46 protein-coding genes and 1 other annotated feature (1 of these 47 running past the window's edge) are annotated in these 57,671 nt (G+C 41.0%); of the genes, 4 read left to right on the forward strand and 42 right to left on the reverse strand.

Translation table 11 applies throughout. The features are described 5' to 3' along the window. Positions 1 to 8 precede the first annotated feature (8 nt). From ACTNES_RS03825 to ACTNES_RS03905, 17 genes are all read right to left on the reverse strand, one after another. Entirely contained in the window at positions 9 to 650 is a 642-nt protein-coding gene (locus tag ACTNES_RS03825; RefSeq protein ID WP_195565315.1) for a MerR family transcriptional regulator, read from the reverse strand. A gap of 153 nt (positions 651 to 803) precedes the next feature. Beyond that, the gene (locus tag ACTNES_RS03830) at positions 804 to 2,117 is read right to left on the reverse strand and encodes a Na+/H+ antiporter NhaC family protein (protein ID WP_441038542.1); all 1,314 of its coding nucleotides are present in this window, start codon (positions 2,115 to 2,117) and stop codon (positions 804 to 806) included. A gap of 90 nt (positions 2,118 to 2,207) precedes the next feature. Then, positions 2,208 to 3,062 (reverse strand): YitT family protein, encoded by an 855-nt coding sequence (locus tag ACTNES_RS03835; protein ID WP_291816129.1) that lies wholly within the window; start codon positions 3,060 to 3,062, stop codon positions 2,208 to 2,210. Positions 3,063 to 3,249: 187 nt separating this feature from the next. Continuing rightward, the gene (locus ACTNES_RS03840; protein ID WP_441038543.1) at positions 3,250 to 3,903 is read right to left on the reverse strand and encodes a zf-HC2 domain-containing protein; all 654 of its coding nucleotides are present in this window, start codon (positions 3,901 to 3,903) and stop codon (positions 3,250 to 3,252) included. A gap of 1 nt (position 3,904) precedes the next feature. Next, positions 3,905 to 4,414, reverse strand: coding sequence for an RNA polymerase sigma factor (locus ACTNES_RS03845; protein WP_117674928.1), 510 nt, complete (start codon positions 4,412 to 4,414; stop codon positions 3,905 to 3,907). 282 nt (positions 4,415 to 4,696) lie between these two features. Next, the gene (locus ACTNES_RS03850; protein ID WP_441038544.1) at positions 4,697 to 9,136 is read right to left on the reverse strand and encodes a hypothetical protein; all 4,440 of its coding nucleotides are present in this window, start codon (positions 9,134 to 9,136) and stop codon (positions 4,697 to 4,699) included. After that, complete coding sequence (locus ACTNES_RS03855; RefSeq protein ID WP_288788308.1) at positions 9,129 to 9,869, reverse strand: DUF6063 family protein; 741 nt, start codon at positions 9,867 to 9,869, stop codon at positions 9,129 to 9,131. The genes ACTNES_RS03850 and ACTNES_RS03855 overlap by 8 nt, the downstream gene beginning before the upstream one ends. A gap of 5 nt (positions 9,870 to 9,874) precedes the next feature. After that, a complete protein-coding gene (locus ACTNES_RS03860; protein WP_291811149.1) occupies positions 9,875 to 11,509 on the reverse strand; it encodes a hypothetical protein in 1,635 nt (544 codons plus the stop codon). Between the two features lie 165 nt (positions 11,510 to 11,674). Beyond that, entirely contained in the window at positions 11,675 to 12,295 is a 621-nt protein-coding gene (locus tag ACTNES_RS03865) for a DUF3786 domain-containing protein (RefSeq protein WP_441038546.1), read from the reverse strand. Positions 12,296 to 12,371: 76 nt separating this feature from the next. Beyond that, a complete protein-coding gene (locus ACTNES_RS03870; RefSeq protein WP_416386418.1) occupies positions 12,372 to 13,301 on the reverse strand; it encodes a calcium/sodium antiporter in 930 nt (309 codons plus the stop codon). 350 nt (positions 13,302 to 13,651) lie between these two features. Continuing rightward, a complete protein-coding gene (locus ACTNES_RS03875; protein WP_441038548.1) occupies positions 13,652 to 14,632 on the reverse strand; it encodes a Wadjet anti-phage system protein JetD domain-containing protein in 981 nt (326 codons plus the stop codon). A gap of 116 nt (positions 14,633 to 14,748) precedes the next feature. Further along, positions 14,749 to 15,210, reverse strand: a complete 462-nt coding sequence (locus ACTNES_RS03880) for an NUDIX hydrolase (protein ID WP_118759269.1) — start codon at positions 15,208 to 15,210, stop codon at positions 14,749 to 14,751. Positions 15,211 to 15,294: 84 nt separating this feature from the next. Beyond that, positions 15,295 to 15,960: an energy-coupled thiamine transporter ThiT gene (locus ACTNES_RS03885; protein ID WP_025580146.1), complete on the reverse strand. Its 666-nt coding sequence runs from the start codon at positions 15,958 to 15,960 to the stop codon at positions 15,295 to 15,297. Between the two features lie 565 nt (positions 15,961 to 16,525). Then, positions 16,526 to 18,667, reverse strand: coding sequence for a sensor domain-containing diguanylate cyclase (locus ACTNES_RS03890; protein WP_441038549.1), 2,142 nt, complete (start codon positions 18,665 to 18,667; stop codon positions 16,526 to 16,528). Positions 18,668 to 19,028: 361 nt separating this feature from the next. Continuing rightward, positions 19,029 to 19,745 (reverse strand): site-specific integrase, encoded by a 717-nt coding sequence (locus ACTNES_RS03895; protein ID WP_441038550.1) that lies wholly within the window; start codon positions 19,743 to 19,745, stop codon positions 19,029 to 19,031. A gap of 57 nt (positions 19,746 to 19,802) precedes the next feature. Beyond that, positions 19,803 to 20,114 (reverse strand): Arm DNA-binding domain-containing protein, encoded by a 312-nt coding sequence (locus ACTNES_RS03900; RefSeq protein ID WP_441038552.1) that lies wholly within the window; start codon positions 20,112 to 20,114, stop codon positions 19,803 to 19,805. Positions 20,115 to 20,125: 11 nt separating this feature from the next. Next, positions 20,126 to 20,320, reverse strand: coding sequence for a helix-turn-helix domain-containing protein (locus tag ACTNES_RS03905; protein WP_257465675.1), 195 nt, complete (start codon positions 20,318 to 20,320; stop codon positions 20,126 to 20,128). A 231-nt stretch (positions 20,321 to 20,551) separates the two neighbouring features. On the opposite strand from ACTNES_RS03905, the gene ACTNES_RS03910 reads away from it, so the two are divergent. Beyond that, positions 20,552 to 21,034, forward strand: a complete 483-nt coding sequence (locus tag ACTNES_RS03910; RefSeq protein WP_288700440.1) for a helix-turn-helix domain-containing protein — start codon at positions 20,552 to 20,554, stop codon at positions 21,032 to 21,034. 271 nt (positions 21,035 to 21,305) lie between these two features. On the opposite strand, the gene tuf is transcribed toward ACTNES_RS03910, so the two are convergent. The 4 genes from tuf to rpsL all read right to left on the reverse strand — a co-directional run bounded on the left by tuf (position 21,306) and on the right by rpsL (position 26,002). Further along, complete coding sequence (tuf, locus tag ACTNES_RS03915) at positions 21,306 to 22,499, reverse strand: elongation factor Tu (protein ID WP_119234119.1); 1,194 nt, start codon at positions 22,497 to 22,499, stop codon at positions 21,306 to 21,308. A 253-nt stretch (positions 22,500 to 22,752) separates the two neighbouring features. Beyond that, positions 22,753 to 24,873, reverse strand: a complete 2,121-nt coding sequence (fusA, locus tag ACTNES_RS03920) for an elongation factor G (protein ID WP_320813929.1) — start codon at positions 24,871 to 24,873, stop codon at positions 22,753 to 22,755. Between the two features lie 17 nt (positions 24,874 to 24,890). Then, a complete protein-coding gene (rpsG, locus tag ACTNES_RS03925; RefSeq protein ID WP_020993199.1) occupies positions 24,891 to 25,361 on the reverse strand; it encodes a 30S ribosomal protein S7 in 471 nt (156 codons plus the stop codon). Between the two features lie 224 nt (positions 25,362 to 25,585). Continuing rightward, positions 25,586 to 26,002, reverse strand: coding sequence for a 30S ribosomal protein S12 (rpsL, locus tag ACTNES_RS03930; RefSeq protein ID WP_008705161.1), 417 nt, complete (start codon positions 26,000 to 26,002; stop codon positions 25,586 to 25,588). A gap of 781 nt (positions 26,003 to 26,783) precedes the next feature. Here rpsL and ACTNES_RS03935 point away from each other — a divergent pair. Both ACTNES_RS03935 and ACTNES_RS03940 read left to right on the forward strand, forming a co-directional pair. Further along, complete coding sequence (locus tag ACTNES_RS03935; protein WP_291806361.1) at positions 26,784 to 27,797, forward strand: N-acetylmuramoyl-L-alanine amidase; 1,014 nt, start codon at positions 26,784 to 26,786, stop codon at positions 27,795 to 27,797. Positions 27,798 to 27,907: 110 nt separating this feature from the next. After that, positions 27,908 to 29,008: a serine hydrolase gene (locus ACTNES_RS03940; RefSeq protein ID WP_291806358.1), complete on the forward strand. Its 1,101-nt coding sequence runs from the start codon at positions 27,908 to 27,910 to the stop codon at positions 29,006 to 29,008. A gap of 121 nt (positions 29,009 to 29,129) precedes the next feature. Here the strand turns inward: ACTNES_RS03940 and ACTNES_RS03945 are convergent, their stop codons facing one another. From ACTNES_RS03945 to ACTNES_RS04000, 12 genes are all read right to left on the reverse strand, one after another. Then, a complete protein-coding gene (locus ACTNES_RS03945) occupies positions 29,130 to 29,288 on the reverse strand; it encodes a hypothetical protein (RefSeq protein ID WP_441038554.1) in 159 nt (52 codons plus the stop codon). Between the two features lie 168 nt (positions 29,289 to 29,456). Next, on the reverse strand, positions 29,457 to 30,686 hold the full coding sequence (locus tag ACTNES_RS03950; protein ID WP_118572139.1) for a hypothetical protein: 1,230 nt from the start codon (positions 30,684 to 30,686) through the stop codon (positions 29,457 to 29,459). A gap of 13 nt (positions 30,687 to 30,699) precedes the next feature. Next, positions 30,700 to 31,518, reverse strand: coding sequence for a PP2C family protein-serine/threonine phosphatase (locus tag ACTNES_RS03955; RefSeq protein ID WP_291806349.1), 819 nt, complete (start codon positions 31,516 to 31,518; stop codon positions 30,700 to 30,702). Continuing rightward, entirely contained in the window at positions 31,499 to 33,406 is a 1,908-nt protein-coding gene (locus tag ACTNES_RS03960; RefSeq protein ID WP_441038555.1) for a serine/threonine-protein kinase, read from the reverse strand. The genes ACTNES_RS03955 and ACTNES_RS03960 overlap by 20 nt, the downstream gene beginning before the upstream one ends. Positions 33,407 to 33,770: 364 nt before the next feature. Continuing rightward, a complete protein-coding gene (gene rpoC, locus ACTNES_RS03965) occupies positions 33,771 to 37,517 on the reverse strand; it encodes a DNA-directed RNA polymerase subunit beta' (protein ID WP_291806344.1) in 3,747 nt (1,248 codons plus the stop codon). 17 nt (positions 37,518 to 37,534) lie between these two features. Continuing rightward, positions 37,535 to 41,398 (reverse strand): DNA-directed RNA polymerase subunit beta, encoded by a 3,864-nt coding sequence (gene rpoB / locus ACTNES_RS03970; RefSeq protein ID WP_441038557.1) that lies wholly within the window; start codon positions 41,396 to 41,398, stop codon positions 37,535 to 37,537. Positions 41,399 to 41,658: 260 nt separating this feature from the next. Next, positions 41,659 to 43,758 carry a right-handed parallel beta-helix repeat-containing protein gene (locus tag ACTNES_RS03975; protein ID WP_441038559.1) on the reverse strand — a complete coding sequence of 700 codons (2,100 nt, stop codon included), beginning with the start codon at positions 43,756 to 43,758 and terminating at the stop codon, positions 41,659 to 41,661. Between the two features lie 84 nt (positions 43,759 to 43,842). Continuing rightward, the gene (rplL, locus tag ACTNES_RS03980; RefSeq protein WP_019163102.1) at positions 43,843 to 44,217 is read right to left on the reverse strand and encodes a 50S ribosomal protein L7/L12; all 375 of its coding nucleotides are present in this window, start codon (positions 44,215 to 44,217) and stop codon (positions 43,843 to 43,845) included. 68 nt (positions 44,218 to 44,285) lie between these two features. After that, positions 44,286 to 44,789 carry a 50S ribosomal protein L10 gene (gene rplJ / locus ACTNES_RS03985; RefSeq protein WP_216458526.1) on the reverse strand — a complete coding sequence of 168 codons (504 nt, stop codon included), beginning with the start codon at positions 44,787 to 44,789 and terminating at the stop codon, positions 44,286 to 44,288. A gap of 41 nt (positions 44,790 to 44,830) precedes the next feature. Continuing rightward, positions 44,831 to 44,972, reverse strand: a sequence feature (ribosomal protein L10 leader region). A 139-nt stretch (positions 44,973 to 45,111) separates the two neighbouring features. Beyond that, the gene (gene upp / locus ACTNES_RS03990) at positions 45,112 to 45,741 is read right to left on the reverse strand and encodes a uracil phosphoribosyltransferase (protein WP_291805112.1); all 630 of its coding nucleotides are present in this window, start codon (positions 45,739 to 45,741) and stop codon (positions 45,112 to 45,114) included. A gap of 197 nt (positions 45,742 to 45,938) precedes the next feature. After that, positions 45,939 to 46,121: a DUF6472 family protein gene (locus tag ACTNES_RS03995; RefSeq protein WP_117674964.1), complete on the reverse strand. Its 183-nt coding sequence runs from the start codon at positions 46,119 to 46,121 to the stop codon at positions 45,939 to 45,941. Positions 46,122 to 46,144: 23 nt separating this feature from the next. Further along, positions 46,145 to 47,737 carry an AAA family ATPase gene (locus tag ACTNES_RS04000; RefSeq protein WP_291805118.1) on the reverse strand — a complete coding sequence of 531 codons (1,593 nt, stop codon included), beginning with the start codon at positions 47,735 to 47,737 and terminating at the stop codon, positions 46,145 to 46,147. 130 nt (positions 47,738 to 47,867) lie between these two features. Between ACTNES_RS04000 and ACTNES_RS04005 the strand changes: the two genes are divergently transcribed. Next, positions 47,868 to 48,962 (forward strand): FAD:protein FMN transferase, encoded by a 1,095-nt coding sequence (locus ACTNES_RS04005; RefSeq protein ID WP_441038561.1) that lies wholly within the window; start codon positions 47,868 to 47,870, stop codon positions 48,960 to 48,962. Positions 48,963 to 49,187: 225 nt separating this feature from the next. Here the strand turns inward: ACTNES_RS04005 and ACTNES_RS04010 are convergent, their stop codons facing one another. The 9 genes from ACTNES_RS04010 to ACTNES_RS04050 form a co-directional block, all read right to left on the reverse strand. Continuing rightward, the gene (locus ACTNES_RS04010; RefSeq protein ID WP_441038562.1) at positions 49,188 to 49,943 is read right to left on the reverse strand and encodes an SGNH/GDSL hydrolase family protein; all 756 of its coding nucleotides are present in this window, start codon (positions 49,941 to 49,943) and stop codon (positions 49,188 to 49,190) included. 126 nt (positions 49,944 to 50,069) lie between these two features. Continuing rightward, positions 50,070 to 50,324, reverse strand: a complete 255-nt coding sequence (locus ACTNES_RS04015) for a kinase (protein ID WP_291805128.1) — start codon at positions 50,322 to 50,324, stop codon at positions 50,070 to 50,072. Between the two features lie 163 nt (positions 50,325 to 50,487). Beyond that, positions 50,488 to 51,411 carry a DMT family transporter gene (locus ACTNES_RS04020; protein ID WP_216458520.1) on the reverse strand — a complete coding sequence of 308 codons (924 nt, stop codon included), beginning with the start codon at positions 51,409 to 51,411 and terminating at the stop codon, positions 50,488 to 50,490. 250 nt (positions 51,412 to 51,661) lie between these two features. Beyond that, positions 51,662 to 52,072 carry a hypothetical protein gene (locus ACTNES_RS04025; protein ID WP_216458519.1) on the reverse strand — a complete coding sequence of 137 codons (411 nt, stop codon included), beginning with the start codon at positions 52,070 to 52,072 and terminating at the stop codon, positions 51,662 to 51,664. A 56-nt stretch (positions 52,073 to 52,128) separates the two neighbouring features. Continuing rightward, the gene (locus tag ACTNES_RS04030; RefSeq protein ID WP_441038565.1) at positions 52,129 to 52,785 is read right to left on the reverse strand and encodes a hypothetical protein; all 657 of its coding nucleotides are present in this window, start codon (positions 52,783 to 52,785) and stop codon (positions 52,129 to 52,131) included. A gap of 53 nt (positions 52,786 to 52,838) precedes the next feature. Further along, complete coding sequence (locus tag ACTNES_RS04035; RefSeq protein WP_291805136.1) at positions 52,839 to 54,689, reverse strand: Ig-like domain-containing protein; 1,851 nt, start codon at positions 54,687 to 54,689, stop codon at positions 52,839 to 52,841. Positions 54,690 to 54,716: 27 nt separating this feature from the next. Then, the gene (locus tag ACTNES_RS04040) at positions 54,717 to 55,133 is read right to left on the reverse strand and encodes a hypothetical protein (RefSeq protein WP_216458516.1); all 417 of its coding nucleotides are present in this window, start codon (positions 55,131 to 55,133) and stop codon (positions 54,717 to 54,719) included. A 300-nt stretch (positions 55,134 to 55,433) separates the two neighbouring features. Next, positions 55,434 to 55,922 carry a DUF2798 domain-containing protein gene (locus ACTNES_RS04045; protein WP_216458515.1) on the reverse strand — a complete coding sequence of 163 codons (489 nt, stop codon included), beginning with the start codon at positions 55,920 to 55,922 and terminating at the stop codon, positions 55,434 to 55,436. Between the two features lie 162 nt (positions 55,923 to 56,084). Further along, positions 56,085 to 57,671 carry the 3' portion of an AAA family ATPase gene (locus tag ACTNES_RS04050; protein ID WP_216458514.1) on the reverse strand. The gene runs 114 nt beyond the window's last position, so the window shows 1,587 of its 1,701 coding nt (coding positions 115–1,701); its start codon lies beyond the right edge, outside the window; the stop codon is at positions 56,085 to 56,087.

Here is a 57,671-nt window from a genome sequence, read left to right on the forward strand (position 1 = left end):
GAATGTATTCAATACTTAGAAGCTTCATCCTCTTCTCCTCCTTCAATCTCTTTCATGCGTCCTGCAAGTGCTGCCAGGATTCCTCCGATGATCACAACCGGTATGGCGATCAGAAATATCAGCAGTCCGGTCGGTATGGGATCTTGTGTATTGGCCCACAGCATAAGCCCTATCACAAATCCCATAAACAGGATCATGACTACTGCTCCAATGATCGCTCCTGTCCTTCTTTTCTTACGGATATCTGTTTTCTTTATATCCATAAACCTTGCACCCTCTTTCTCCATCTGCTCGATTTCTTCCAGACAGTTCTCGGCATTCAAGGTATCCAGGGACTGATGCTCTGCAATCAGGCGCTCACACATTTCCTGCATTTTCACAAGGCCCTCCCTGCGGCGTTCCAGTTCTCCCAGGTGCTGTTCCAGACAAAACTGCAGGCTTTTCCTCTTTTCAAAAAGAGCTCTCATCTCTTCTATGGAAATATCCATCTTCCGGAATAATTTGATTTCCTGAAGTCTGGCAATGTCTGCCCTATGATATTCCCGGTATCCGTTCTCTGCACGCTCCACATTCAGGAGGCCCTGCTCTTCATAAAAACGGATATTCTTTCTGGTGATGCCTACCAGCTCTTCCACCTGTTTGATCTTCATACTGCTACCTCTTGCTTTCCTGACAGCAGATACAGCTAATCCGCTGCTCTACTGCCCTGTCTGTGCTTTCTTTATACTGCTTCCACAAGGAGGAAGGTCAAGTATTTTTTGAGAGAAATTGAAAAAAATATAGCTTCCGGCAGGGGGAATCTTTTAAGCTCCTGTACGGTCTGAACCTCTCATAATTGTGATCAGAGAGCTGAGCAGCAATAACATGGGATAAAATAATTTCGGCATGATCTGAAATGTAGAAATCTCACCACCCAGCTCGTTCACTGCTGAGATTGCAACCAGCATCTGTGCACCATATGGAATCACTCCCTGGAAAACACAGGAAAAAGTGTCCAGTATGGAAGCTGTCTTTCTCGGTGTAATCCCATACTCCTCTGCCATTTCCTTTGCGATAGGGTTTGCCATTACGATCGCCACTGTATTATTGGCAGTGGCAATATCCATAGTTCCTACCAGAAGTCCCATTCCAAGCTGTCCGCCCTTCTTTCCGCGGAAAATTTTATGGATCCAGCCAAGAAGCGCATCGAATCCACCATACTCACGTATCAGCGCACACATGGCAGCTACCAGGATTGCCACCATACAGGTCTCAAACATTCCGGATACACCGGATCCCATATTTTTCAGGATCTCTACAGGTGTGGTATGTCCTCCGATCAGCATGATAAATGCTCCGGATACGATTCCTGTCAGCAATACCACAAACACATTGATTCCAACAATTCCTCCGATTAATACCAGCACATATGGTATTACCTGTGTCAGATGATAGGGCTGGATCACACGGCCCTGGATTTCTGTCTGAAATGACAGGATCAGAATTAAAATCAGCGTGGCAACAGCTGCTGGAAGAGCGATCCAGAAGTTTTCCCTGAATTTGTCTTTCATCTCACATCCCTGACCATTACATGCAGCAATCGTCGTATCTGAAATAAAAGAAAGATTGTCTCCAAACATAGCTCCACCCATAACAGAAGCCACACAAAATGCCAGATCAAATCCTGATGCTGTGGAAACTGCTGCTGCGATCGGTGTCAGTAGGGTAATGGTTCCCACAGAGGTTCCCATGGCCACAGACACAAAACAGGCAACTATAAACAGCACAGATACTGAAAATCTGGCAGGTATCAGGCTCAGCATACAATATGCAACACTCTCAGCACTGCTTCTTCCCACAACTCCTACAAAAGATCCGGCTGCAAGGAAGATCAGAAGCATGGTGATGATATTTTTGTCCCCAACTCCCTGTGCCATGATTTCCAGTTTCTTATCAAAATCCAGTGCTCTGTTCTGCAGACAGGCAACCAGGATTGCAGCCAGAAATGCTACTACGATCGGCACATTATAAAATCCCATGGGGATTTCCATCACATACTCAAACAAAATGCCCAGTCCAAGGTATAATACAAGAAATACACCAATGGGAAGCAAGGCAATTCCTTTTCCTTTTCTCATCTTTCATCCTCTTTCTAGCATAATCTCTTTATGGTTATAAAATCACCCTGCTATTCTATCATACCCACAGCTTTCCTGCCATAATATTTCTCACAGCTTTGGCTGATAGCGCATATCCGATACATTGTAAACCGTCACAAAGGCCTTTGGATCTTCATGATTGATGTAAGCCATCAGCTTCTGATATTCTGTTTTGTCTACGATCGTGATGATCTCATTGCGTTTCTTCATATTATAGGCACCTGTCGCTTCATAGATCGTCGCTCCGCTGTGCAGATCTTCGATAATGAATTTACGCAGTTCTTCCTCTTTCTGAGTGATGACGCAGACACGACGTTTAATATTATGGTCAAAGATAAAGTGATCCAGGACCATACCATTAAAGTATGTTCCGAGAATACTCAGCACCACTGTCTTCTTATCATATACAAGCGCTGCTGAAAGAGCCACGCACATACCGGAAAGAGACATTGCTTTTCCCAGTTCCATGTGAAGATATTTGTTCATGATCTTTGCCACAATATCCAGTCCGCCTGAGGATGCATTTCTGTTAAAAAGAATGCTCAGTCCTACACTAACTACCAGAATATAGCACAGCACATCCAGTTCCTGACTGTTGGTCATAGAGCCAAAATCCGGGAATACTTTCTCAAATAGTCCTAGAAACAGGGGCAGAACGATACTGGTGTAAACCGTTTTTACGCCAAATTCGCGTCCGCAGGTGATGAAGCCAATGATCAGAAGTACCACATTCAAAATCATGGTGATTGCAGACAATGGTAAAGGTACAAAGTTTGATAACACGATACCAAGACCGGAGATACTGCTTACAGAGGTATGGCTCGGCACCAGGAAGAAATAAACTGCTGCCGCAATGATTGCTACCGCACCTGTCAGGATCAGCGCTTCCTTTATGATATCTGCATAATTTAGTTGTTTTTTCATAGTTAGGTTTCCTGTCTTTCTTTCCATATTCTTGTTCTATTGTAACATATGGAAAGAGAATGTCCATCAGCAATTACAAAAAGAGGCTGCCTTTCATGACAACCTCTTTATAAATCCTTATAACCTATAGAAATCTCTAAAATTCGCTTTCATATTTTAGAGCGTGTTTGAAAAATACTCTAATATTTTATCCTAACGGCTCTGTATGTTCTTCAGATAAATAAGCTTTCTGTTCTTCCTCCTGAGCTTCCCAGATTGTTGTTGTCGTTCCATCCTTATCTACATACACTTCTTTTATCTCATCTTTTTTCAGAATATCATGAAGATGATCATATGGATAAAAAATACAGCTTACATATTTTTCCCACAAGCTCTGTTCAAAATGGATAGTCATTACACCTGTTTCCCTGTCTAAGGATGTTCTCCAGCGATAATTTCCTTTTATATTTGTTCTATATGTTACTTCATCTTTATTATCCTCAATAATAGTTATCCCTGCATCTTTGTAGCTGATATATGTGACATGTTTATTCATGAACGTGAACACTGCCACAAAGCAAACTATGGTTGCTGCTATGGAAAGCAGGATTGTTTTTATCTTTCTTTTCTTTAAAAACTTTCTGAAACTCTTCAGATCATTTGCTTCATGGCTGCTTTCTTTTGTCTGTGCAGAGATTTTCATATCATTTTCAAGGTCTGCCTTTGTCTCATGATATACTCGTTGGCAGATTTCGCAGTTTTGCAGATGTTCTTCTACAAGTTCTTTTGTGTCATCACTTACCACATCATCAATGTATAATGGCAGAATATCCTGGATCACATTACAGTTTATTTTTTCCATGTTACTTTTCCTCCTGACTTATCTGTGCTCGTATCATCTGGCGTGCACGATGGTAAGTTACTCTTGCCCATCCTGCACTTTTCTGATAGCATTTTCCGATCTGCTCAAAGGAGAGCTCACCGTATATCCGCAGGTGAAATACTTCCCTGTAGGGTTCCGGTATCAGTTCTGCATAGCGTTTGAGATTCCGAACTGTCTCATCCTGCACGATCTGATCCAGTACGGCCGGGGATGTATCCTGCATGGAATCCTGCATTATTTCTGAAAATTCTTCACCCACATAGATTTTATTTCGCCTGCAATAGCGGAAATATGTATTCTTCGCAATTACAAATAGCCATGCACGGATATCCTTCCTGCCGTCAAATTTCTCAATATTATTCATTGCCTTCAGGAATGTTTCCTGGGTGATCTCCTCTGCCAGACTTTCATTTTCGGAAAGTGCCCGGATATAGAGAAAGACATCATGGAAATACTTACGGTAGATTGTTTCGATTTCTGATTTTTCCATTCCTGCTCCGTGTATTTTTTATTATCCTACTGCATCTTTCGGGATTTTTAATAGCCCGGTCTTCTTCCATTGAATGTCTGAATATGGTCCTGATTTTGTTTCATCTGCATTGAATATTCCAAAATATCGTTTCATGATGATCCTCCTGTCTGCTGTATCATTATTTTATCTGATGTCTTTCTATATAATTAAGTCACAGACAGAAAAAACGTTACAAAAAATAAAAAAGAATCCCCTGCAGTTTGCTTTTCGCAGTCTCTGCAAGGGACTTACCTGATTTAGTTAAAACAACAGCTCCATCTGATCCCCCACTTCAATTCTTGCAGTGACAAGTTCATCCGGTTCTTTCCCTCTTTTATGTTCAGCTTTCAGATACTGCGTACCGCCTCTCAGACTTGCAGCGATCAGATTCAGCACATATATATTGTCAAAACGATTATAGATGGACTCTCCGCCCAGACCGGTAAGACAGATAAGCTGTGTGTTGCTCTTTTTTGCCATATCCATCAGTGGGATCAGCAGATGGGAGGCATTGGTCTGTGCGAACGGGTTGTCCATGATCAGAACCTTTCCCTCATTTTTATCTGCAAAAATGTCCGTATCATCCCGTCTCATATAATACAGAAGGCTGGACAGGATTACAAATGCAGACAGGAATCCTTCTCCGCCTGAGTTTCTGGAAACCTCCTTCCAGGTAATCGGATACTCTCTCTGGGCTTCGATCTTATAAAGATGGATCTGTACATTTCCGATTCCTACCACCTGATCATAGAGATTTCTGGTAGTAATACCGGAACCGAAAAACTCCTGTGCATTTTCATTTTTCTCGAAAAGTTCCACGCCTTCCATGGTGATCTTATCAATAAAGTCTTCCAAGCGCAGACGATAAAGCCCTGCATTTTCTTCCCAGTCCGGAAGCTGGATCTTTAACATTTTGATATTTCTTTCCCTGATGGTGATGGTTGAATTATGGTCGATTTTTCCAAGGTTACTGTGGATTTCCCGGACATAATCCTCCAGAAGTTCTGTGATACGTTCCTTCTCCCTCTCTACTACAGAAATATCGACCTCCAGCTTCTCCATAAGGCTGTCATAGGACTGCACTGTAGTTTTTAACTGAGTCAAGACACGCACTGCATCATCGGAAAGCTCCAGCATCTGTTCCAACGGTTTCCTGTAAAAATCATCCTGAAAGCTTTCCATACGGACAATCTTATTCAGTGTCCGCACCAGTTCTTCCTTTTTCTGTCTGGTTTCTTTCATTTTCTGATTATAATCCCTGATCAGGATTCCCTTGCAATTTCTTAATTCTTCCGCAGACAGATTCTCCGAAACCGGCTCATGGTCTTCTGCAGCCGCAGGAATCAGTTCATTATACTCTGATAAGGCAGTCAGATTCTCTTCATAGCTGCGAAGCTTTCCGCTTAAAAACTCCTCCTGCTTCTTCTCTTCTTTCTTCTCATAAAGAAGCTGGTTTTTCCTTGCCTGAAAATCCTGTCCCTGAATCTCATCCTTTGGCAGAGGTTTCTCCATACCGCAGACAGAGTGGATTCTTTTTGTCAGTTCGCTGATCTTACTCTGGGCCACTGCTGCCTTTTTATCTGCATCATTCCACTGCATATCCTTTGTCTGGATCTTTCTGCGGAAATCTTCCAATACTCCCTCCTGGTGTGACTCTTCTTTTCTGTCATAGATCACGCCTGACCACTGTTCAGGCTTTAAGTGATATTTTTTCTGAAGATAATCCAGATCTTCCTTTTCCCTCTGGTAACGTGCGGCAGACCTTCTCTCCTGCTCTTCCAGATTCTTCAGTTCCTGTGAAAGAACAGAGGTGATTGCTTCATAACGTGCTTCCATCTGCTCCGTTGACATACTGTCAAATCCAAACTGCTGACTCTGCTGTTTCCTGACCTCATCTGACTCTCTGCTGCCTGCCTCATATGACGCATATCTGGTATATTTTTCATCCAGTTTGTCTTTTTCTCTCTCCAGCATATTCAGATTATGCTCCAGAGTCATTTTCTCCTCCAGAAGCTTTTCCTGTCTGTCCTTTGCAAGCTTCTGGTTTTCCCGGAAACGAGTTTCATCCTTTTTACATTTTTCAAGCTCATTTCGATTATTTTCATAGAAAGCGTAATCTTTTTCCAGCTGGGAAAAATCTTCCAGACGCTGTTTCTGACGGTCAATTTCTGCAGCGGATTTTATGAGCAGATTCTGCAGCTTTTCATGTGCTGTTTTCAGGCTGTCAAGCTCCTGTGCTGCATCACGGATATCCTTTTCCAGAGATTTTTTCTCTTCCTCAAGAGTTTTCAGAAGCTCCTGGATTTCTTCCCATTTTTCTTTTGTCACAGATTGATTTTTCAGGGTTTCCTGACGCTGAAAATACTCTGCGTATTCCTTTTTGCGCTGATCTACAGCCTGATTTAGCTTCTCCAGTTCTTTCTTTTTCTCCCAGATCATTGCCTGAAGCTTTTCTTCATCCAGGAGGTTTTCATTAAACAGAATATAAAAGCTGATTCCAGGGAAATTTACGATTTTGTCTGTATACTTTTCCTGAAATTCTTCTATTTTCTCACGCTCTACAATAGGCACAGGGAAGGATGTGCAGACGTTTCTGTCGTTTCGTCCCAGCTTCTCGATTTCCTGACGGGTAAGGATCAGAGCATATGGCAGAAATGGATTCTTACGGACCAGCATCTGGTTTTTCTTCTGGGAGTATCCGTTCTTTTTCAGCCATTCCATACCATAAACTGTGTGGATTCCCAAATCATCCAGTTCTTTCTCCAGCTCCTCAGGAAGCTCCAGGACCTTTCCGCTGGTAAGGCTTAAATATTCTTTTTCCAGAGAATCCTCTTCTTTTTCCAGATTTCGCCGCAGCTCCTCCAGCTCACGCAGCTTTCGCCCAGAGTTCTCCAGTATCCTGTCAGTATCCAGAAGATAGCGTTCCTCCATATCCAGATATTTCAGGATATTCTTCCTTATTTCCAGTTCATTCTGATAGAGCTGATAGGTATGTTCCTGGTTCTCTGTCTCTGACTTTTTATGAATCAGAGCCTCTTTCTTATCCTCCAGACTGCGCTCCTGACGTCGTATCAGTTCCTTGTCAGCTTCCCATTTCTTCTGATTTTCTGTACGTTCCCTCACTGTTTTTTCCAGTTCCTGTTCGTACATCTGTCGACGGATTTCCAGTGTTCCGGCTTCATAGATTCCCAGAATATTTCGTACTAATTCTTCCTGATACTTGGCATTATACTGGTTTTCCAGACGGGTATAGGATTCTATCTGACTTTCCAGTTTTCCTTTTCTGCCAAAGCAGTCACGGATCTTTTCTTCCAGTTCCTCGGATCTTTTCGCCTCATCCTGTGCTTCTTTTCCCTTTTTCTGTATATTTTCAGACAGGTTTTCCTGCTGTTGTCTGTTATCCTGAATACGTTCTTCAAAAATGTTTTTCAAGGTCAGGCCAAGTACTTTTCTCTCCGGCTCCAGATCAGCTCCCTGCTGTCTGGCAACTGCGATTTTCTCCCTGAGAAGATCCAGTTCCCCTTTTTCTTCTGATACAGAATCCTGCTGTCTGGCATATTGGAGAATATGAAGCTTCTTCTCTGTCTGTTCTGCCTGTCCCTGAAGGTTTTCACGCTCCATATCGATCATATCACGATTTCCGATATGAAGATTCTTCTCTTCCTCATAGTCATAGACCTGGCTGGAAAGCTCCTCGTATTCTACTCTGGAAAGCTTTTGATCCAGACCTTCCAGCACTTCTTTTGCATGATCATGAGCTTTCTCAGTCTGGCTTAAGAGTCCATTTACATCATGGATAAACCAGGCAATTTTATTCTGCTGTTTTCCTTCCTCTGTCTCCGCATTCTGATACTCTTCTGCCTGAGTCTGAATCCCATTTGCTTCTTCCTTAAACTGACGGATCGTGTCTCGCCGTTTGATTTTGGAACGGTTATCCTTATACTGTCCTGCATATTTTTCCAGAATAGACTGGAACTCTTTAATGCGGTTTTTGTCCTTATTCAGCTTGCTCTCAATAGCCTCAAGAAACCATTTTTCTGTCAGTCCTTTTTCATCTCTGCAGTCAGCAAAAAGATCTGACAGACCGGATTCCTTCAGATTGATTTTCTTAATAATGGTTTCCCATTCTTTATAATTAATCTGATATTCCATCAGCTTATCGAAGTACTGGCGGGACTGGGCATAGTTTGTCAGATCATAATAAAAGAACTTCATATCCCTGTCTTTTTTGTAGGTTTCAAAAAGCTGTCTGCAGGAGTTAAAATTCTTCAGGATCATCTCTTTTTTGCCTTTTTCCACTACAGGAAGGTGGTGGATATCCTGAATACAGGGGCTCTGATATTCACTGACAATTCCAATAATATCCAGATTCTCTTTTCTGTCCTCTTCCATATCCTGGGATTTTCTGACCATAAGACCTGTGAGAACATAGCCTGCTCCCTGATCCAGTGCCCATTCCACCAGGATAAAGGATGGCTTATTGGTAGTAAAATAGCTTTCAAATAATCGGTCTTTGGTATTGCGATATCTTGGATGCACAAAGGGCGCAGTCAGCATCTGGACAAGAACAGATTTCCCACCGCCGTTCTGCAGAGAGATCAGTGTGCTTTCTCCATTAAAGTGCAGAGTTTCATCGCTGATACGGTATGCATTGTTATTATAATTCACGTTGATCAGACGCACTGCATTAATCTTACTCATCTTTTGCCACCCCCAGTACTCTCAGAACCCGCTGGTAATTGTTCTGGTTCAGAAGATTCCAGTCCATAAAATTATCCAGCTTTCTGGTTGTTTTTATCATCTCATCCTGCACCACATACTCGATCAGTCCCTGTTTCTGAAGGAACATCAGGATATTGTAGATAAAGCCTTCCTTGGTTGTCTTCATCCTGGAACCTCTGTCATCAGACTTCAGTGCCTCATAGGTTTCGTAAAGGATTTTGAAAGAAATCCCTGCGGTATCTTTGGAGTTCTTTCCATCTTCATCCTCTTCAGTGGCAGTCTCTTCTGCTGCCCCTTCCTTCAGGCGGGCAGAAAGACAGTTCATAAGATCTCCCACTCGCATATATTCTCTGGATTTACTGCTGCTCCCCTGTCCGTCAAAGAATTCTACCAGCAGCGTAAGGATTACAAACTGTGACAGATAATAATCCTTGTCCGTTGCCCCGGATTTGCACAGTGTACTTTTAAGCTGCTGCTTGGAAAAACCAAGGAAATTGTTCTCCTCTTTGGGAATCAGATAAATCACATTCCCGTATCGTTCGATATTGCAGCCGGCGATATCACCCTGAGATTTCACCAGATTCCTGATTGTTTCTTCTTCTGCATATGCCTTATATAAAAGCAACTCATCTTCTTCCCGCAGCTCATGATGTTCCAAGAGATAATAAAATATCTCCTGACTAGTGCGGATTTCCTCTGCTTCGTATGCCATATCTATTATTCCTCATTTCTCATGATTCGGATCAGGATATTAGAACATCGAATGCTTTTTTTCACTCCGTTTTCGCTGAAAACATTGTCAAAGGTGACTGTGCTTCCGTCTTCTATCCTGTATATCTCTATTTTACCGATTTTTTTATCTGAAAATCTTTCTTCAGAAAGCTGGAGCAGCATTTCGTTGAGCTGAAAATCTGCTGTCTGATCCTGGATAAATTCACTTCGTTCCTTTTTCAGTGCTTCCATATTGATCTCTTTATTCCGTATCAGCTCCACCATGATCTCTTTAAAAATTTCAACATTTGGGATCAGTTGCTGCTGCATTTCTTCTGCATTTTTCTCATTCTCCTGAATATTTTTCCAGATATCAGAAAGGGAAATTTCACCTTTTTCAGATGCCTGCTCCAGCAGAAATCCCAGACTGCTTTCATAACGTTTCAGCTTCTGTCTGCGTTTCTCTTCCTGCTCTTTCAGATATGCATCTTCGTCAAAATCCAGCATCTCCTCAGTGTCCTCGTCCTCATTTCTAACAGACGGTTTCTGATATAATAAAGCTTTATTCAGGTTATAAACCTTATCCGGTTCCCGGTTGAACAGCGGTCTTAAAAAATAGTCCAGATTTCCCAGTGCCGACGGATTCTCCAGCACTTTATCATAGAAATCATTGCGCATGGAAAATCTCCGGATCAGTGACATCTGCGACAATGCTTCCAGTTCTCTGGTATAAAGTGCCTTCAGGTCAAAATGACTGCTCAGGATTTTCTGGTGCTCATCAATGGTTCTGTTCAGGTAACTCTCAATAATACGGAGATTTTCCAGGTTCTCCTCTTCCTTTTCGCCCAGACGGCGCACATTGATGTTCTCTTCTTCCAGTTTCTTTACCCTGCTTCGCACCAGTTCCCGGTATTTCTGGAATTTTTCTTTTGTGTCACTGATCGTATCCAGATTCTCCAGAAGGATTTCCTCGTAATCCTTTACTGAATAATTCAGGGCATTTCTGCGGATTTTTCCCATAGCTTCCTGAATCTTCTGAAGCTGGATGCGCATCAGGTTAAAAACATTCTTAATCTCATCCACAGCCTTATCATAGCTCTGTTTTTCCAGATGCATCTGGAAGATCATTTCATGGATGGTAAGCTTCATATTATTTTCTATTTCAAGGGTGGAAAGTATCAGATTGTATCCGTCGTCTGTAAGATAATAAGAAGTTCTGCGAACCTCCTGATCCAGATACACGATCCGGTTCGCCACATAGCTGATATGCATGACATGATAATCGTTCTCTTCAAAATCATAGCCGTCAAAATACATGGCACGGCCTTCATTTGATAAGATCACATTGACAACAAAATCTCCTAATTTTCTGCAGTCATCATAAGAGATTTCTTTACCCAGATACCTGGTATTGATGGTATCAATATAGGCTCCGATATCATCCATAGTACAGTTCTCTTCCCGCAGAGACTGCTCCATAATATAAAGCATTACTGCAAAAATAAGATTCATCTGTTCATCAAATTTCAGAAAGCCAAACTGTTTCCAGGATGTCTTCTGAATACTGTTTTGGATAAGAGCACCGTACAGACCTACATTTTTCATTCGTTTTGGAAAGTTTTTCAGAAATTCGTATTGCAAAGCTGCCTCCCTGGGTTAAATATGGTTTGTACCCTGTTGTTTCTATAGTATAAATTTGCGTAACTGCACAAATCCTGTATCAGAAATCTGTAGTATTTAAAATTTCCTGAGGGACATATTTATCCGCTTCCATATATCCCCTCCGAGGGATCGGCTACAGTGTATTCAGCCGATTGTCTGCAGTATAGCCTTCAGAAGATCCCCCTGAAGATAATAGGTCGTCTCAAAATGAAGATATGATAACGATACTTTATCCCACAACAATAAGATCTTTGGCGGGAATTCTTCATCCCCATCCCAGAACTGAAGCAACACAGAGAAATCCGGAAGAACAGGCATTTCAAATGTCAGATCTGCCCCTGCCAGACTCTTCGTCTGCTTTCCTCCCAGACAGATACAGGCCTGCTTTACCTCTTCCACTTTGCCGGAAAATGCTCTTGCATACTTTTCCACAAAAGGATCTGTTGACGGACTGCTCCCGGCAGTTACAAACCTGCCCACAGGCTGCCACTGCCCGGTAAGAGGAGGCAGTATCTCCTGCCCGGAACAGCAGAGAAAATCATAGATTGTCATAACAACTGTATATTCTCTGCAGTCCGTCCATTCTTCGCCTGTGGCATATTCAATAGCACCGTTTCTGCGATTGATCCGATATTCTGTTCCAATATATTTCAAATACAGATATTCTTCATCGTGTTTCAAACCATATTTCTTTATCAGCTTATCCTGATCATATTTTAAAAACAACTCTCTTCCTATATATACCTGTTTTTCATAATTATCCATAATATACTTTATTCCATTTCTTATTTTAATCGAATCAAGTGAGTCCCCTGCGGAGGTTGCAAAAAGCAATTATTCGTTATACCAGACATAAATACAGGAAATATGCGACATAACACAACAGCATAACCACACCACAGGGTTTTCTTAATTCTTTATGTCTGAATGTACCAATCCAGAGTATTACTCCGCACAGAACTGCAATTACAGTATCAATAATAAATTTACTCTCAAACGGCACAGTACAGATGAGTGCTGTTGTACCGATAACAAACAAAATATTAAAAATATTGCTTCCGACTATATTTCCAATGGCAATTCCTGTATTTCCTCTTCTGGCTGCTGTTACTGATGTGACAAGTTCCGGAAGAGATGTTCCCAGTGCAACAATTGTCAGCCCGATAAATCTCTCACTCATGCCAAAATAACGGGCAATCTCCGTTGCTCCGCTGACAGCAAAATCACTGCCCTTTACGACCAGAATTCCACCGATTACCATCAGGAGCATACATTTCCATACCGGATTATCCTTTGCTTCTGCTTCTTCCTGATCGTTCCCTTTCTTTGCCATCACAAACAGATATCCCAGATATATCAGAAACAGTATCCAGAAAATCACACCTTCAATAAAAGTCACCTCTGAACCTGTGATACCAAAGATCAGCAAAATAATTGTTATCACTGTCATAAACGGAATTTCGTAAAGAAGCGTGGATTTTTGAATCGCTACATTCGTAATTACTGCTGTGATTCCCAGGATGATGAAAATATTCAGGATATTACTTCCGACTACATTTCCAATGGTAATACCTGCATTCTTATTTATTGCAGCAGTAATACTGACTGCTGCCTCCGGCATGCTGGTTCCCATTGCTACAATGGTTAATCCAATGATCAGCTGCGGAATTCCCAGCTTTTTCGCAATACTGGCTGCACCCTCCACAAACCAGTCTGCACCTTTCACCAGAAACAAAAAACCTGCCAGCAAAATAATAACCTGTAAAAACATCATTTCTACCTCTCTTTCTTTTATTACGTACTCACAAAATCAAATATAAAAAGATTCCGGAATACATTTATTTTGCAGTAGGTATAAAAAAAGAGACTCCTACTGCATTCACAGTAAAAGTCTCGCAATTTCATCACTTTCCGAGTTATATGTTTCAATAACTGTCCTGACGAAGAAGTGAACCGAATCTACCCGGCAAGCTACTCCCTTTTCACAGGTATATTCTAACAGACTGTCTCTTAAAAATCAATTATTTTTTATCATAAGATTCTCCATAATATAAAGAAGCCGGTTACTGTTCACTCCGTTCTCAGCATCAAAGAAGCCACCGCCCTGTGTCAGAATCTGCATCAGAAATCTGCAGTATTTAAAATTTCCTGAGGGATATATCTGTCCTTATCCAGTATAGCTTCCATTTTTTTGACCATTATTTCATCAAAACAGGAGAAAAATTGTGTACTGATATTTCTGTTCTGATGCTCCTTTGTCTCCGGAAGTTCAGTTATCTGTTCTGCTTTTCCAAGCATAGCCTGATATGCCGGCACAAAAGGAAGGATTTTCCATCTGCTGCGAAATTTTTCTGCCAGATTTTCGTATATACCGATGCCCTCATAATCCAGATCCCCGAAATAATAAATTGTATTCTTCGGATGTTTCATATAGGGTTCCGCACACAGATCAAAATCCTGAAAAGAACGGCTAATGCCCTTTCCGGCACCATAAATCAGAGTTCCGATTTCTGCACCAAAAATTTCCGTATGTCCATTCAGCAGGTAATTGCGCATACTGAAAAAAGGATCTTTATTTTCCAGAATCAGGATATTCTGCGGCGTATTTCTTGTATGTGTATAATATGAAAGGGGCTCTGTTGTCCTGTAGACATTCAGAGCCTCCACATTAAGTCCGCAGCGTTTCAGAATCTTCTTTCCCTGCTCTCTGTCCAGAAATTTCTCTCTGTGCCATATTTCAAAGCTTCTTTCATTCAGAGATTCCGGTGTCAGTAAGGCATCTGCATATTTTTTCAGATATTCATTCAGCATAAGTACCCAGATTCGGTCTTTCTCATATGTATCCGGATGCGCCAGATAATAATCCACGGAAATCATGGTAGAAAAGGTATATTTTATTTCTTCTATATAATTGCTGTAATCCTTCTGTTCTTCTACCATCCAGTATTCGCGATAAAGCGCCGGCTTCTTGCCATTGCTCTTAGAAGCCTTCACAGGTTTTATCTGACCTTTTTCCAGTAATTTCATTATGTATCCATACTGTTCCGAGTAGGCAAGATCCTGCCTGGTATGAAGAAGGTCATCCAGCGATATTCGTTTCATTGATAAATTCCTCCAGAGCGGGTGAATATTCGTCCCACCCGCTTAACTTATTGCTTTTCGCAACCTCCGCAGGGGACTTACTTATTGCAGTTCCATATGGAATTGCTATAATTCGGTTAATATAAATTTACTTGTTTATCTACGAGTTTTTCCCCTTCATACTGCAATTTTAAAGAAAAAAATCGCTCATCCCCTGAAAGAAGCAAATCAAGAAAAACTCTGTCACCTTCCCATGTGGGAAGTGTCGGCACAATAGCTTTATCTATCCAGTAAAGTTCTCCTTCATTGCATTCTGTTAATTCACCAATATATTCGTTGGCTGTAAATACACACATAAGCTCCGGTTCACATTTATCGCTTATAAATGTAACCAGACCTCGAAGTTTATAAGATGTCAGCGTTAATCCTGTTTCTTCTTTCACTTCACGCAAAAGACATTCCTCAGGGGATTCCTGACCCTCTGCATGTCCGCCGACTCCAATCCACTTTCCCTCATTTATGTCATTGTGCTTTTTTATCCTGTGAAGCATCAGATATTTGCCATTATTTTCTATATAGCATAAAGTCGTTATTGTCATTCTTACACTTCCCTAAACAAAATTACCATACCAAATGTTCTGAGTACCGGGCAACGACACATCCCTGTTGCCAGACAAAACAAACTACTGCAGTGCGGCACGCTTTACCTGGGTCAGTGCCTTCGACACCGCAGGTACTGAAATAATGATTACCGTGATAATGCCCTCTGCCAGCAGATAGCTGTAATTGTATAAGATCGGATATACGGCTGTCAGAGATTTCGGGAAATTGTCCGGCATATAGCTCATCCAATAAAGATAACCGCCCAGAGAATGAAAAGCTCCTCTGGCAATTACAGCTATTATGTATCCTTTCAGAAGTCCATGACTCTGTTTTGCAAATAATCCTGCCAGTCCAAGTGCCGCAAATGCAAGTATGTAATCACAGCACACCTGAAAAAATGAAAGTATATAAGGCTCCTGGATAAACTGCAGGATTCCGTAAGCAAACCCAGCCATAATACCTGTTCCAACCCCATACCAGTTTGCGATCAGAACAATAAAAAGCATACTGCAAAGAGTGACGCTTCCTCCCCACGGCAGTTTGAAGATTTTCAGATAAGACGTGATAAAAGCAAGTGCAATAGCTACGGCACAGAATACCAGTTGTCTTGTGGTAAGTTTTTTCTTGTCTGAATTCTTCCCTGCAAAATAAATCGCCAGGAAAAACAAAATGATTCCGGCAATAACTGTAATCACATATCCGGCAGTTGTAAGTCCGCCATCAGCAGTTACCATAAAACCAAACATAAAACGACCTCCCTCTTGTTATTGATTTTTGTGTAATTGATTTTATCTGTTGTTCAGATACTAATTTATTATAAGGATTTTATCATTCTTCGTCAATTATTCGTCGCTTACGTTTTCAATTTATTCGCTATTCTTTACAGCCTTATTTTAAACTTTTTACACAACAGAAAAACCCCGGAAACCTTACGGTTCCGGGGTATCTTACGTTTGGACACAATGTACCTTGCGGTACTCTATTTATATAATTAAGATGTTATGCTAAAATTACTCGATAACTGTAGCAACACGTCCTTCCAGAGACATTTAATATTTCTGCCAACTGCTCCTGTGTAATGCCTTTTTTTTGCGAAGTTTTTTTAAAAAATTCCCGATTTTTACTTGGTCCACCTCAACTCCTCCTTTCATCATCAAATATAGAATCTGTTATCTGCAAATAACACGACACAAAGCGAGAAATGTCGTATTTTCACTAATAGACACAGTTGTCTATGCGTTTTTCATTTTTTCAATTATACAAACTGAAAATTGTTGGGTTCTTTACATAGATTAAATATCAATTTATAAATCAAACTCGTCTTCTATCTTTTCCTGTTCGTCTATAATATTCATCCTTATCTGCATACATCAACTTATCAGCCATTGCCTTAATTTCTTCAAAATTAAGTTCTATATGTTCTGAACAAACAACTACTCCCTTAGACACACTAAGTTCAGAAATAAGATTTCCTTGGAAGTTTTCAGTTAAATAATCAAATGTCTTAACTGCATCCTGTGCTTCTTCTCTCGTTCCTCTCAGTAATGCAACAAACTCATCGCCACCTACACGATACGTCCTTCCAAGACCTGAGAATGCATTATCCATACACTTCGAAGCGCCAATAATTAACTCATCCCCTGCTTCATGACCAATATTATCATTAGCTGCTTTTAAACCGTTCAAATCCATCATAATAAGAACGTATTCTATTAAGTTATTATTTTTCTTGATTATTTCACAGTCAACTTCAAACCCTCGTCTATTATATAAGCCTGTAAGCTCGTCCTTTATAGATGCTTCATATCTTCTGTTGTATGCATCCTTTGCCTTCTTCTCTCTCATACTAATAATAACAAATGAAGTTGCCATTATTAATACGCCTGCAATAAAGATTAAAACAATTGGAAGTATAATTTTATTTACATCCAATTTAACAGGATTATTATCTCTTATTACTATATACCCATCAAATCCTTCGAGATACTTGGTCATATAACAGCCATTCTCCGATAACTGATAATAAAAATCATCATCTGATATATTGCCAAAATATGAATTATCCAAGTAGCCTGTTTCTATAGAACTTACATCCGTATCAACCTGTATAAGTCCATCATGATTAACTAAATATACTTTGATATTGTATTCTTCCTCGAACCTGGCAAGTATGTCTACAAGGTCATTCATATCAACTCCGACACCACATGCTCCCAAAATGTCTCCATTCGTGTCAAAAATACCGTAATTAATAAACACCGAAAGACTCCAGTTATTATCTTCATCAGTATCAACATTAACTGTATATCTTTTCCCTGAATCCAAGTAATCCTTATACCATATATCATGGCTGTCATTTTCAACATCAAGATACCTACTTATTCCACTATATGTATAATATGCTCTTGTTTTATCCGAAACAACAAATACCATTTTATAATCAAATTCATTACCAATGGATACCAGACGATTAGTTATATCGTCTTTGACACTCTCCGCCTCTTCTCTGGTTTTCCCCTCTATGTAGGTTCTTATATCAATATCACTGCTAATCGTCTGAGAAACAGTAATTAGCTTAATAAATTCATTCTCAACCTTTGCTGAAACCATCTGCGCAATTGTTCTGCTCTGTATTTCAGAGTTTTCCTTAGTTACCTGCTGAATCACATTCACACATGCTATGATGGAAACACTCATGCTAAGTAGCATTATGATAAACATAATAACAGCATCAAATCTGCTGTCATTAATCATATTCGTATGTTCATCCCCATTATGAGACCAATCATACATATATGCAGCAAACATTACGAATGAACCTATTCCCAGTCCTAAATTGGTTATAGAAAATCCATAAATAAAGGACTGTACAACTGTTGCAATTATTGGAATAAACGAAAACAGCATCATTGAAATGAAGCTTCGTTTTTTCAAATACTTTCTATACTTAATCGCCATACCTGCTCCTATAAATATGACGACAAGTGATATTAGTGTATATACATACCAGGAATTATTCCTGTGATAATAATTTGCCTCATCGAAATAATACATCCATGGATAAAACAAATTAACCACAACAATGAAAATATTAATGCACGAAAAGATATTGGCAATTTTAACACTATTGCCACTTACTTCAGCACCTTTTTCAACAAAAACAGAACTAACAAACCTAACATAGGTATTTGCCATTGCTATGTTCATAGCAAATACCATAAGATTAGCAATTCTAGTTACTAAAATATTAAAAAGACCAAGGTTACCTCTAAAAATATATGCCAAAGTCTCTCCAAAAAACAGAACTGTAGCAATAAAAAATAATCGAACGAACATCCTCATACTCTTCTGTTTTGGATTATTTGCTTTAATTGAAACAAATATTATTAGACAGAACAAACAAAAGAACATATCCATTGTTGCCTGTGCAATTTCAAGACTTGTAATATTCATCTATTTTTCTCCTCGTCGATTGATACTCTTTTTTACCTTATATTTGAATTGATGGATAATGCTTGTTTTTTTATTCTTATACAAGATTACTGTTTTTTCTTCAAAAGGTAAATTTATCAATTCTGCAACTTCCGATTTATCTCTTACATTTTATCATATTCTATCCCAAAACTCTATTCTTAGATTGCCAAAGAGCAGCCTTCCGACTGCCCGTCCGGGCAAGTCTCTGATGAACAGATATTCGGGAATTGTCGTATTTCCCGATTCGTGATATACTGAATCTGCCAAGATGGTATATCAGTGAATCTGATTATCAGAGAACTTGCTCAGATTATTTATCTGGGCTTTTTCTTTTGCCTTTTCAACATTCATCTCTTTCTTCTCCCAATCCGGTAACTACATTTTCATTATCCAACAGATTTGCAATCTTCCTCTGCTGATTTGGATAAAGATGTCCATAAGTGTTCAATGTGATACGAATATCTTTATGACCTAATCTGTCCCGAATCAGTAACGGTTTTACACCTTTCTCAATGAGATAAGCCACATGGCTATGCCTGAGATCATGCACTCGAATTTTCTTTACGCCTGCCAGTTCAATCTGCCGTTTCATCTTATGCTGTACCGCTTCCTGAACAACTGGAAACAATCTTTCCGTATCCGGCATTCCGTAGTGACCATCTACAAATTCCTTAATTTCCTCTTTCAGGAATTCTGAAATTTCGATTGTCCGAAAGGACTGTTTTGTTTTTGGTTCTGTGATAATATCGTACATTCCTGTTCGATAATAAGTCTTATTGATGCTAAGCTGATTCTTTTCAAAATTGATATCAGCTTTTGTAATCGCAAGCAGCTCCCCGATCCTGCACCCAGTCCAGAACAACATCTCAAACATAAGATAATATCTTGTTCCCGGCTCCATTGTCTGTATAAACTGTTTGTACTCGTCCAGTGTCCAGAAGTTCAAACTTCTTGAATCTGAATTTCCCATTCGTTTCACTTTCTTGCATGGATTAACCGGCAAGTCATAGATTTTAGCTGCATGTGTAAACAGACTGGTCAACTGATTCTGAATCATTCTCAGATAAGAATCTGAATAGTCTTTTTTCTAAATTTCATTCTGCCACTGAATAATCTATGAAGCCTTGATTTCACTTATCATCTGATTTCCGAAGTATGGAACGATATGCTGTTGCATCATATATCTTTTATTTTTGATTGTTCGATCTTTCAGATCATTTTGTTTGTCTGAAAAATAAATCTCAATAAAATCGCTCAGCTTCATATCCATACTTCGCTCATTGCTCAACTTTTTGCTTCGTTCAAACTCCAATGCTTCTCGCTTTGTTTCAAATCCACGCTTTCTGCGTTTTTTCTTCTCACCCATGACATTTGTCTCAAACCACTGGGCTGTCCATTTTTTTGTGTCTTTTTCTCTGTAAGCCATATTGATCCTCCTTAATTTCCTGCTATTTCATAGCCATACATCTTTTTTGCCCAAAACGCCTTTGGTATTCTTCCAGCCATCGTAATATATCCCTGTGCAGCCAGTTCCTTATTCATAGCTTTCACCAGTTTATAGGCATGAGATTTTGAGCAGTTTAATTCCTGTGCCACTTCATCAGCACTCATCATATAATTGTAACTTGCCATATTGCCATCTCCTTTCCTCGCCAGATTTTAAATACGTTTACTGTAATTTATATCTGTATGATTTTCGTAAATTGATAATATCATGTATTGCCGTCGTTGTCAATATTTCGTAAACGTATTTTTACGAACTTCGTACACTATTTTTTCTTTATTTTATTTAAGGTCTGTGCTATGATATTTTATAGATTTATGTTTTTCGTAATTTTGTAATATATGAAAAAGGAGGATTCTATGGGCGACGGTAAAAATTTAAAGAAATATCTTGATGAAAAAGGCACAAATGTTCGCAAAATTGCAAAAGCAACCGGTATCAGTGCCACAACTTTATATTCAATTATTCAAAAAGATTCCAATATTCGATTTGATTTTGCATTAAGACTTGCAAATGAATTGCAAATTGATGTGAATGAGATATGTTCTGCCAGTCCATTTTCCGGCACAATTAAGGAAGAAGAGATTTATCCTACACTTCCAGACGGTTTGAACGGAGCATTAGACGCAAGTCGTGTAAAGACTTACTTAAAAAATTCTATGTATCCGCTGATGTACCTTTTCGGTAAGAACAGTATGCCTGATGTAGATAATCTGCTTACATCGTTCTATCAGCTTGATGATGAAGCCAGACAGGAAATTGTGGAAACTATCCGTCTGAAACTACAATATCATCGTGATCCGGAACGTGCTGAACAGATCAAACAGATCAAAGGCTGGTAAAAAAATTACTCCTGTGAATAGCAAACATTCGCAGGAGTTTCTTTTTGGCACCGTTTTGGCACCGCTGGTCTGATTATTCGGTTTTTAGTTTGTTTGTGCTTCGTCTTACTGATTAATTTTCTGTTTACTTTTATCTTGAAAACTCATAGGTGATTTTACTTTCCACTCGACAGAAAAACCCCGGAAACCTTACGGTTCCGGGGTATCTTACGTTTGGACACAATGTACCTTACGGTACTCAATATATATAATTTAAGATGTTATGCTAAAATTATTCGATAACTGTAGCAACACGTCCTGATCCAACAGTACGTCCACCTTCACGGATAGCGAAAGTAAGACCCTGAGCCATAGCGATTGGGTGGATCAGTTCAATTGTCATTTCGATGTTATCTCCAGGCATGCACATTTCTGTTCCTTCTGGAAGGTTGCAAACACCTGTTACGTCTGTTGTTCTGAAGTAGAACTGTGGACGATAGTTGTTGAAGAATGGAGTATGACGTCCACCTTCATCTTTTGTCAGAACGTAAACCTGAGCTGTGAATTTTGTATGGCATGTGATTGTTCCTGGTTTAGCAAGAACCTGTCCACGCTCGATTTCGTTTCTCTGAACACCACGAAGAAGTGCACCGATGTTATCACCAGCCTGAGCTTCATCAAGAAGTTTACGGAACATTTCGATACCAGTTACAACAACTTTACGTGTTTCTTCTTTGATACCAACGATTTCAACTTCGTCAGATACATGAAGTACACCAGCCTCTACTCTACCAGTAGCAACTGTACCACGACCTGTGATAGAGAATACGTCCTCTACAGGCATTACGAATGGTTTATCTGTGTCACGCTGTGGGTCTGGAATGTAGCTGTCAACAGCATCCATAAGTTCCATGATCTTGTCTCCCCACTCGCTGCTCGGATCTTCAAGAGCTTTAAGAGCTGAACCCTGAATTACCGGGATGTCATCTCCTGGGAAGTCATACTCGCTTAAGAGTTCACGAATTTCCATTTCTACCAGTTCAAGAAGTTCTTCATCATCAACCATATCACATTTGTTCATGAATACAACGATGTAAGGAACACCTACCTGACGGGAAAGAAGGATGTGCTCTTTAGTCTGAGCCATAACACCATCTGTAGCAGCAACAACGAGGATAGCACCATCCATCTGAGCTGCACCTGTGATCATGTTCTTAACGTAGTCAGCATGTCCTGGGCAGTCAACGTGTGCATAGTGTCTATGCTCTGTTTCATACTCAACGTGTGCTGTAGAAATTGTGATACCACGTTCTCTTTCTTCCGGAGCTTTATCGATGTTAGCGAAATCTGTAGCTGTGTTACCAGCAACTCTTTCAGCCAGAACTTTTGTGATAGCTGCAGTTAAAGTTGTTTTACCATGGTCAACGTGTCCGATGGTACCAATGTTACAATGCGGTTTTGTTCTCTCAAACTTAGCTTTTGCCATTTTAAAACGTCCTCCTTAAAACTTTGGCTCTTATATTATTATAGAGCATCTTTTTCGGTTTTAAACTTGCTATCCTTGATTATATTGCATAACCAAAATATTTGCAAGTGTTTTATACAATTTGATAACTTGCATTACCAATTGTTGTATCATTACAGTCCACACATTACTGAGAACATAGTGAACAGTAACTTTATATCTCCTACACCCTGCCGGCTTTAAACACCGGCAGACTGCAGATGATCAATAATTATCAGTCTTTCTTAGAAAGGATTTTTTCCTGTACAGACTTCGGAACCTGCTCATATTTCTCAAAGAACATAGTGTAGTTACCACGTCCCTGTGTTCTGGAACGAAGATCTGTAGCATATCCGAACATTTCGGAAAGCGGTACATATCCGCGGATCATCTTACCACCGCCGATATCTTCCATACCTTCGATACGTCCACGACGGGAGTTGATATCACCGATTACATCACCCATGTAATCTTCAGGTGTTGTAACCTCTACCTTCATGATCGGCTCAAGAAGTACAGGAGCTGCTTTCTGCATAGCATCCTTGAATGCAAGAGAACCTGCAATGTGGAATGCCATTTCAGAAGAGTCGACTTCATGGTAAGAACCATCGTATACATTAGCGTATACACCGACTACCGGGAATCCGCCAAGGATACCAGCTTTCATAGCATCTTCGATACCTTCGCCGACTGCCGGGATGTATTCCTTCGGAATAGCACCACCAACGACTGTGGATTCGAACTTGTACAGTTCTTCACCGTTGGCATCCATAGGCTCGAATTTAACTTTACAGTGACCATACTGTCCACGACCACCAGACTGTTTAGCATATTTGCTGTCGATATCAACAGGTTTGGTGATTGTTTCTTTGTAAGCAACCTGAGGAGCACCTACGTTAGCCTCTACCTTGAATTCACGAAGGAGACGGTCAACGATGATATCCAGATGAAGCTCACCCATACCAGCGATAATGGTCTGTCCTGTTTCCTGATCTGTATGTGCACGGAATGTCGGATCCTCTTCTGCAAGTTTTGCAAGAGCTTCACCAAGTTTACCCTGTCCAGCTTTTGTCTTAGGCTCGATAGCGAGCTCGATAACTGGTTCTGGGAATTCCATGGACTCCAGAATTACCGGATGCTGCTCGTCGCAGATTGTATCACCAGTTGTTGTGAATTTGAATCCGATCGCTGCAGCGATATCACCGGAATATACTTTATCAAGTTCCATACGTTTGTTAGCATGCATCTGAAGGATACGTCCAACACGTTCTTTCTTGTCCTTAGTAGCGTTAAGTACATAAGAACCGGAATTCATTGTACCGGAGTATACACGGAAATATGCAAGTTTACCAACGAATGGGTCTGTCATGATCTTGAATGCCAGAGCGGAGAATGGTTCTTCATCAGAAGAATGTCTCACTACTTCGTTACCGTCCAGATCGACACCCTGGATTGGAGGAATGTCTGTTGGAGCTGGCATGTACTCAAGGATAGCATCAAGAAGTTTCTGAACACCTTTGTTTCTGTAAGCAGAACCGCAGCAAACCGGAACAGCTGTACACTCGCATGTCGCTTTTCTTAATGTTGCTTTCAGTCTCTCAACAGTTGGTTCTTCACCTTCAAGATATTCCATCATTAAGTCGTCATCAAGCTCACAGATTTTCTCAATGAGCTCTGTATGATAAAGCTCAGCATCTTCCTTCATGTCTTCCGGAATATCAACGATGGAGATATCATCACCTTTTTCATCGTTGTAGATGTAAGCTTTCATTTCGAATAAGTCAATGATTCCTTTGAAATCATCTTCTTTTCCGATTGGCAGCTGTAAGCAGATTGCGTTTTTACCAAGACGAGTCTTGATCTGCTCTACTGCACCGTAGAAGTTTGCACCAAGGATATCCATCTTGTTGATGAATGCCATACGTGGTACATTGTAAGTGTCGGCCTGACGCCATACGTTTTCAGACTGCGGTTCAACACCACCCTTAGCACAGAAAACGCCGACAGCACCGTCAAGTACACGAAGAGAACGCTCAACTTCTACTGTGAAGTCAACGTGACCTGGGGTATCAATGATGTTGATACGATGTTCCAGAGCACCTGGCTTCGGTTTGCAGTTCTCTTCCAGAGTCCAGTGACATGTTGTAGCCGCTGAAGTGATTGTGATACCTCTCTCCTGCTCCTGTTCCATCCAGTCCATGGTAGCAGTACCTTCATGAGTATCACCAATCTTATAGTTGACACCTGTATAATACAGGATACGTTCTGTAAGAGTTGTTTTACCCGCATCGATATGAGCCATAATACCAATATTTCTGGTACGCTCTAATGGATATTCTCTTCCTTCTTTAGCCAATGGATTTTCCTCCTATATTAGAAGCGATAGTGAGCAAATGCTTTATTTGCCTCAGCCATCTTGTGCATGTCTTCTTTTCTCTTAACGGATGCACCTGTGTTGTTCATTGCATCTAAAAGCTCATTTGCAAGTCTTTCTTCCATTGTTTTCTCGCCTCTTTTACGAGAGAACATTGTTAACCAGCGAAGAGCCAGTGCCTGACGTCTGTCTGCTCTTACCTCGATCGGAACCTGATAAGTAGCACCACCGATACGTCTAGCTTTTACTTCGAGAAGTGGCATGATGTTGTTCATAGCCTCTTCGAAAACTTCAAGTGCTGGTTTTCCAGCTTTTTCTTCGATTCTGGCGAATGCACCGTAAACAATTTTCTGTGCTACACCTTTCTTACCGTCTAACATGATGTTATTGATAAGTTTGGTAACCACTTTATTGTTGTACATTGGATCTGCCAGAACGTCTCTTTTCTGAGTATGTCCTTTACGTGGCACGTTACTTCCCTCCTTAATCATTGTGATTAAATCATCGGTACTCACGCAGATAACTATTGCATGTTCGCACTGGTAAGGTCCTATATTTAACCCGCAACCGGCAGGGTATATGGAATACCGTACAAATTCATAGTTCTAGTCTTCCGTGAATTTTCGATTGATTAATTCCTGCTGTCCTAAACAATAGGATCAGCTCTTAAAATTCTTATGAAACCTTTTTAGAATTATTTCTTTTTCGGTCTCTTAGCGCCGTATTTAGAACGGGCCTGTTTTCTGTTAGCAACACCTGCAGTATCAAGAGTACCTCTGATGATGTGGTATCTTGTACCAGGTAAGTCCTTAACCCTTCCACCACGGATAAGAACAACGCTATGCTCCTGAAGGTTGTGACCTTCTCCTGGGATGTAGCTTGTTACTTCGATTCCGTTGGAAAGACGAACTCTGGCGATTTTTCTAAGAGCTGAGTTAGGCTTCTTAGGAGTTGCAGTCTTAACTGCTGTACAAACGCCACGTTTCTGTGGTGCAGACTGTTCAACTGCTTTCTTTCTTAAAGAGTTGAATGTTTTCTGGAGAGCCGGAGCTGTAGATTTCTTTACAGATGTCTGGCGTCCTTTTCTTACTAACTGGTTGAATGTTGGCATTCCATTTCACCTCCCGATTTATTTCTCCATAGATTTTTCTATGGGGCCTTGCGGTTGCTATTCGTGTAATTACGCGCAAAAAATTAAACGCTCCTTTTGCACGCTTGCTTATTATATCCCGCAAAACTCGCACTGTCAAGGGATTTCTCGTGAATTTTACAGTATTTTTTCATATTTTTATCATAACCAAAAAATTCTTTCCTCATACACCACATCACCACATTAAACTTATCTGACAATATGCTCCCCTCCAACCACTTTACTGCCACTTCCCCACTGCGAATCCCAGCACCGGATAATATTTATTTTGTGTGCATTTGCAGGATGCTTAGAGATACTTAATCTGCAGAAATCTGCGTTATGAGCAGACCGTCTCACGTGTTTGAGCGAAGTTTGCAACGTAGCGAGTTTGAGAGGGCTGCTCATGCTTTTAGCAGATTTCTGCAGATTTATAGCAGTCCTAGTAAATAATGCATTTAAGACAGTTCAGCAGAGTGCGAAAGACAAGGAAGATATCTGCAGGCGTGCTAACGCACGGCAAAGATATCTGACGCAGGATTTCACACTCTGATGGGCTGGATTAAGATGCATTATTTACTAGAACTGCTATAATATCTCTTAGCGTCCGAAACCGCACACAAAATAAATATTATCCGGCGCGTCCCCTTCACTAACAATTGCATTTCCCCCTCCCTTTTATTATAATAACAACCAAAGCAGGCAAATCAACTTGCAGACACACTATAACATTCTATAAACTCAGGAAAGGACACTATAATATATGAAGAAACCCAGCATGATCAGCATCCTTCTGTTTCTGACAGGACTCCTGTGCATCATAGCCCTGATCTTCTTTAACAGGACCACACTGCACCAGATCCTCTCTACCGAAAAAGAAGTCGACACAATCTCCGAACAGATCACTGCAAAACACGACGAAGTCAAACAGGCAGTAGACAAGTACACTACCGCCATAGACACAGTCCAGTCAAATATCAATCGCATGAAACAAAAACAACAGACAGCCACACAGAAGAAAACAAAAGAAAAAGCTGAAATCCCGGAAGAATCTTCATCAAAGCCTTCTGTATTCAGCCAGAGCAGCACCACCGCCTCTTCTGATTCCAGTGCCAGCGTTTTCTCCTCCGATGCAGAAACAGGTGGACATATAATAGGAATCGATCCAGGGCATCAGAGTGAGTCCGTAGATATGAGTGCCCCGGAGCCCAACGGTCCCGGTTCTTCTGAAATGAAAGCAAAATGTACCAGCGGCACTCAGGGAACCTACAGCGGTGTTCCCGAATACCAGCTCAATCTGGAAGTCTCTCTTCAACTAAAAAATGAACTGGAACAGAGAGGCTATCAGGTAGTCATGACACGTACAGACAATGAAACAGCCATCAGCAACATGGAACGCGCACAATATGCTGCTGCACAGGGTGCAGAAATCTATGTCCGCATCCATGCAAACGGCGATGATTCCCATACTGCATCAGGAGCACTGACCATGTCGCCCTCTCAGAATAACCCTTATGTCCCACAACTGTTTGAACAGTCTGATCGATTATCCCGGTGCATCATCGATTCCTACTGTGCTGCAACAGGTTTTCAGAATCTTGGAATCCAGTACACTGACACAATGACAGGAATTAACTGGAGCACTGTTCCTGTTACGATCCTTGAAATGGGATTTATGACAAGCCAGAATGACGATCTGAAAATGAATGATGCAGAATTCCAGAAAACAATGGTACAGGGAATCGCAAATGGCATTGACAGCTACTTTGCATCATGATGATGTAAGTGTCAAAAAACATTTTGCCCCTGACTTGATATCTGCGGATTGCTATGCAGCTTCGCAATTCCCGCAATCCTGATTACAATAATTACGAAAGGAAAACCACAATGAATAAAAAGCCAAATGAAAAAAACATTTTTCTCTATATAGTGATTGGTATACTGACCGTTGCAGTGATCGCACTGGCGGCTGTTTCATTTTTATCACTGAACCATCTCGTCACACTACAACAAAAAGTGCAGACACTCTCCAAAACCGTAGAGGAGATTTCCACTGATGCAAATACCCTTATCAGTCAGGCAGATCAGTTAGATGAATTAAGAGAACAGGAAAGTTCTGTCAAGGCAGCCACCGGAGAAACATCTCCTGCACAGTCAGAATCCGCTGAACCCTCTTCAGAATCCGAACAGCAGAACGGAACACTTTCCCCTTCCTCCAACAACACATTTACCGACAACACTGATTCCAGCATGGACAATCTCCTGAAACAGGTACAGTCCCTGCTGCCGGCTGATAACGGAACCTGGTCTGTCTATGTCTGCAACCTGCCAAAAGATTCTGAAGGCATGATCAACGATACTCCCATGCAGGCAGCAAGCCTGATCAAACTGTATATTATGGGAGCTGTATACGAAAACTACGATACCCTCTCCCAGTCTCACAACGGAGACGAAATTGACAGTAATATTTCAGCCATGATCACTGTCAGTGATAATGATGCAGCCAACACTCTGGTTAACTGGCTCGGCGACGGCAACGACTCCGCAGGCATGGCAAAAGTAAATGGCTTCTGCCAGGAACATGGTTTCACCAGCACCCAGATGAACCGCCTGCTTCTCGCAAGTAAAGAAAACGGTGACAACTATACATCCGTCAAAGACTGCGGAACCTTTTTAAAGCAGATATACCAGACTGTCAACGGAACCCTTCCCGCTTCCACCCTTCCAAATGCAGATGCAATGTATTATCACTTAAAAATGCAGCAGCGCAAAAATAAGATTCCTGCACAGCTTCCGGAAGGCGTCGGTACTGCCAATAAGACTGGGGAACTTGACACTGTAGAAAATGATGCAGCGATCATCTATGATACAGCCAAAGGAATTGACCTTGTAGTATGCTTTATGTCACAGGATCTTACAGATACCGGTGCAGCCCAGAGCACCATTGCTGCAGATGCACGCGCTATCTACGGATATTATAATGAATAAACACTATCTCCTGAATCTACAGTCTATCCAGATAATTGTCATAAATCAGACAGATATTCGCAACCTCCGCAGGGGACTTACTTGATTCTTCCTGTTAAATTTGCAGAAGGAGGCACATCCCTTAACGGGTTGTGCCTCCTTCTGCAAATTTAACAGGAAGAATCGTCAATGTCTCAATCTCTTCTCCCTTTATTTTTTTTAGTAAAAGCTTCACGCTCTTTTGCGCCATATCCGGCACCGGCTGTACGATTGTTGATACCAGATATTTTCCGCTGTTCATCCACTTTATTCTGCTCTGCCATACGATAATAATATTCTTCCTTCTCAGGCATTCCCTGTGTATTACACAGCAACAGTTTTCTGCCTATGCAGAATAGAACACTCTACGTCCGGCAATCCCGAACTGATTTATCCTGCTTAAAGCAAAAGACTTCTCCTGTTTATACCATTATGCCTCTTCAGCTTCCCCCTCTTCATAGGACTTCTCCCATATCTCCGAAAATACTGCCAGCGGACAGTCTGTGAGAAGGCACATGAGAAGGAAACATTCGTATGGATTTACTATGTATATCTCTCCCATTCCACATCGAAGCAGAATATCCTGAATCTCATCCAGAAAATGCTTGTATCTGTTAAAAGGATCATCATCCTCCATTTCCTGGGATACGATAAAGAATTCCAGTGTGATCAGGTCAAAGCGCTCCACCGGGAGTTTGTGGCTTAAAATATTTGTAATCCTCTGCCTGCTGAAACGCTTCTGGCTGAAATGCTTTGCCAGAATGGAGGCAGACATTTTCTTCAGATTGCCCATTTTGTTGATGGGGATTCCACTGCAGATTACTTTTTCCACATCAGAAGGTGTAATTCTTTCTGCTGTCCACACCTTATCCCCACCTTTTTCCTCTTCATCATGCTGATAGAGTCCGGCAATAATCTGCTTCGCATGATATAAAAGCTTCGTAAATTCCTGAAAAGCCTGACTCTTCTCAGATATGGGATCTACTCTTTTTGATTTCAGGCGGGCGAGATAATCAATTAATTTCTCCTCTGTATCAAGGCACAGATTACTTCCATATAAAACCTGAGTGTTTTCCACTTCCACAGGAGCGAGTATCTCATATTTTTTCTTCAATTCCTCTGCTTTATGATAACCCTGCTGCGTACTGTAACAATACCAGTAGATCACCTCGTCCGGATTGTGGAAATCAAAATCCTGTTCTTTCAGTACTCTTGTCAGGAAATCCGACACATCCTCTGTGGTCATTTTCAACCCAAACCCCAGAAGAAAAACGGTTTCTCTTTTTACAGAGGCCTGATTCAGCCAGTTATTTACCAGTGCCGACAGTTTTGTAGAGGTAGGATTCATGGACTTTGGCGTATAAGTTTCCTTAAAGGAATCCACGATAATCTCCTTATACACTTCCTGCGGAACCTCCGAAAAGGGTTCTTCCAGCTCTGCCCTTTCATAAATATATCTCTTCAGATGGTCGCCAAAGGACACCAGTTCCATCTCTTTATATAAATAGTGGAAAATAACATCCGCATCTTCGTCTTCAAAACTGTCCAGGCTTACCACCTGCCGAAATCTCTGTGCCGCCCTTCTGGTAAATTCATACTCCTGTACTTTATCAAACGCAACATTCTGTTCAAAATCCAGATCCTGCATACGGTTCTTCATGCTGCCCCACCTCTCATTTTTTATCTTTCAGATTTTTCATCCATTCTTTCATTCTGCGGACTGTATCCAGCTTCTGTACTTCACAGAGCACGATCGTCACATTATCTCTCCCACCTTTTTGGAGAACATTTTTAAGAAGATGATTTACAATCTCCGGGATTTTCATATCCTGTGACAGAATCGCCTCTATCTCACTGTCCGAAAGCATATCTGTTACTCCATCTGAACACAGAAGATATCTGTATCCCTCCTTATGCTCGATTTCTGTCACAGAAGGTTCCAGTCTCTGCAGCTCTTCAGGAAGTCCAAGATACTGGGTTAACGGGGCTTTCCCAACTGCCGTACCACCAAAAACATGGTCTGTGGAAATCTGCTGAAGCTTACCGCCATCCATAAAATAAATCCTGCTGTCCCCAAGATTGCAGGCAAACATAGACTCTGGTGTAAAGAGGAGCATCGCCATTGTGCTTCCCATGCTCCAAATATGATGCTCTGTTCCATATCTGCATACTGCCTGATTCATCTTCTCACATACATCGTCTATAAAATCTTCCGGCATATCCCTCAGCATTCTTTTATTTGTATTATAAAATTTTCCAAATTCTTCTGATGCAAGAAAGGCTGCAATCTCGCCGCAGCTTTCTCCTCCCATACCGTCAAATACCGCCATTGCCGGTACTCTGTTACCCGAAATAATCTTTGAGCAGATACCCTTTGTTCCTTCATTGTTCACCGGAAGGGATTCCCCAAAACACCAGAAATTATCTTCATTATTTGCCCGGATATTTCCCGTATGGCAGGTATATGCACACTCAATCTGATACATTACCATTATCTGTCTTTGTTCCTTCTCCCTTCAATGCTTTCAATGAATTGTTCCAGTATTTCTCGCCACGTTTCACAAATTCCTCATTATCTTTTTCGTTATCGTGACATTTTCCATTGGAATCAATCCATCTTATCAGTTCGCCGTCGTTATAATAATAATATTCTGAATTTTCATCATACCAGATATATGCAAAGAATAACTTCTCTCCCCAGTAGAAATATTCTTCATAAACTCCATCTCCGGATTCTGCCGGATAGACCAGAGCTTTCATGCATTCACTCTCAATATCCAGATTTCCATCTGCCTGCTGAGTGGTCTTTACCCTTCTCAGATATCGCAGAACAGTTCCTTCTGTTCCAACCCAGTCGTAACTGTTCAGATTATCTGTGATAGTTGTTGCCTGCTCCTTGATCATATCCAGAGCTTTGGAGAAATCTTTGGATCCGGATTTTGTGGAGCTGTATTTCTCATCATCCAGAATTGCGATCGGATTATCCTCCTGTCCTTCCTGAGCATGATCTGTACTTACTCTGTAATAGACAGCGGCCATCATAAGTATCGCTGTACCTGCCACAATTGCAAGCAATGCCCTGCGCAGCAGCTGTTTCTTCCTGCGTCTTCGCTTTCTGGCTTCCACAGCACGCGCAGATCTTATCGCAACTGTTTCTGATGGCATTTCCTGTGGCTGTATTTTCTGTTCTGCTACAACTGACATTGTTTCTTTATCTGTAAAGCTGCTCTCAGAAACATTGTTTACAGCACGTTTTCTTTTTGCAGCATTCTGAAAATCTGATGTTTTTTTATTTCCCCGGGTATTCTGTACCGACGTATTCTGCACTGTACTTTTTCGTACATTTTCAGCATCTGATGTAACATTCTGTGCTGCTCTGCCGTTCTGTGCAATTGCACTATATGATTCTGCTTTATCCGTTCCTGCTTTCTGAACACCGTTTTGTAACTGCCGGATTCTGCCAGATCTCCCATTTTTCAGATCATCCAATGCACTATAAAGTTCCTCCGGTGTCTGATATCTCTGTGCGGGATCATAGGCACAGGCCTTCATGATAATACGTGCAAACTGTGTTCCTGCATCCACAGGTGCACTCATCTGCTCTCCTGCAACACGCTTATTTAATGCATTTTCCTTATCCCTGTAAGTGATAAACTGTTTTTCCAGACTCATAAATGGCAGTCTGTTATGATTCATCAGCCTGTACAGCACAATTCCCAGAGAATAAATATCTACTCTGCTGTCATATTTCTCACCTTTATACATTTCAGGCGCCATATAAGAGTAGGTACCTTTCTTGGAAAATCCGCTCATGGTTCTCTCAAGTTCACGTGCAATTCCGAAATCTCCAAGCTTAAAATCGCCAAATCTGGATACAAAAATATTCTCCGGCTTGATATCTCTGTGAATGATTTTAAGTTTCCGGCAATATTCCAATGCCTTACTCAAATCCATTCCCAGCTTTATTACCTCTTTCTCAGTAAACTGCTTTTCCGCACAGTAATCCATAAAACTTGTCAGATATTCCATCCTTATGGAAATCTCCCATCCAATGGCATCCAGATATTCCATAACCTTAAAATCTTCTACAGAGACAATGTAGGAGTTTCCTCGAAAGTACTCCATGGTACTGATCTCCTGAATACATTCCTCAACCAGATTCTGAAAATACTGTCTTGTGGACTGCTCATCCCCTGTTTCAGAACGCACGCTGTTCAACTCGCTCTGGCTTCCGGGTATATTGATGATCTTGATAGCAGAATAGAAAGATTTTCCACGTTCTGTTCTCTGTGCCTTATACACCTTTCCAAAAGAGCCTTCGCCGATTTTCTCTATAATTTTCCATTCCGGCCATGCTGAAACCGGAAGTTCTTTATCCATATTGCACCTCCCCTTCTGTTCTGTTTTATTCATTATCTCTCTATAATTAAACGAATCTGACAGATTCCTGACTTCTGCCAGTTTCTTTTTTCTTCAGATTATTACAATACATTATGAAAAACAGGCAACAGCAACTACAGCGACCAACAACAATGTAAAAATATCGCAATTTATCACCTGCTCATAATGTATTGGTATTATAACACAAAAAACAATTTCTTTGTACTTTTCTCTTTTTTCGCCTATGGAATCTTCTGGACGCGGACCAAACAAAAAAGAGAACTATCCTGCCGGCAAAATTGCCGACATAGATAGTTCTCTTATAATTTACTTCAAATCAATCCGGATAAAAACATCCGCTGAATTATTCATTGTCTTCTGTATCGTCTGCATCCTCAGCCATATCATCAGCTTCGTCCTCATCGGATTCTTCAACATCGAATTCTTCGTCTTCCGGAAGTTCTTCATCCATTGTGATCATCTCATCATCTTTGATTTCTTCATCTTCCGTAAGTTCTTCGGCTATATCTTCAACCTTTACTTCCGGTTCAGGCATTGTGCTGTCGAGTCTTACATCTCTGTAGCGTTTCATACCGGTACCTGCAGGAATCAGTTTACCGATGATTACGTTCTCTTTCAGACCGATCAGCGGGTCAACTTTACCCTTGATAGCGGCTTCAGTCAGAACTTTAGTTGTTTCCTGGAAGGAAGCGGCTGACAGGAAGGAGTTTGTAGCAAGAGATGCCTTGGTAATACCAAGCATAACCTGTTTTCCATTTGCAGGCTGTTTGCCTTCTTTTTCCATCTGCTCGTTAGCGTCCTCGTATTCAAGGAAGTCAACCAGTGTTCCAGGAAGGAATTCTGTATCTCCGTTATCTTCGATACGGATTTTCTTCAGCATCTGACGAACGATAACTTCGATATGCTTATCGCTGATCTCAACACCCTGGAGACGATATACACGCTGTACTTCACGGATCATATAATCCTGAACTGCACGTACACCCTTAATTCTCAGGATATCATGCGGATTTACGCTACCTTCTGTAAGTTCATCACCTGCTTCAAGGATCTGTCCGTCTGTGATCTTGATACGGGATCCGTATGGAATAAGGTAAGTTTTGGATTCACCTGTTTCCTGATCTGTAACGATAACTTCACGTTTCTTCTTAGTGTCATTGATAACAGCAACACCAGGAATCTCTGTGATGATGGCAAGACCTTTCGGCTTTCTTGCCTCAAAAAGCTCCTCGACACGAGGAAGACCCTGTGTGATATCTCCACCGGCAACACCACCACTGTGGAAAGTACGCATGGTAAGCTGTGTACCTGGCTCACCGATAGACTGAGCAGCGATGATACCGACAGATTCACCAACCTGTACCGGCTCGCCGGTTGCAAGGTTCGCACCGTAACATTTCGCACAGATACCAACTTTACATTTACATGTAAGGATTGTACGGATCTTAACTTTCTCGATAGATCCGCCTGTCTGGTTGTCCACGCCTTCTTTCATGATGCGGGCAGCACGTTTCGGTGTGATCATATGGTTGGCTTTTACGATAACTTCGCCATCTTTATTCTTAATTGTCTCACAGGAGAAACGACCTGTGATACGCTCCTGAAGTCCTTCGATCTCTTCTTTACCATCTACAAAAGATTCTACATACATACCTGAGATCTCATCTCTGTTTTCACAGCAGTCTGTCTCACGTACGATCAGATCCTGAGAAACGTCAACCATACGTCTTGTCAGGTAACCTGAATCGGCTGTACGAAGAGCTGTATCGGACATACCTTTTCGAGCTCCATGTGCAGACATGAAGTATTCCAGTACGTCAAGACCTTCACGGAAGTTTGACTTGATAGGCAACTCGATCGTATGACCGGTTGTATCGGCCATCAGTCCTCGCATACCCGCAAGCTGTTTGATCTGTTTATCGGAACCACGGGCACCGGAGTCAGCCATCATGAAGATGTTGTTGTATTTATCAAGTCCGGACAGCAGAGCATGTGTCAGCTCATCGTCAGTCTTCTTCCATGTATCAACAACTTCTTTGTAACGCTCTTCTTCAGTGATAAGACCACGTTTGTAGTTCTTTGTGATAAGGTCTACAGTATCCTGAGCCTGTTTGATCATCTCCGGTTTCTGTGGCGGAACGGTCATATCGGCAATAGCAACAGTCATGGCTGCACGTGTGGAATACTTGTAACCTGTAGCTTTGATCGCATCAAGAACCTCAGCAGTCTTTGTAGCACCGTGAGTATTGATAACCTTTTCAAGAATCTGTTTCAGCTGTTTCTTAGCTACCAGGAAGTCTACTTCAAGGAGAAGTTCATTTCCAGGAATGCTTCTGTCTACGAAACCAAGATCCTGAGGAAGGATTTCGTTGAACAGGAAACGTCCAAGTGTAGATTCTACGGTACCGGTCAGAACGGATCCATCCGGCATTGTCTTGCTGCAGCGAACGTGAATTCTAGACTGCAGTGTGATTACTTTATTCTCATAAGCAAGAATTGCTTCGTTTACACTCTTGAAGTACTTACCTTCACCCTTGTTTCCAGGTCTCTCCTGAGTCAGGTAGTAGATACCAAGTACCATATCCTGTGAAGGAACGGCTACAGGACCACCATCGGAAGGTTTCAGCAGGTTGTTCGGTGATAACAGAAGGAAACGGCACTCTGCCTGAGCTTCCTGTGAAAGCGGAAGATGTACGGCCATCTGGTCACCATCGAAGTCAGCGTTGAATGCGGTACAAACCAGCGGATGCAGTTTGATTGCTTTACCTTCTACAAGGATCGGTTCGAATGCCTGGATACCAAGACGGTGCAGTGTAGGTGCACGGTTCAGCATAACCGGGTGTTCTTTGATAACGTCTTCGAGAACATCCCATACAGCCGGCTCCAGCTTCTCAACCATTTTCTTAGCGTTCTTAATGTTGTGTGAAGTTCCGTTGGCAACAAGTTCTTTCATAACGAAAGGTTTGAACAGCTCGATCGCCATCTCTTTCGGAAGACCACACTGGTAAATCTTAAGTTCCGGTCCTACAACGATAACGGAACGTCCGGAATAGTCAACTCGTTTACCCAGAAGGTTCTGACGGAAACGTCCGGATTTACCTTTCAGCATATCGGAAAGAGATTTCAGAGCTCTGTTTCCAGGACCTGTTACAGGACGTCCACGGCGGCCGTTGTCGATCAGGGCATCTACTGCTTCCTGAAGCATACGTTTCTCGTTGCGGACGATAATATCCGGTGCACCTAATTCCAGAAGTCTCTTCAGACGGTTGTTACGGTTGATGATTCTTCTGTAAAGATCATTTAAGTCAGATGTAGCAAAACGTCCGCCATCCAGCTGAACCATAGGACGAAGATCCGGCGGGATTACAGGGATAACTGTCATGATCATCCACTCAGGACGGTTTCCTGACTCACGGAAGGATTCTACAACTTCCAGACGTTTGATGATTCTGGCACGTTTCTGACCTGTAGCATCTTTTAATTCTTTTTTCAGTTCTACAGAATCTTTCTCAAGGTCAATTGCTTCCAGAAGCTCTTTGATAGATTCTGCACCCATACCTACACGGAAATCATATCCATAAGCCTCACGGGCATCCTGATATTCTCTCTCTGTAAGTACCTGTTTGTACTGGAGTCCGGAATTAGCCGGATCCAGTACGATATAGTTAGCAAAGTAAAGGACTTTCTCCAGAGTTCTCGGAGAAATGTCAAGGATCAGACCCATACGGGACGGAATTCCTTTGAAATACCAGATGTGGGATACCGGAGCAGCCAGCTCGATATGTCCCATACGCTCTCTACGTACAGAGGATTTGGTAACTTCTACACCACATCTGTCGCAGACAACGCCTTTATAGCGAATCTTTTTGTACTTTCCACAGTGGCACTCCCAGTCCTTGCTCGGTCCAAAGATTCTTTCACAGAAAAGTCCGTCTTTCTCCGGTTTCAAGGTACGGTAGTTGATGGTCTCAGGTTTTAAAACCTCGCCTCTTGACCACTCTCTGATTTTCTCAGGGGACGCCAGTCCGATTTTGATGGCATCGAAAGTCATTGGCTGATATGTTTCATTGGCGTTAGTTGTTTCTGCCATGTATTCTTTCCCCTTTCTTACTCTTCGTCATCGTCTTCAAGAGCCTCATCCAGCTCAATGAAGTCGTCATCCTCATCTTCGTCCTCGTCAATGTCAACGAGTTCTTCTCCGTCAAACTCCTGCTTTGTATAGCCGTGTTTGCCGTAGTCTTCTTCTCTGTCGTGATGTCTTCTGGAATCTCCCTCAATGACAGAACGAAGGTCTGTATCACCGTAGTCTACAGATTCAAGAAGATGTACTTCTGTATTGTCATCCTTGAGTACCTTCACGTCCAGACCAAGAGACTGAAGCTCTTTTAAGAGAACCTTGAAGGATTCCGGAATACCCGGCTCAGGAATATTGTCACCCTTGATGATTGCTTCGTATGTCTTAACACGACCAACAACATCATCGGATTTAACTGTCAGGATTTCCTGCAGTGTGTAGGATGCACCGTATGCTTCCAGTGCCCAAACCTCCATCTCACCGAAACGCTGTCCACCGAACTGTGCTTTACCACCCAATGGCTGCTGTGTTACCAGAGAGTAAGGACCTGTAGAACGTGCATGGATCTTATCATCAACCAGGTGATGCAGTTTCAGATAATGCATGTGACCGATTGTTACAGGACTGTCGAAATACTCGCCTGTACGTCCGTCACGGAGACGCACTTTACCATCTCTGGAAATCGGAACACCTTTCCACAGTGCTCTGTGGGCTTTGTTCTCATCCAGATACTGCATTACATCCGGTGCTAAAATGTCTTTGTATTTCTCACGGAACTCCTCAAAGTCTTCTGTGTTTACATAGTCGTTTGCAAGTTCCAGTGTATCCTGGATATCATGCTCGTTTGCACCCTGGAAAATAGGAGTTGCAACGTTAAATCCAAGTGCTTTCGCAGCAAGGCTTAAGTGAATCTCCAGGACCTGTCCGATATTCATTCGGGAAGGCACACCCAGAGGGTTCAGCACGATATCAAGAGGACGTCCGTTTGGAAGGAATGGCATGTCTTCAACAGGGAGTACACGGGAAACAACACCTTTGTTACCGTGACGTCCGGCCATCTTATCACCAACGGAAATCTTTCTCTTCTGTGCGATGTAGATACGTACGGACTGGTTTACACCAGGAGACATCTCATCGCCGTTCTCTCTTGTAAATACCTTGGCATCTACGACAATACCGTATTCACCGTGCGGTACTTTCAGAGAAGTATCACGAACTTCACGTGCTTTCTCACCGAAGATTGCACGAAGAAGTCTCTCTTCTGCAGTAAGCTCTGTCTCTCCCTTAGGAGTAACTTTACCAACAAGGATATCACCGGCACGTACTTCTGCACCGATACGGATGATACCACGCTCATCCAGATCCTTCAGTGCGTCGTCGCCAACACCAGGAACGTCACGTGTGATCTCTTCCGGTCCAAGTTTGGTATCACGGGCTTCTGCCTCATATTCTTCAATATGAACAGATGTGTAAACATCGTCCATAACAAGTCTCTCGCTAAGAAGTACAGCATCCTCGTAGTTGTAACCTTCCCATGTCATGAATCCGATCAGCGGGTTCTTACCAAGGGCAAGTTCACCGTTTGCTGTAGAAGGACCATCTGCGATAACCTGTCCTGCCTCTACGTGCTCACCCTGGAATACGATCGGTTTCTGGTTGTAGCAGTTGCTCTGGTTACTTCTTAAATATTTAGTCAGATGGTAATCATCTTTTGTACCATCGTCGTTCTTGATGCTGATATCTGTAGATGTGGAACGAAGTACAGTACCGGATTTCTTTGCAACTACGCAAACACCGGAGTCGACAGCTGTCTTAACTTCCATACCTGTACCAACTACAGGAGCTTCCGTTGTCAGAAGCGGCACGGCCTGACGCTGCATGTTGGATCCCATCAGCGCACGGTTAGCATCGTCGTTCTGCAGGAACGGAATCAGGGCTGTAGCAACGGAGAATACCATACGAGGAGATACGTCCATGTAATCAAACATATGACGCTCATACTCCTGAGTCTCTTCACGGAAACGACCGGATACATTCTTATGAATGAAGTGTCCTTCTTCGTCCAGAGGCTCATTCGCCTGTGCTACATGGTAATTATCCTCTTCATCTGCGGTCATATATACAACCTCATCTGTTACACGAGGATTCTTAGGATCTGTTTTGTCGATCTTACGGTAAGGTGCCTCGATAAATCCGTACTGATTGATTCTCGCATAGGATGCAAGAGAGTTGATCAGACCGATGTTAGGACCTTCAGGGGTCTCAACAGGGCACATTCTTCCGTAATGTGAATAGTGGACATCTCGAACCTCGAATCCGGCTCTGTCTCGTGACAGACCGCCAGGTCCCAGGGCGGAAAGACGTCTCTTGTGAGTCAGCTCACCAAGAGGGTTGTTCTGATCCATGAACTGTGACAGCTGGGAAGAACCGAAGAACTCTTTCACTGCTGCAGTTACAGGTTTGATATTGATTAAGGACTGCGGAGAAATATTGTCCGTATCCTGTGTTGTCATTCTCTCACGAACCACACGTTCCAGTCTGGAAAGACCGATTCTGTACTGGTTCTGAAGCAGCTCGCCTACCGCACGGATACGACGATTGCCCAGGTGGTCGATATCATCGGCATTACCAAGGCCATATTCCAGATGCATATTGTAGTTAATAGAAGCAAAGATGTCTTCTTTTGTGATATGCTTCGGGATCAGATCGTGGATATCTCTGTGGATCGCTGCGATTCTGTCTTCTAATGTGTCATTTTCTTCCAGAATGTTTTCGAGAACAGGGTAGTATACTAATTCTGTAACACCGATGCTCTTCGGATCTTCGATTTCCGGGAGATAGTGGCGGATATCAACCATTAAGTTAGAAAGAACCTTGATTCTGCGGTCTTCCTCGCCAAGGATCCATACATATGGAACAGCGCTGTTCTGGATGGTATTTGCCATTTCTTTTGTCACAACAGTTCCTTCTTCTGCCAGGATTTCGCCTGTAGAAGCATCAACAACATCCTCAGCCAGTCTGTGACCAACGATTCTTCTGTTGAGGTGGAGCTTCTTGTTAAATTTATAACGTCCAACTTTCGCAAGGTCATATCTTCTCGGATCAAAGAACATTGCATTGATAAGGCTCTCCGCACTCTCAACTGCAAGCGGCTCACCCGGACGGATTTTCTTGTATAATTCAAGAAGACCTTCCTGATAGTTGGTGGATGTATCCTTTGTAAAACTTGCAAGGATCTTTGGCTCTTCACCGAAGAGATCAATGATCTCTGCATTGCTTCCTACACCAAGTGCTCGGATCAGAACAGTGATCGGAACCTTTCTTGTTCTGTCAACACGTACATAGAAAACATCATTAGAGTCTGTCTCATATTCCAGCCATGCACCTCTGTTCGGGATAACAGTACTGGAGAACAGTCTCTTACCAAGTTTATCATGCGCTATTGCGTAATAGATTCCAGGGGAACGTACTAACTGGCTGACAATTACTCGTTCTGCACCATTGATGACAAAGGTACCTGTAACAGTCATGATCGGTAAATCTCCCATGAAAATCTCGTGTTCGTTGATTTCCTCTGTTTCTTTGTTAATCAGTCTCACTCGAACCTTCAAAGGTGCGGCGTAAGTTGCGTCACGTTCTTTACACTGTTCGATAGTATATTTCGCATCCTTCTCGTCAAATGTAAAGTCGATGAATTCCAGGCTGAGCTTTCCGCTGTAGTCCGCGATCGGAGAAATATCATCAAAGACTTCCTTCAGTCCTTCATCAAGAAACCATTTATAAGAATCTCTCTGGACTTCGATCAGGTTTGGCATTTCCAGGACTTCTTCTTGTCTCTGGTAGCTCATACGCATGCTTTTTCCAGTTTTTACAGAACGAATTCTGTTTTTTTCCATTGACGTTTCACCCCTGTTTTTTCTTTAAATTTATTATAACTTGACCCTTTTTGCCAAAAGACATAAAGGCACATCTTGCCATAATATAGCATTCTTCACTATAGCACAGCAAGTTGCGCCTGTCAATCATTTTTTTAATATTTTTTGAATTTTTTTAATTATTTCGTTGCTGTACACGAAATGAACAGCAACATTAATTCTGCAGTAATGCTATTTTTTTCAATAACTCTTTTTTCTGTAATCCATATTTCCGGATCTGACTATTTTTCTGGCATTTTACTGTTCTTTATGCGAATACGGTTTGAGTTCCCATTTCCATCAAAGCTGTTGCTTTTATAACTGCTGATACGGGAATTGCTGAATTCTGCTGCGTATATTTTATTACTCCGAAAAGAATTTCCGTCTACAGTAATCTCTTTTGAATTTGCAACACGCAGACCTGATTTCTTATTGGCGCCACAGATATTTCCCTGTATCCTGGATTTGTTACTCTTTACATTAAGTTCAATTCCATTCATACCATTTCCGGATGAAAAATTATCTGTTACATCTGCTGATTCACATTTCTGCAAAAGTATTCCTCTTTCTTTATTTTTAAATGTGTAATTGCCATTAATGATACTTTTTCCTGTATGTTTTACAAATATACCATTCTTCGCATTTGCACTGATCTTATTTCTTTCAATCCGGCTTTCTGAAGCAAAACGGCCCACATAAATTCCATCCTTTTCAAATCCGGAAACTGCATTCCCATAAATCAGGCAGGATTTCCCGGAAGCATCTGTCCCGACCGCATAGATTCCATATCCGTTTCCACCGGAAATATTATTATAGGATAATCTGATATTACTGCCCTTGACCACACTGATTCCCATATTATTGTATGTATGATTTTCTGAAAGCTTTATGGTATTTCCTCTGCATGTACAGTTCTCGGCCAGCGAAATCTTAATTCCATCACAATTTCCGCTGATCGTATTATTTCTGGCAATAACACCACGTACAATATATCTTCCTGCCGGCACTCCATTTGTAGCAGGACTGGCTGTATTCTCCGGATCATCATCCTCCGTTGGAATAATTTCTCCCGCAGATCCCTGCGATACCTCACCGGAAATCCAGATACCATATCCGTCCCACTGTTTATCGTCTATGACTGTCGGCTCCTTCACTGTGATCTGGTTGTCAGCGATCAGAATATTCTCTGCATACTGATTCCCTTCCGAAGATACCTCCTGCCCACTGGCTGTATGTGCATTTCTGGTATAAACGGAACGCACATAAACACCTCCGCCAACATCATTCATAGTGTTTCCTGTTACTACTGTATCCTGGTAGTTCAGGCACCATACTGCTCTCTTTTTCAGATTGGAGAACTGATTATCACAGATTGTGATGTTCTTATACGGTCTGTCGAACATCATACTGTGACTTCCGATTCCGGCAAATACATCTTCAAATGTGTTGTTCTTTATCACAATATTCTCACAGACACTTCCGTCATATGGCAGATAGCCTGGAAAAATTCTCGGCATGCATGCATCGATCTGAATGCATTCCTGACCACCACCTTCAAAATCCTTCCAGTAGCCCCGGAATGTACATCCAGTAACCTCTGCATTCTTTACCCCTGCAAACTCCAGAAAATGCGATTTGAGATTGTTAAGAAATGTGACATTCTTTATCGTAACATTTGTAGCGTGTCCGATTCGAAAACCAACAAAACCGCCAGGACCTTCTTTGTCCTCTACACATTCATAGTTCGCATCCCACGTTCCGCCTTCAATGGTTATGTTATGATAGCCGTCATAACCGCCCGCTGACGTCTGGGAATTTCCCAGACGGAGCAGAATTTCTTTCCGTGGAGAAATTTTGGTTATGATCGCCCCTTCTGCATACAGATAAATATTACTGTACATATGCAGAGTTCCCGTAAGTGTATAACTTCCGGCCGGTATAACAACCTTGCATGGTTTTTCATCGGATGCTTTCTCGCTGGCTTCTGTCAACAATGCATTCAATTTCTCTGTGAGATCCTCTCCATCTTGTACATTCAGCACAAGTTCCTGCATATTTTTCTCAGACTGATCCGGATTTTCATCAGAAAAAGTTTCCACTTCTCCGTCTCCGAAGCCTTCGTCATCACCAAATTCTTCTGCTGATTCATTTTCCGCAGGATTCTCTGCTGACTGCACATCTGGGGCTGAGTCATCTCCGAAAGCCGCGACACCCTCTGATGAATCATCAAACAATTGTTCCTCTGATTGAGCAGCCTGTACGTCTGTGCCTGCATATGGGATCAGACAAAGCTGTACCGCCATAATGATACTGAATATTCCTGCTGCTTTTCTGTTCATCATCTGTAGTCCTCCAGCTCTGTAAAAAAAGCAGGAACACCAACGGCATTCCTGCTTGTAAGTCTTCTATATATAATAGAAAGATAATTATTTAAGGTTAACCTTAGCGCCTTCAGCTTCAAGTTTTGTCTTGATGTCTTCAGCTTCTGCTTTGGATGCGCCTTCTTTAACAACCTTAGGAGCTCCGTCAACCATTTCTTTAGCTTCTTTAAGACCTAAGCCAGTTACTTCACGAACAACTTTGATAACTTTAACTTTGTTTGGTCCAACTTCTGCAAGTTCTACGTCGAACTCATCTTTTTCTTCAGCTGCTTCTCCAGCTGCTCCAGCTGCTGCTACTACAACACCTGCTGCTGCGGATACACCAAATTCTTCTTCACAAGCTTTTACTAAGTCGTTTAATTCTAATACAGATAATTCTTTGATTGCTGCAATAAATTCTTCTGTTGTTAATTTTGCCATTTTAATTTCCCTCCATATAATATTATTTTAGATTCGTTCTTTTTTGTGCCCTTAGGCGTTAATAAAAATTATTCAGCTGCTGCTTCAGAGCCGTTTTTCTCAGCGATCTGATTAAGCACACGAGCGAAGTTTGTAATCGGAGACTGGATGCTTCCAAGCAGTTTGCCAAGAAGTTCTTCTCTGGACGGGATTCCAGCCAGTGCCTGAATACCTGCCTGATCGTTGTAGTTTCCTTCAACGACACCTGCGATTAACTCTAAAGCCGGGTTCTTCTTTGCGAATTTATCAAGGATTCTTGCAGGAGCAGTTGCGTCTGTAGCAGAGATTGCCAGAGCGTTTGTTCCATGTAAGTGCTGGATAAGTTCTTCGCACTGAGTACCTTCGAATGCACGATGCATCATTGTGTTCTTGTATACTTTGTATACAACACCAGCTTCTCTTAATTCCTTACGTAAAGCAGTATCCTGTTCAACTGTAAGACCACTGTAGTTAACAAGTACTACAGATTCTGCCTCTTTCACGTTGTTGATGATTTCTTCTACGATCGGTTGTTTAAGTTCTACTTTTGCCATGAAATGGTACACCTCCTTATAGATTTTGTATACCGCTGCAAATGAGTAAAGAAAAAGCCTCACTGCATGACAGTAAGGCTTGCGTAATCTTTCATAAACATTAAAGAATACTTAGTCCTCGGTAGGCGTTTGCAACTTATGCCTTACGGCACCTACTGTCTTCGGCAGCGTTCTGGCATAGAATAGCATACAAAAATATACTTGTCAAGCATTTTTCTGTGTTTTTTCAATTTTTTTAATATCTTTTAAAAACACATCTATGCTTTTTCGTTCCACTGCTTTTCCAGATACTATATTCCTATATGTTTTCATAATTTTTAAATTACTTTGTACCAAAAATTCTGTCACCGGCATCTCCAAGTCCCGGGCAGATATAAGCATGATCATTTAATTCTCGATCAAGGTGTCCACAGTAGATCTGGACATCCGGATGTGCTTCGTGGAGGCGTTTCAGTCCTTCCGGTGCTGCAATGATGCACATGAATTTGATATTCTTTCCACCTTGTTTCTTAACGAAGTCAATGGCTGCTTCTGCGGAACCGCCGGTTGCAAGCATCGGGTCTACAATGACTGCGATACGTTCATCAATAGATTCCGGAAGTTTGCAATAGTATTCATGCGGTTCATGTGTTTCAGGATCACGGTAAAGTCCTACGTGACCTACTTTGGCAGACGGCACAAGGGTAAGGATGCTGTTTACCATTCCAAGTCCAGCGCGGAGAACCGGAACAATTGCCAGTTTCTTGCCGGAGATCATTGGTGTCATGCAGGTTTCAATCGGAGTTTCTACTTCTACGTCTTCTACAGGAAGGTCTCTGAGGGCTTCGTATCCCATAAGGATTCCGATTTCCTCTACCAGTTTACGGAATTCATTTGTTCCTGTATTCTTGTTTCTCAGCATAGAAATTTTGTGCTGGATCAGCGGGTGGTCCATGATATAAACGTTTTCCATTATCTTGTTTCCTCTCTTCTCTTTATTGTATATTCATGTTACTGTCCACATGCTATTATTCCACTGAGGGATTGGGGCATGAGTATGTTCTGAATTGCTTATACTCTTCGGTACATCTGGCAAATTGTACCGGTTTTGCTGTTCCCCTATTATAATGCATGAAAGCATTTTACAAAAGGGGAAATTTTTATGTTTTTCTACATCTGTTTACGTACGATACGGTATTCATCACCCATTTTGAAATATGGACACTGATGAAAATTTCCGGTAATAAACTTCACCATCTCATCCTCATCAAGATTTACCTCGCAGGTATAGCACTCGTAATCATCGTCATAACTGTAATTTACACAATATTCGCAGTTTACTGCATCGGACATAATCTGTTCCTCCTGTTCAAGTTCTAATATACCAACTGTTCAATCACACATGTATGTTCTTTCTCTTTTTTGTCATAATTAATCCCTGCCAGAAGCAGATTTCCATGATAATCTTTCAGTGCTTCTACATATTCTTTATTTTTTATCTGTGCAATCGCGCCTTCTGCACTCTTGTCCCACTTTAATTCGATCACTACTGCCGGCTTATCTGCATACAATTTTCTTGGAATAAAACAGATATCAGCATAACCTTTTCCTGTGGGTAGTTCGCGTACTATCGTATAATATTCTCTTGCAAAATAAAATGCCAGATGTACCGTGCAGCTCAGAGAATTTTCATCATTATACTGCAAAATAGAAATTTCTTTATGTGCTTTGTCAATCCCCCTGGCTACCGCATCTCCATCCAGATTCCACAATGCTTCCAGCAATTTTCGTGACTCCTGTATAGACTCTATCACTTCATGCCAGTCCATAGTTGTAATGGCATTTACATATTCCTGCGCTACTTCCCGGTCTGGAACAGATACCGTTTCAAGCTCACTGTCATAAGTCAGATATCCCAAATGCACAAGCAAAGTAAGAATATCATCCCTGTTTGCAAAGGTGGTCATATCATTACCGAAGGTGCCTATATTGATCCGGACGCTTCCACCTCCCAGCATTTCAATTACTGCATCTTTTAATCCATCCATATTTATCTGAATATAAATTTTGAGTGCTTCATATGTTTCTGTCTGATTCCAATAAGTTCCAAATTTATGACGAAGCATAGATTCTACAACGGATTTCGGATTATATATGGAATACTTTCGATCACCACTCTGGCTATGTGTAATAAGATGATAGCCATTATACCACGCTCTTGCTTCTTCAAAATTCATGGAATATTTTTCGCATAAACCTTTTACTTCCTGCTCTGTAAATCCGAAATATTCTGCCATATTTCCAGGATCCGTCATAGAATATTCCGTAAACATATTCAGCGCAGAATGAGAACCGTATTTCTTTATCGGAAGAATACCCGTCATATATGCCAGCGCTACATAAGCCTTATCCTTAAGCCAGGCTCTTAGAAAATCAAGATATTTTCTCTGCGATTCCTTATCTTCTTTATATTCTCTGAAAAGACAATCCCATTCATCAATCAGGATTACAAATGAATGTTTCGTACAGGTATAAATATCTTTCATTACCTGCACCAGATTTTCTTCATCCCGAAAACAAACCTGTTCATAGCATTCTTTCAGATCAAAAATAAGATATTTCTTCAACATCTGAAGCATTTCATCTATATTCTGTGATTCACTTAAGAATTCCTGCATATTTATCTTTAGTACATCATACTGATTCAAATGTTTATAAAATGATTCAGCTCTGCTGATCGCCAGACCAGCGAATAATTTTTCCGAATCTTCACCACGTTCATAATATGCCGCCAGCATATCTGCTGCCATGGATTTTCCAAATCTTCTCGGCCGGCTGATACAAATAAATTTCTGTTTGGTACGCAGAAGTGCATTTGTTTTATCGATCAGGCCGGTTTTATCTATATAGATTTCTGAATTAAGGCTTTCCTGAAACTCTATTGTTCCAGGATTTAAATAGCTTCCCATTTAAAATCTCCTTTCCGAAAAGATGGTTTTGTTCTCTCTTTTCTGATATACTAAAGCTTGTTCTTATAATGATAAATTATTTTCATTTAGAGGCTTGAGCCTCTCAGTTTTATAAAACGAGGTTACTTTTATGACATTATATCATATATCCATTAAAAAAATAATAAAACACTGTACTTTTTCCATACTGGTCACATCTCTGTTACTATCTTCAGCTGCTTTTTCCGGATGTTCTTTAAAAAATGCGACAGGAACTACAGATACGAAATCGCAGGAACCTATTTCCGCTACTGCGATCAAATTGAATACAGCTGTCACTGTTACTATCTATGATTCTCAGAACCGGGAGCTGCTCACGGAATGTATGAATCTGTGCGATAAATACGAAAAAATCTTCAGCCGTACTGCCAGTGACAGTGAACTGTATAAGTTAAATCACAGGGGACTTACACCTGTAAGTGGAACTAAGGATACTTTTCAGGTATCGGATTCTCTGGCGGAATTGATCAAGAAGGGTCTTTCCTATTCGGAATTATCTGAGGGGGCTTTTGATATTGCAATCGAGCCACTGACTTCTCTGTGGGATTTCACTGCTGAAAATCCGCAGGTGCCGGAGGATAAGCTAATCCAGGAGGCATTGTCAAAATGTGATTATCTAAATGTTTCTGTTAATGATAATAATGAAGTTACATTAAAAACGGATGATGCTGCCATCGAACTTGGTGCGATTGCAAAAGGATATATCGCGGACCGTTTAAAAGATTATCTGGTTTCTCAGAATGTAAAGAGTGCGATCATTAATCTTGGCGGAAATGTTCTCTGTATCGGCGGAAAACCAGATGATTCTTCTTTTAAAATCGGGATTCAGAAACCATTTGCAGACCGCAGTGAGACCATTGCTGTTATGGATATTAAAGATAAATCCGTTGTTTCTTCCGGAGTTTACGAGAGATGCTTTGAGCAAGATGGGACTTTGTATCACCATTTGCTGAATCCTAAAACTGGATATCCTTATGATAACGGGTTGATCGCAGTTACAATCATTTCTGATCAGTCTGTAGATGGAGATGCACTGAGTACAACCTGTTTTGCGCTTGGACTTGAAGACGGGATGAAACTGGCAGAATCTTTAGATGACGTACAGGCATTCTTTGTGACTTCTGATTATGAAATTCATTATACAAAAGATTTCCAGAAAGAAATTACAGTTACGGAGACAGATTGATAATCCTGATAGTCGCTCAGTCAATAACCTTTTCCCTAAAATACATCGATAATTCAGGCAAAATTATATAGCAAAAACCAAAATTCACTTCATCAGTATACCAACAAAAAGATTTTTGAAGTAAAAATCATTTAGGAAATCTTGTTGGTACACCAGGCCATAGTGAATTTCGGTTTTTAATATTGTACATATATCGCTTTATTCATTACTCTATTTAAAGAAACTCTACCATCCCCAAATTCCGCTTCTCTGCTCTTCCAGATGATCCAGAATATAATTATAAATATCTATGGATACACTATCCGGATAGTGTGTTCCGTCTACAGTTGAAAAACCATTGGACACCAGATGGGAGTAAATATCTATATAGGTAACGCCGATAAGATTTGCCTGCATTGCGGCATTAAAACTCTCAATTTCTGCGTTACTGCAATAAGGGTCGTTCTGTACCGGACCTACGGATACAAAGTAGGTCTGGGCTCCGCGGTTGGACCATTCGGCAGCTTTGGAATTGATATAGCTGATGTAGTTGTTTACCTGATAAAGGTCATTGACGCCCATCAGAATAATGACCGCAGTGTTGTCTTCTATCTGATCTTCTACCTGCGGTACGCCTGTAGATACCATCCAGTCATAGCCCATAGAAGAAAGACAGGACCAGACGCTGTCGTCATTTACTGCATCTCTGAGCCCTTCTGTTCTGGAGTCTCCGATGAATACAAGTTTGTCTGCGGAAATTGTATCTGGATGGTTTGGTTTGCTCAGGGTTCCCTGATCTGACGTATCTTGGTCTGCTGCCTCAGGAGTTGCTGTTGGCTCCGGTGTTGCCGTCGGTTCTGGTGTTGCTGTTGGTTTTGGTGTTTCAGTTGGCTTTGGTGTTGTCGTTGGCTTTGGTGTCGCTGTAACCGCCAAGGATGCAGGTCTTGGCGGACCCGCTACTTCCGCTGCATGGATTTCTGCTGCAGTAATATTTGAAAACATACAGATAGCTACAACACCTGTCATTATTACTATTTGTCTGATCCTACTTTTCTTCGTAATCTCCACTTCCCTTCAAGCAGATAATACAGAAATCATTGCCTGATTCCGTTAAGTTTACACAATCAATTACATTCCAGGCAGCATATCCGGCCATGAGAGGATTTCGTTGGAGATAGTTTCTTCATAATCTCCTTCTATGTCCTGGCTTCTGCCTGCTTCGAATACATTGGTTTCAGCGCCCCAGACACGGTCTTCATATTCCCATACGTGAAATCTCAGACCACGAAACATGAAGTCGAGACTTCCGCATCCATTCTCTTCTGTGTACTCATATTTTATGTTCTTTGTGTTTAACGCTTCCTGTACTTTTTGTAATCTCATTGGAAATACCTCCTACTGTTTATCTGCGCAGTCTCTGCTTCTATACTGGCAGTTTTTATTGTAAAAAATCATCCCCATGTGTACCCCATTACACAAAGTTTATTATAGCATACTCTGTATAATAATGTGTAATTGTAAAACACCTTTTATTATCAGGTTTCGATTACCGGTTTTTCTTCGTCGGAATCGCCAGAATAATAATCGTAGCAATAACAAGCAGGGTTCCGATCAGATCCGGCGTGGTGAAGTTTACTTTCATCCAGAGAACCGTAAGAATCATGGAGGATACTGGCTCCATGCAGGCATACAGGCTGGCTTTTACAGAACCTATAAGTTTTACACCTGTCATATACAGGGAAAATCCTGCCATCGTTCCAAAAACAATTACAAATGCAAGTGCCGCAAACATTTCGGCATCTGCCTGAATCCCTTTAGCCGTCCATGGACGTGAAATAAGAGTCAGGGCAACACCGCCGATGGTCATTCCCCACGCCAGAATCAGAGGGGTATCATATTTCTTCTGGAGTCTGGCTGGTTCCAATGTATAAATAGCTACTGATACTGCAGAAGCAAGTCCCATGAGCAGAGCACGCCCGGAAAGTGCCAGACTTGTCGGATTTCCATGAGTTGCGATCAGAAATACTCCAATCACAGCAAGGATAACACCTGTAATTTCCTGCAAAGTCGGCATTCTTTTAGTGCGAAAACATACCCATATGACGATCAATGCAGGTCCAAGGTACTGAATAACCGTAGCAGTTCCTGCGTTGGACCATTCAATGGTCTGGAAATATGCATACTGGCATGGCAGCATCCCAAGCAGTCCATAAATGATCACATCACGTCTGTCTCGTTTACTTTTCCAGATTGCCAGGGTCTGCTCTCTGTCTGTAAGGAAATAATAACATAGCATCAGAAGTCCCGCTACTACCAGACGCACAGACACGAGCCACGGAGCTGTTACTCCTTTGTTTTGAAACATGTACTGTCCGCATACACCGGATACGCCCCAGAGGATCCCGCCTGCGATCGTTACAATGGTGCCTGTCACCATTTTGCTTTTCTCTCCATTCTTTTGTGGATTCATAAATTTTGTTCTCCTGCTATTTCTTCAAAATATCCTGAATCATATACCTCTGCTTCTCCACCCGCCTGATTTAGCTGAGTAATCCGAATATCAACTTTGTTGAGTATAATCCCCTTGTTATCTGTTGTCAAGAAACACGCAGAATACCGCCAGCAGAGATATTTCTCTGAGGCGGCATTTGAAATTACCATATAATCTATAAATGAACAAGTTCCTCCAGTACTGTCCTATTCCCCTTCACCTTACCGTTTTACCACCATTTTACAGACACTTTTGTTTTTGACCATGGTCCATACTGTTTCTTTCCGTTTACAACCTTGTATGCTCTGACTCTGGCTTTGGACTTTTCAACAGTAGATCCTGCTTCTGTGTATGAACGTTTTTTGGTTAAAACATAGCGATATGAACTCCATGTTCCTTCTTTTGTCGATACTTTTACCTGATATCCTGAAGCTCCGGAAACTTTGTTCCATGTAATCGTATAAGCCACTCCATTCGCCTTAGGTGTGCTCCAGTTTCCATCCCATGTCTTCTTCCAGTTAGATACTGTAGGCGCTTTCAGATTTACTTTCGTGGCAGCGCTGGCAGACAATGGCTGAAAAGCAAAAATCACCATCAATATCAGACACCATAACATTCCCTTTTTCAGTACTTTTTTCATATAATAATTCCTCCTTTAGATAAAAATATTCTCCTGTAATTACAAACTTCATAAAATTATTTTAAATATTTCGTTCTGTTTATGTTTGTATTCTTTTTTAATGCTTCCATTGCTATCTTTGACTTTTTAGACCCACCAGTTAACTTTTTTATCTCTTTTGCAAATTGCGTTTTCGAGATTTCTTTACTGTCATCCGGTCTTATATTTGATTTAAAAAACTTATAATAGGATTTTACTCCAACAGTCGATGTATTGAAACTTAACTTTTGAGTTAACTTGGTTCCTGAAAATTTCATATATTTATCTACTTCAGTTCTGTGAACATATCTGTCTATAAGAATTCCCTTTTTCTTATAATAATAAAGATCTCCGTTCATATCAATATTACTTACAAACTGTAATTTTCCATTTTTATAAGTATATAATAATGCAAACCCTGCCTGTTGCCGTACCGCAGAGCTCATAATGATAAGTTCCGGAACTGAATCATTATCAATATATGCCGTTGTAAAAGATAATGTATCCGCAGGAACTGCTGTGTAATATAAATTATTTCCCCATGGAATTGTTTTTTGTGATAACAACTTATTGTACGCTTTTAGCGCCTGTGTTTTTGCTGTTGCTGCCTGTACTTTATAAGGTAATGTTGGAATAGATATTGCCAATAATATCGCCATTATAAACGCCAGATATTTAGTTACCACTTTCTTCATACCGTTGCCTCCCTGCTTGTCTATATTTAATATTATTTTCTGAAACAGTCATTTTATTGCGCAAGCCATTTTTTCATCTTATTCAGATCACTGAATACTTTTGTATTGGAACTCTGGATGCCTGTTCTGATATTTGACAACAAATCTCCATTAGCATTTGTCACACTTGCCTTGGCAACTTCATAGCATCCTAAACAGCTCCAGATACCTTTAGAATCCTGATACATTCTCCAACTTCTTAATCCACTTCCAATATTAATTCCATCTGCCACTATTTTGCCCTTATATGCCGCATAAACTGAAAGCTTTGCACTAGTTACATTCGTTCCTTTAAAGGCAATCGTTCGATAATAATAATTTCCACGTTTCTGAAGATATACTGCACACTTTTCAATGACTGCATCATCATTTACTACAACTCTCTGTCCCTGCTCATCAATAGTTATTATAGAATACTCTGTTTTATACAATGTCGGTTTAAAAGTAAAATATGTAGAATACACTGGATGCTTTGACTTCTTTACTGTGATCACGCACTTTGCAGACACTCCATCAGCAGATGCCGAAACTGTTACTTTTCCGGCTTTCTTCGCTTTTACCACACCCTTGGAAGATACCGATGCTACAGAAGAATTGCTACTTTTCCATATTATGGAAGAGTTACTTCCCTTAACAGTAGCTTTTAACTGAAGCTTCTCGCCTGTATAAATAGTCACTTTTGTTTTATTAAGTGTAATCTTAGGTTTTACCGTGACTTTGCAGGTAACAGTTGTATCATTTAATTCTGCGGTAATTATTGTACTTCCCACCAATTTTGCAGTGACTTTTCCCTTGCTGTTTACAGAAGCAACAGATGAATCAGAGCTGCTCCAAGTAGCAGTTTTTGTTACGCCATTTACCATCGCATTCAACTGGTACGTATTTCCTGCTGTTAACGTCAGAGAGGTCTTGTTGATAGTTGTTTTTGTAATATTATCTGCAATATTGTCAAAAACATGATCCAGATCTGCCGGGTCCTGGATTACGAAGTACTTGTCCTTAGATGCCAGATCCTTCATCAGACGCTTTCCAAATTTTAGATCGTTCCCCTTAGAATTATGGAAAAATCCAAGTGCATAAACAAAATAGTTCTTATTCTTTGAAACTTTTGCAGTATTATACGCTGCATTTGCATAACCATACCATTTATGATCACTGGAATTATATCTGCCAGAAGCTGTCAGCTTTCCTACAGTTGGAAGACCATCAGAACACAAAACAATATTTTTTAAAACAGTTCCACTTTTATTCACACCATTAAGCAGATTATCAGCAATTGTCAATGCCGCATTCATGTTTGTGTGTCCATTCACTGTGATAGAACTGATGCGTTGATCCAGAACACTATAATTATCTGTAAAATTCTGTACCAGTATCGGAGAGCTGTTCAATGCAACTACTGCCACATAGTTATTTCCTTCCGTAGATAATACTTTCTGGCAAAAACGTTTGGCCGCTGTCTTCTGTCCGCTTGCCGGAGTTCCCTTCATACTTCCTGATGCATCCAATATCAGGACATTATAACGGCTGGTAGTGCTGACTGTTTTCTTCAGAACAGACACCAGACATTCTATTGTAGAACCATTTACCATAGCTGTGATTACTGCGGAACCAGCTGCCTTTCCTGTTACAAGACCCGCCTGATTTACTTCTGCTACGGAAGAGTCTGAACTTCCCCATGCAGCATTCTGTTCAACTCCATTGACTGTCACACTTAATTGATAATTTTCACCAGATTTAATAGTAATGCTATCTTTATTAATCTGAACCGTTCCTTCTGCAAAAACCGGTAACACATTACCCAGAAGCATAACAAATGCTAAAATAACTGCCAGACAACTTTTTCTTACTTTTATCTTATTCATTCTTTCTTTTCCTCTTCCCTTAATGTTTTACCACCATTTTACAGACACTTTTGTTTTTGACCATGGTCCATACTGTTTCTTTCCGTTTACAACCTTGTATGCTCTGACTCTGGCCTTGGACTTATCCATGCTGGAACCAGCTATCGAATAAGAACATTTCTTAGTTAAAGTAAAATAATACTTGGTCCATACTCCACTTTCCTTTAGAGAATACTTAACCTGATATCCCGATGCTCCTGCAACTTTCTTCCAGGTAATCGTATACTCTACTCCATCCGACTTAGGCGTGTTCCAGCTTCCATCCCATGTCTTCTTCCAATTAGATACCGTAGGTGCTTTCAGGTTTGCTTTCTTCGTAGCAGCGCTGGCAGATAGTGACTGAAATGTTAAAACAAGCATCAAAATCAGGCACCATAGCATCCCCTTTTTCATTACTTTTTTCATAGCATTTTCCTCCCTTGTATTCTTTATATTTTAAGAATATCCTCCCTTTCTTATTCTGTCAACAAAGTAATTTTTTAACAATTTTCTAAATTTTATACAACAGACAATATCCTAAAATTCTCCTGTCATTTCATTTGGAATAGTTCCACTGAAAAATCCCTTTTTACATCCTGGTAGAAAATTACTATGTAGCGTTTCTCTATGAAGCCACAAAAAAAGCAGCACCCTGAAAATCCAGAACACTGCTTTTATTAAACGGACAAAAAAACGTCCACTTCTTTATTCAATTAAGTAACTATCTTATTCTGCAGAAACTGCTGCTTTTTCCTTTTCCGAGAAAAGTTTTCCGAATACGAATCTTACAAACGGACCTGCGTAAAAGATCTGCCAGAAGAATGCCATCGGGAAGTTCATTGCTGTTGTCTGAAGCCATGTCGGAATGATCTGGCTTACTGGTGCGTGTTTGATCAGTACAGTTGCTGCAAAACTCATACACGGGCACATAAATGCTACGGACACTGCTGAAATTGCAAGTACAAGGTGGAATGGATTGTCTCTTCTCATATCCACAATGCCAAACGCAACCTTCTTTGCAAGACCACCGACGATAAAGAAATCAAGAACAAATGCGATCGGTCCCATGAATGCTAATTCATGAAAAGCTAACAGAAATGTCTCATTTGCCATTGTTCCTGTATTCAGTACAATGTTGTAGCAGATCATGGCATAAACCATTACAAACACCATGATAATTGTAAAAATAACTTCCTGAAACTTGTTTTTAGGCATAAAAAATCCTCCTTAGATAGTATGTGAATAACATAAATTAGAGATTTGTGTTGTTCATAACCATCCAGGAGGATGTACCGTTTCCAATAAAACCAAATATCTGTTTCTTAAATTTACCGTTGGTTATTATACGAATTACAGATGAAAAAGTCAAGAACTTTTTCATTCTCCACATATCAATATTTTCTTCCCTTTAAAGGCAAATCCGTACATTTTTATATTCTCTTTTACAATCCCCGCCTCAAGCAGTTCAGCGGCATAATTTTTCTCTTTTATCTGCTTCAGAGCATTCTTAACTGTATCTTCCAGAACAGTTTCCTTATTCGGATTAAAAACTTTAAATTCCAGAATCATAGCTTTTTTTCGTATATCTCTCGGTTTCAGAACTACATCATATCTGCCGAATCCACTCTCACGATTCGATTTTACCTCATACTGGTCTATCAGTTCTACCATCAAACCAAGTACAAATCCATGATAAAAGCGCTCTGGTTCTGACTGTTCAGAAGGTTTTTTCCCCACATCAAATGTGCTGAATATACGCTGAGATACACGGTTCATATAAGCATTCATTGCTTCTGTATCATCGTTCAAAAGAGCTTTGATAAAAGCATTATAGTCCCCTGACGCCTGTGCGAACCATCCCCGGACGATATTTGCAAACGTAACTCTGACCTCAAAATTTGTCAGTTCCAGTTCATATAGCTGTTTCCAGCTTCCAAACTGCGAAGCATCTATCCAATGTCGTTTTACCTTCAGATATCCGCTGGCTACCAGAAGCGCCCAGATTGCATCTTCATCCAGATCCAGTTGTCCATATACAATCTGCTCATCCAGTTCTGTTATAATGGAGTCCCCTCTGAGAAGTGTCTCAAAAGCTTCTTTTGTCTGTACGTTTCCTTCCCTTATCACAGTTCCGGCAAGACTGTTGCTGCTGGTATTTGCCCAGTATGGTGCCACCTTTTTCTTATCCAGATAATTGATGATTGACCACGGATTATAAATATCCTTCTTATTGCCAAAAGTAAATCCATCATACCATTGTTTCACTTCCGCTTTTCTCTCGTCAAGTCCATATTCATCTAATGCCTGTACTACTTCTGCTTCTGTAAATCCAAACTTATCTGCATATTTCTCAGAAGTAGTTGTAACAACTTCCAGATTGTTCAGATCAGAAAAAATAGATTCTTTACTTACTCTGGTAATACCTGTCATAATTGCGCGTTCCAGATATGGATTCGTTTTAAAAGTGGAATTAAATAAAACACGTATAAAAGAAACAATCTTATCCCAATATCCATTCACATAAGCTTCCTGCATGGGAGTATCATACTCATCCAGTAAAATAATTACTTTTTGTTTATAATATCTGGACAGAAAATCTGACATTTTATGAAGAGATATCGTCGCATCCGTTTCACTCATATCAGTAGATATATTCATGAAATAACGCTTTTCCTCTTCCTCGAGCAATCCACTTTTCAGCAAAAACTGATTTTTATTATAAACGTCTATCAGGATACGATAAATACTCTCTCTTGCCTGTTCAAACGTATTCTCTTTTACGCTCGCAAAACTGATAAAAATAACCGGATATTTACCCTGCAATTCTCTGTATTTTTCATCTTTCCATACATCCAGTCCTTCAAAAAGCTCCGACCTACCTGCATATTCAACAGAAAAAAATTTTTCCAGCATACTCATATTTAACGTCTTTCCAAAACGCCGTGGACGGGCAATGAGAGTTAC

Source organism: Blautia sp. HCP3S3_D9, from assembly GCF_052063845.1.
In the GTDB taxonomy this organism is placed as follows: Bacteria; Bacillota; Clostridia; order Lachnospirales; family Lachnospiraceae; genus Blautia_A.

Bases quoted from the DNA above. Each gene is read 5' to 3' on its own strand.
- ACTNES_RS03975 (WP_441038559.1), bottom strand. From the start codon at position 43,758: ATGATGAACAGAAAAGCAGCAGGAATATTCAGTATCATTATGGCGGTA.
- ACTNES_RS03885 (WP_025580146.1), bottom strand. From the start codon at position 15,960: ATGTTTGGTTTTATGGTAACTGCTGATGGCGGACTTACAACTGCCGGA.
- ACTNES_RS03830 (WP_441038542.1), bottom strand. From the start codon at position 2,117: ATGAGAAAAGGAAAAGGAATTGCCTTGCTTCCCATTGGTGTATTTCTT.
- ACTNES_RS04020 (WP_216458520.1), bottom strand. From the start codon at position 51,411: ATGAATCCACAAAAGAATGGAGAGAAAAGCAAAATGGTGACAGGCACC.
- ACTNES_RS03935 (WP_291806361.1), top strand. From the start codon at position 26,784: ATGAAGAAACCCAGCATGATCAGCATCCTTCTGTTTCTGACAGGACTC.
- ACTNES_RS03995 (WP_117674964.1), bottom strand. From the start codon at position 46,121: ATGTCCGATGCAGTAAACTGCGAATATTGTGTAAATTACAGTTATGAC.
- ACTNES_RS03875 (WP_441038548.1), bottom strand. From the start codon at position 14,632: ATGAAACGAATATCGCTGGATGACCTTCTTCATACCAGGCAGGATCTT.
- ACTNES_RS03865 (WP_441038546.1), bottom strand. From the start codon at position 12,295: ATGGATAATTATGAAAAACAGGTATATATAGGAAGAGAGTTGTTTTTA.
- ACTNES_RS04030 (WP_441038565.1), bottom strand. From the start codon at position 52,785: ATGAAGAAAGTGGTAACTAAATATCTGGCGTTTATAATGGCGATATTA.
- ACTNES_RS03825 (WP_195565315.1), bottom strand. From the start codon at position 650: ATGAAGATCAAACAGGTGGAAGAGCTGGTAGGCATCACCAGAAAGAAT.
- rpsL (WP_008705161.1), bottom strand. From the start codon at position 26,002: ATGCCAACATTCAACCAGTTAGTAAGAAAAGGACGCCAGACATCTGTA.
- ACTNES_RS03835 (WP_291816129.1), bottom strand. From the start codon at position 3,062: ATGAAAAAACAACTAAATTATGCAGATATCATAAAGGAAGCGCTGATC.
- ACTNES_RS03955 (WP_291806349.1), bottom strand. From the start codon at position 31,518: ATGGTAATGTATCAGATTGAGTGTGCATATACCTGCCATACGGGAAAT.
- ACTNES_RS03945 (WP_441038554.1), bottom strand. From the start codon at position 29,288: ATGAACAGCGGAAAATATCTGGTATCAACAATCGTACAGCCGGTGCCG.
- ACTNES_RS03960 (WP_441038555.1), bottom strand. From the start codon at position 33,406: ATGGATAAAGAACTTCCGGTTTCAGCATGGCCGGAATGGAAAATTATA.
- upp (WP_291805112.1), bottom strand. From the start codon at position 45,741: ATGGAAAACGTTTATATCATGGACCACCCGCTGATCCAGCACAAAATT.
- ACTNES_RS03890 (WP_441038549.1), bottom strand. From the start codon at position 18,667: ATGAATATTACAAGTCTTGAAATTGCACAGGCAACAATGGATATGTTC.
- ACTNES_RS03840 (WP_441038543.1), bottom strand. From the start codon at position 3,903: ATGGAAAAAATAAACTGTAATGTGATCCAGGATATTCTGCCATTATAC.
- ACTNES_RS03870 (WP_416386418.1), bottom strand. From the start codon at position 13,301: ATGTTTTTACAGGTTATTATTTTGCTGGCAGGTTTTTTGTTTCTGGTG.
- rpoC (WP_291806344.1), bottom strand. From the start codon at position 37,517: ATGGCAGAAACAACTAACGCCAATGAAACATATCAGCCAATGACTTTC.
- rplL (WP_019163102.1), bottom strand. From the start codon at position 44,217: ATGGCAAAATTAACAACAGAAGAATTTATTGCAGCAATCAAAGAATTA.
- ACTNES_RS04025 (WP_216458519.1), bottom strand. From the start codon at position 52,072: ATGAAAAAAGTACTGAAAAAGGGAATGTTATGGTGTCTGATATTGATG.
- ACTNES_RS04015 (WP_291805128.1), bottom strand. From the start codon at position 50,324: ATGAGATTACAAAAAGTACAGGAAGCGTTAAACACAAAGAACATAAAA.
- ACTNES_RS03900 (WP_441038552.1), bottom strand. From the start codon at position 20,114: ATGGCTTACAGAGAAAAAGACACAAAAAAATGGACAGCCCAGTGGTTT.
- ACTNES_RS04010 (WP_441038562.1), bottom strand. From the start codon at position 49,943: ATGTTTTCAAATATTACTGCAGCAGAAATCCATGCAGCGGAAGTAGCG.
- ACTNES_RS04040 (WP_216458516.1), bottom strand. From the start codon at position 55,133: ATGAAAAAAGTAATGAAAAAGGGGATGCTATGGTGCCTGATTTTGATG.
- ACTNES_RS03845 (WP_117674928.1), bottom strand. From the start codon at position 4,414: ATGGAAAAATCAGAAATCGAAACAATCTACCGTAAGTATTTCCATGAT.
- ACTNES_RS04000 (WP_291805118.1), bottom strand. From the start codon at position 47,737: ATGGGAAGCTATTTAAATCCTGGAACAATAGAGTTTCAGGAAAGCCTT.
- tuf (WP_119234119.1), bottom strand. From the start codon at position 22,499: ATGGCAAAAGCTAAGTTTGAGAGAACAAAACCGCATTGTAACATTGGT.
- ACTNES_RS03950 (WP_118572139.1), bottom strand. From the start codon at position 30,686: ATGAAGAACCGTATGCAGGATCTGGATTTTGAACAGAATGTTGCGTTT.
- ACTNES_RS03905 (WP_257465675.1), bottom strand. From the start codon at position 20,320: ATGGCAAGTTACAATTATATGATGAGTGCTGATGAAGTGGCACAGGAA.
- ACTNES_RS03940 (WP_291806358.1), top strand. From the start codon at position 27,908: ATGAATAAAAAGCCAAATGAAAAAAACATTTTTCTCTATATAGTGATT.
- ACTNES_RS03910 (WP_288700440.1), top strand. From the start codon at position 20,552: ATGGGCGACGGTAAAAATTTAAAGAAATATCTTGATGAAAAAGGCACA.
- ACTNES_RS04035 (WP_291805136.1), bottom strand. From the start codon at position 54,689: ATGAATAAGATAAAAGTAAGAAAAAGTTGTCTGGCAGTTATTTTAGCA.
- rpoB (WP_441038557.1), bottom strand. From the start codon at position 41,398: ATGGAAAAAAACAGAATTCGTTCTGTAAAAACTGGAAAAAGCATGCGT.
- ACTNES_RS04005 (WP_441038561.1), top strand. From the start codon at position 47,868: ATGACATTATATCATATATCCATTAAAAAAATAATAAAACACTGTACT.
- ACTNES_RS04045 (WP_216458515.1), bottom strand. From the start codon at position 55,922: ATGCCTAAAAACAAGTTTCAGGAAGTTATTTTTACAATTATCATGGTG.
- ACTNES_RS03895 (WP_441038550.1), bottom strand. From the start codon at position 19,745: ATGATTCAGAATCAGTTGACCAGTCTGTTTACACATGCAGCTAAAATC.
- ACTNES_RS03880 (WP_118759269.1), bottom strand. From the start codon at position 15,210: ATGACAATAACGACTTTATGCTATATAGAAAATAATGGCAAATATCTG.
- rplJ (WP_216458526.1), bottom strand. From the start codon at position 44,789: ATGGCAAAAGTAGAACTTAAACAACCGATCGTAGAAGAAATCATCAAC.
- ACTNES_RS03850 (WP_441038544.1), bottom strand. From the start codon at position 9,136: ATGAGTAAGATTAATGCAGTGCGTCTGATCAACGTGAATTATAATAAC.
- ACTNES_RS03855 (WP_288788308.1), bottom strand. From the start codon at position 9,869: ATGGCATACGAAGCAGAGGAAATCCGCACTAGTCAGGAGATATTTTAT.